Below are 57,671 nucleotides of genomic sequence, written 5' to 3'. Positions count from 1 at the left end.
CCGATTGCGGTGCTTTTTTTTGCCTTCCGCCCGCAGATACCTTTTCCCCGTCTGGAAAGCTGCCACGATGTTGATTATAGTAAACCGTCGCTGACGGTGCTACCGCCGCGATCCGGCCGGTCACCGGCAGGCTGCCGCCTCTGATGTACCGGATACCGCACTTTTTGCATAAGTTCTGTTTATCTCAGACAGCTGTTGGTTACACTGATGAAAACCTTCTCTCCCGATACATTCCGCCGCGCCTTTCCCGTGACTTCCGGCGACACTGTCTTTCTCGACAGTGCTGCCACTGCGCTTAAACCGGAGGTGATGATACAGGCGACCGCCCGCTATTATCAGAATAACAGCGGCGCGACTGTTCACCGCAGCCATCACCGGCAGGCCAGAGCAGTCACTGAACAGTTTGAGCAGGCACGTGAAGCCGTACGGCAACTGATTCAGGCGGAGGATGCCCGCAGCTGTATCTGGACAAAAGGCACGACCGAATCCCTTAACCTGGTCGCTCAGGGCTTTTTCCGCCCGCGTCTGCAACCGGGGGATGAAATCATTGTCAGTGAGATGGAACATCATTCCAACCTGATCCCGTGGATCATGCTGGCGCAGCAGACCGGGGCAAAACTGGTGAAATGGCCGCTGACGGCAGAGAAAACACTCTGCTGTGACCAGCTGGCAGCCCTGCTGTCACCGCGCACCCGGCTGGTCGCGGTCACGCAGATGTCTAATGTTACCGGATACCGGCCGGATATCGCCCGCGCGGCACAACTGGCGCATCAGCACGGCGCGCTGATTGTCGCTGACGGTGCTCAGGGCGTGGTTCATCACCCGCTGAATGTCACGCTCTGTGATGTCGATTTCTATGCATTTTCAGCCCATAAGCTCTATGGCCCGAACGGGCTGGGTGTTCTGTACGGCCGCCCGGAACTGCTCAGTGATATGCAGCCGTGGCAGGGCGGCGGCAAGATGCTGACCGACACCGATTTTTTCAGCTATACCCCTGCGCCGGTTCCCGCCCGTTTTGAAGCCGGCACACCAAACGTTGCCGGTGTCACTGCATTCGGGGAAACGCTGAACTGGCTGGATACAATCGATCTCACCGCCGCCCATGATTACACCATTGCACTGTGTGACAGTGCGGAGCAGCAGCTCGCGTCACTGCCCGGTTTCCGCAGTTACCGCAGCCCCGGCAGCCCGCTGCTGGCCTTTAATATCGATGGCATTCATCACAGTGATATCGCCACACTGCTGGCGGAGAAAAATATCGCCCTGCGCCACGGACAGCATTGTGCACAGCCCCTGTGTCAGGCACTTGAGACGGAAGGCTGCCTGCGGGCCTCCTTTATGCCGTATAATCAGCCGGATGATATCCGCCTGCTGGTTCAGGCCGTGCAATTTGCCTTTGAAATCCTGGCTGACGACTGAGAGAAAAAAATGACACACACATTTCCGGCACATCCGTTCGGCCACACTATCCGCCGTGAGCAGCTTGCGGAAACCTTTTCCGCCTGCCGCTCGTGGGAAGAAAAATACCGTCAGCTGGTGATGCTGGCACGTCAGTTACCGGCGCTGCCGCCGGAAAATAAACGCGAAGAGACTGAAATTAAAGGCTGTGAAAACCGGGTCTGGCTGGACGGCGCACTCAGCAGCAACGGCACGCTGCATTTTTGGGGTGACAGCGACGGGCGGATTGTCAAAGGTCTTCTGGCGGTATTACTGACTGAAGCAGAAGGGCTGACACCGGAGGCGCTGCTGTCCGCCGATTTATCCGCAGCGTATGAGCAGTACGGACTGAGCGCGCAGCTCAGCCAGTCCAGACAGAACGGAATTCAGGCACTGATTGATGCCGCACGTGCTGTCGCGCAGCGTTTCAGCGCCTGACCGGCTTATTCCTCTGCGGCACGCTCTGCTTTTGCCACCAGCTTTTTCAGTGCATGAGAAACCGCCACAAAACCAAAGGATGCCGTCACCACGGTAGCGGCACCAAACCCGGCGGCACAATCCATCCGCATACTGCCTTCCGCGCTGTTTTTCATCCCGCAGGCCGCGCTGCCGTCCGCCTGCGGATACCGCAGCGGCTCTGTCGAAAAGACACAATCGATCCCGAGCCGTCCTTTGCTGTTTTTACGCACACCGTAGTCTGATTTCAGACGCTCACGCAGTTTTGCCGCCAGCGGGTCCTGCAACGTTTTGGCCAGATCCGCGACCTGAATCTGTGTCGGATCAATCTGCCCGCCCGCACCGCCGGTGGTTACCAGCGGAATTTTGTTGCGGCGGCAATAGGCCAGCAGAGCCGCTTTCGGGCGGACGCTGTCGATAGCATCAATCACATAATCAAATCCGGGGCTCATCATTTCCGCGACATTCTCCGGGGTGACGAAATCATCCGTGCAATGCACCTCACACTCAGGGTTAATCGCCAGAATCCGCTCCCGCATCACCTCAATTTTCGGTTGCCCGACAGTACCCTGCATCGCATGGATCTGCCGGTTGGTATTGGTGACACACACATCATCCATATCAATCAGTGTAATAGCACCAATTCCGGTTCTCGCCAGCGCTTCCGCGGCCCACGAGCCGACACCGCCGATGCCGACAACACAAAAATGAGAGCGGGCAAATAAACGGAGTGCCTGCTGACCATAAAGACGCCCGATACCGGCAAAACGCTGCAGATAAGCATCAGATAAAAGGGTTTGCATAATACAGAAACCTGCGGTGAAAAATGACAGAAATGACGGAGAAATAATGCGGGTGCATACTTCGTCGCAAAGTATACACCCCGGGAATAAAAGACTACAGTGCCGGGTTCAGGATCGGCGGGATACCTTTTTTCAGTACCCAGACCCGGCCGTAGTGGTTGTAGAATCCGGCCATCAGCCCGGCATCGTGGCCGATACCGTGATAAATATCGAAGTGATGTCCTTTGATAGCCCCGCCGACATCCAGCGCGATCATCAGGCGCATATCATAACGGCCGGTAAAATTACCCTGATTATCCAGCACCGGGACTTCTGCCAGCAGCGTTGTGCCCGGCGGGATCAGTGTTTTATCCGACGCCACCGACGCTTTGGCAATCAGCGGTACCGCACTCGCCCCTTTCACCGGCGCGTACTGTTTCGGTGTGAAAAAGACAAAAGAGGCGTTTTGCTCCAGTAATTCCTGCACTTCCTGCGGCGAGTGATTGTCAGCCCACTGACGGATTGCCAGCATCGACATATCTTTCTTCTCTACTTCTCCGCGCTCGATCAGAACACGGCCGATACTGGTATAGCCGTGCCCGTTCTTCCCGGAATACGCAAAAAAGTTCAGCTCCGAACCATCACCAAAATCGATATAGGCGCTGCCCTGAACATCCATCAGGAAGTTATCCATCAGTGAATTGCTGTAAGCGAGAACATAGTTATCACTCAGCGCACCACGATAGATCTGAGCACGGCTCGGCAGGCGGCTGCCTTTTTTCGGCGGCATACGGTAGATGGGGTACTGAAACTCGCCCTGACGGGTATGACGGGCCTGAACAACCGGAGTGTAATAACCGGTGAACTGCACGTTTCCGTAGTTATCTTTGCCTTCCATCTGATATGTGTGCAGATTGAACTGCCGCAGCTGTGCGGTATCCGCACCGGAACGCAGCCAGTTTTCAACCGCACGGAAATTTTCGCTGTACTGATTGTACAGACGCGGTGAGGTTGTCCGGATGGCATCCACCTGCTTCAGGAAGTCCGGGCCGTTGACCGGCACGCCGGGACTGTTGACGTTCGCCACTTCCTGTAAATTCTGCGTCAGGTGCCCGTCTTTATACTGCTGACCTTTGTCCGTCGGGCGTGATTCACAGCCAACCAATAACGAAAACAATACACCGCACAACAAATACCTGCCGGTTTTGCTCATACCCATCCGCCAACCAATAATTTGAATTAATACAATATGTATGCGAACGATATCAAATCGCTTTCATTATGCAACCGGTTTCATTTTTTCCTCTGAACAATCATCCGGCTGAATGAACAAAAAAACGGCGATACGCCGGATAATTAACCAAACCAGGGGGCGGGATAGCTTTTTATCGAGAAAAAACTTGCATCAGCTCTCATCCTGAGTATAGTGGGCGCCTCACAGACGCGGGATGGAGCAGCCTGGTAGCTCGTCGGGCTCATAACCCGAAGGTCGTCGGTTCAAATCCGGCTCCCGCAACCAATCTTTTATGATGTGCGACGTTTGTGAAATATGGTGTTTGTGAAGTATCGTATTTGTGAAGTGCTCAGTTAATGATATTCGGACGCGGGATGGAGCAGTCTGGTAGCTCGTCGGGCTCATAACCCGAAGGTCGTCGGTTCAAATCCGGCTCCCGCAACCAACCTTCTTATCATTAACAAAATCGGACGCGGGGTGGAGCAGCCTGGTAGCTCGTCGGGCTCATAACCCGAAGGTCGTCGGTTCAAATCCGGCCCCCGCAACCATTCTTCTGACAGATTCTCCTGTCACTTTTCCTGAAAAAACACAAAAATTCATCCCTGAAATACGATTATTTCAGTGCATAACTATGTCTGTGCTATATCTGCGCTGTATCTGCCCGTTTCACACCACCTCCTTGTGATGTCTGTCTTTGTCATATTCTCAGTTGCGCCGTGCGACAGCACCACCGTTGGCAAAATAGGCCTTAATCCCCTGAAAAATAGAATTTGCCATTCCCTGCTGGAATTTGGCCGTTTTCAGGAGACGCTCTTCCTCAAGGTTACTGATAAAGGCAGTTTCCACCAGAATTGACGGAATATCCGGCGCTTTCAGTACCGCAAACCCGGCCTGATCAACCGTGCGTTTATGCAGTTTGTTCACATTTCCCATTCGTTTCAGCACTTCTGAACCGAATTTGAGGCTGTCTTTGATACTCGCGCTCTGCACCATATCAAACATGGTCTGGTCGAGATATTTGTCGCCGCTTTTGCTGACGCCCCCGATTTTATCCGCATCGTTCTGGGTCTGTGCCAGGAATTTTGCGGTATTACTGGTCGCGCCCCGTGTCGACAGTGCAAAAACCGACGAACCTCTGGCAGATCGGTTGGTGAACGCATCCGCATGGATCGAGACAAACAGATCCGCCCGCATTTTACGGGCTTTGGCCACACGCACCGACAGCGGGATAAACACATCCTCATTACGCGTCATATAAGCGCGCATACCCGGCTCACGATCGATCAGCGATTTCAGACGGCGGGCAATTTGCAGCACCACATCTTTTTCGCGTGTTTTGTATTTCCCGATAGCCCCCGGGTCTTCCCCGCCGTGGCCCGGGTCAATCATAATAACAACCGGCCTGTCCTGACCGGCTTTACCCGGTTTCGGCGTTTCACGCGGCAGACTCTCTTCCAGGTCACCGCGGTTGTAATCTTCCAGGAGCGCCAGCAGCGGATCATCTTCCGTTGCCGCACCATTTTTCGGATAAAAATCCAGTACCAGACGGTTTTTAAATTCGGCAACCGGCGTCAGCTCCAGTACCTGCGGGCTCATCGCCTGTTTCACTTCAAATACCAGACGGACAGTCTGCGGGTCGTTCTGACCGACACGGATCAGCTTCAGATGCGGATCGCGATCCTGCACCTGTTTATCCATTCCTTTCAGCACACTGTTGAGATGCACATTTTTCAGATCAACAACAATACGTTCCGGGTTTTGCAGTGAAAACTGCTTATATTTCAGCGGATGATCTGACTCGATAGTTACACGGGTATAACTGGATGCCGGCCAGATACGCACCGCCACAATCTGTGGCGACGCCGCAAAGCCGAACGGGCTGATACTCAGCAGACAAAACGCCGCAGCTCCTTTCAGTAACAGACGGCGTGACGCATCATGTTCAGAATGACTCATGAAAAAATATCCATAGCGTAAATCAAATCAACAATAACCGGCGCAGGTGGTGAAAACCGGAAAATTAAAGAAACAGAACAATTTATTCCGTAAATAATTTAAACGGCACTTTATCTAATCATTTGCGCCCTGTCATTATGCATTTTTGGCTTATATGGCGATAACACCACATAAAACCCGGTGAAATCCTGACCGGCGACTAAAATTTGCGCTTGCTATTCCCGCCCAAAAAGAATAAAAATACATAAATTACGAATAATAATTCACTTGCGAGGGTATTATGAAAGAGCGCAGTATCGAACTGGTGGACGGATTCCGTCAGTCAGTTCCTTATATTAATGCTCACCATGGCAAAACATTTGTGGTGATGCTGGGCGGCGAAGCTATCGAGCATGAAAATTTTCCCGGTATTGTCAATGATATTGGTTTGCTGCACAGCCTGGGTATACGTCTGATTGTCGTGTACGGCGCCCGTCCGCAAATTGAAAAAAATCTGCTGGCCCATCAGTGTGAGCCGGTTTATCACAAAAACACCCGTGTGACGGACGCCCGTACCCTTGAACTGGTCAAACAGGCAGCCGGTCAGTTACAACTGGATATCACCGCCCGTCTGTCGATGTGTCTGAGTAACACACCGTTGCAGGGCGCACATATCAATGTGGTCAGCGGAAACTTTGTGATAGCCCAGCCGCTGGGAATCGATGATGGCATTGATTACTGCCACAGCGGGCGTATCCGCCGTATCGATGAGGATGCTATCAACCGTCAGCTTAATAACGGCGGTATTGTACTGATAGGCCCGGTCGCTGTTTCAGTCACCGGGGAAAGCTTTAACCTGACGTCTGAGGAAATTGCCACACAGATTGCGATCAAACTGAAAGCGGAAAAACTGATTGGTTTCTGCTCTGCACAAGGTGTAGTGGCAGACGACGGCGGAATTATCTCCGAGATGCACCCGAATGATGCGGAACATTATGTGCACGCGATGGAAGGCAGCGGTGATTACTATTCCGGAACCGTCCGTTTCCTGCGCGGTGCCGTTAAAGCCTGCCGCCGGGGCGTAAAACGCAGCCATCTGCTCAGTTATCAGGAAGACGGGGCGCTCATCCAGGAACTCTTCTCCCGTGATGGTATCGGAACACAGATTGTGATGGAGAGTTCAGAGCAGACACGCCGCGCCAATATCAACGATATCGGCGGGATACTCGAGCTTATCCGCCCGCTGGAACAGCAGGGCATTCTGGTGCGCCGCTCCCGCGAACAGCTGGAAATGGAGATAGACAAATTCACCATTATTGAACGCGATAACACCACCATCGCCTGTGCCGCACTCTATCCTTATCCGGAAGAAAAAATCGGTGAGATGGCCTGTGTGGCAGTGCATCCCGATTACCGCAGCTCGGCACGCGGCGAGGAATTACTGCACCGGGTCACACAGCAGGCAAAACAGATCGGACTGGAAAAACTGTTTGTACTCACCACCCGCAGTATTCACTGGTTTCAGGAACGCGGCTTTGTACCGGCAGAAATTGAAAATCTGCCGGTCAAAAAACAGGCGTTGTATAACTACCAGCGGCGCTCCAAAATCCTGATCCTCGGCTTTCAGTAGTTCTTCCGGCTAACGTAAGCGCTCACTCAGCCCGCTGTACCGCTGAGTGGGGGTTTTCACGGCCCGCTTAACGCACTCTTCCCGGCTGTAAATTGTCAGAAATTTTTTCGCCCGCGTCAGTGCCGTATACAGTAACTCACGGCTGACCAGCGGCGAAGGCTGCACCGGTAATACCAGTGCGGTATGGGCAAACTCAGAACCCTGCGATTTATGCACCGTCATCACATAAGCGGTTTCATGTGCAGGAAGACGGTTCGGACGGATGCTCTTTATGGTGCCGTCCGGCAGCCGGAAAAAGACCCGCAGTTCATGGTTTTCATCCGTCAGCATAATCCCGATATCACCGTTAAACAGCCCCAGCGGGCTGTCATTGCGGCTTATCATCACCGGTTTACCGTGATACGCGCGGTGCCGGTGTATCTGCGGGCGGCGGATATGCCCCTGCTGATGCAGCAGCCGCTCAATACGCTCATTCAGCCCTTCCACACCGAACGGCCCCTCACGCAGTGCGCACAACAGCCGGAACTGGCTGAAAGCCTCAAGTACCGCAGCCGGGTCGGCATGCTGTTTTACCAGTGACAAAAACGGCTGATAGGCATTCATGGTATCCGTCAGCACCTGCGCATACCCGTCTTCATCTTCCAGCGGCACATAACGCACATCCGGCCGCTGTCCGCTGAGAACTGCCATCGTTTCCCGGACATTACCATGGTTAACGGCAGTGGCCAGCTGTCCGATACCGGAAGCCGCATCAAAGCGGAAACTTTTGCGCAGCAGACAGAGATGATCCTGCACACTGACCGGGTTTTCAGGATATTTATCCGGCAGCACGCAGCCGGTCATTGCCTCCAGCATTTCCCGCCGCTGCGGTGTATAACCGGCTTCGGCAAAGCGGCAGATATCCCCCAGCACGGCTCCCGCTTCCACTGACGCCAGCTGGTCTTTATCCCCCAGCAGGATCAGTATTGCTTTCTCCGGCAGTGCCTCAATAAGAGCCGCCATCATCGGTAAATCGACCATGGATGCTTCATCCACAATCAGCACGTCTGACATCAGCGGATTTTTCCGGTGATGACGTAACCGGCGGCTGTCAGGCTGAGCGCCCAGCAGGCGATGCAGTGTTTTGGCCTGATCCGGCATCATTGCCCGCTGAACATCTGTCAGATCGAGCTGTGCAATCGCGTCTCCCAGTGACTCTGTCAGGCGGGCTGCCGCTTTACCGGTCGGTGCCGCCAGTTCAATCAGCAGCGGCTCCGCCGCGGATTGCACCAGAGCCGCCAGAATACGGGCAACGGTTGTGGTTTTACCGGTACCCGGCCCGCCGGAAATAACGGCAGTCCGGCTGCTGACCGCCACGGCGGCGGCAATTTTCTGCCAGTCTTCCTGCTCTTCCGTACCGAACAGTGCATCCAGAACCGGGCGCAGCCTCTCCGCGTCTGCCGCAACAACCTGCGGCCGGGAGAAAAATTCTGCCACACGGCATTCATACTGCCACATCCGGTGCAGATACAAATTCGCATCTGACAGCACGACCGGTGCCGGAAGTGAGCCATCACTAACCGCATCCGACGCAGACAGTGCTGCTTTTATCTCAGGCAGTCCCGGCTCACCCAGTGACCGCCAGACTGACTGCATGATCTCAGCATGCCGTCCGCCTTGTTCCGGCTGAGGAAGAATCCGCGACAGCGGCAGACAGACATGTCCGCTGCCGCTTTGTGCACTGAGCAGAGCAAACACGAGTTGCAGAAACGGATCAGTGTCCGGTGCCAGCATCGCCGCAAACTGACAGTCCAGGGGGCGCAGGATCTGCTCTGCGCACAAGGTTTGTAAGTGAGTATTCATTAACCTTCCTCCCCGCTAAACAGGGCATTCAGCTGCTCAGTGAATGCCTGCTCCGGACGATAAAACCAGATCCCCTGACCGGGGTATTCCGGTGTCATGCCGCGCAGGAAAAGGTAATACACGCCGCCGAAGTGCGTCTGATAGTCATAATCCGGCAGCCGGTGACGCAGATAGCGGTGCAGCGCCAGCGTATACAGCTGATACTGCAAATCATAGCGGTGTTCCATCATAGCCTGAGCCAGAGCCTCCGGCTGATAATCTGCCGGACTGTCTCCCAGGTAGTTTGATTTATAGTCCGCGATGTAATATTTACCCTCGTGATAAAACACAAGGTCGATAAAGCCTTTCAGCATGCCCGTCACCGCAGCAAAATCCAGCGGCGCTGCCTGTGCTGACAACGGATCATATTGCCGCGTCAGTGCATCCAGTTTTTGCGCAGTCAGGTCGCCGTCTATCGGCAGGAAAAACTGCATTTCATCCTGTTTGTAACGTACCGGGATCGCACTGAGCACCGGCCCTTCTGCTGACAGTGGTGTATTCACCAGATCCGTAAACCAGGTTTGCAGAAACGGCGCCCACTCCGCTGAGAATCCGTATGACAACAACTGTTCAGTGAGCCACTCAAGTGAGGGCTCACTATCAAATTCAAGCTCTTCAAACAGACTGTGCAGGAATGTCCCCGCCAGTGCACCACGCGGGAAGGTATAAGCCGTCTGCTGCGTTACCGTTTCGTCCTGTACTTCTCCGAGGGTATCGGTATCCAGTGACGGGCTGAGAGAGCGGATCATCGCCATCATCTCTTCCTGCCTGTCCTGTGTATATACGCTGCCGCCGGATGATGCGCCGTAACTCAGGCCGCTGTAACTGGTTACCCGCCAGCGGCTGCTGACAGTCCGGGTAAACGGCTTCACCGCCAGGGACAGCGGCTGTGAAACGCCGGGCTGCCACAGTTGCAGCTGCGGTTCAGTTATCCGGGTAACGGCAGCCGCGCTGTCGCCCCGGCAAAAGGCATCCAGCCGCTCCGCCAGTGCGGCGCTGTCACACGCCTGTCCGTTCTGAAGCAGATACCCCAGCCCGTTAAGATGTAAATCGGTATTGCCCGTTTTTTTACGGTTCCCTTTGATAATGGGTGCAACTCCGAGACTGCAATGGTAAACCGCCCGCGTCACCGCCACATACAGCAGACGCAAATCCTCTGCCAGACGTTCTTTATCCGCCAGCGCAACCTGCGTTTCATCCGGTGACAGTGTCAGGCAGGGCTCAAAGGTGGTTTCGTCATGGTAAAGGCGCTGGCCGCCTGCCTGAAAGTTACAGATAAACGGCAGCCACACCAGCGGGTATTCCAGCCCTTTGGATTTGTGGATCGTGCAGATCTGAACCAGATGCTGATCGCTTTCCAGCCGCATCTGCTGACTTTCCGACTGCGCATCCGGCCGTAATACCTGCTGTGCAAGCCAGCGCACCAGTGCATGTTCATTTTCCAGCGTCAGGGATGTTTCCTGAAGTAACTCGCTGATATGCATAATATCGGTTAAGCGCCGTTCGCCGTCCGGCCCCGCCAGCAGGTTTTCAGCTGTTTTGCGCTGGCTGAGTACCCGGCGCAGCATCGGCAGAACGCCCTGCTGCTGCCAGATCTGCCCGTAACCGGCGAATTCATCCACCAGCCTGTCGCGGGCGGCTTCATCCTGATTGAGTGCATCAATCTCCGCCGCGTTCAGCCCGAACAGCCCGGAAGCCAGCGCGCTGCGCAGCAGCCGTTCTTTTTCCGGATTCAGCACCGCCTGGAGCAGCCACAACAGTTCACGGGCTTCCGGCGTTTCAAATACACTATCGCGGTTTGAAAGAAAAACGGACGGGATCGCCCGCTGATTGAGCGCATCTTTTATCAGTTGTGCTTCCCGGCGGCTGCGCACCAGTACGGTGATATCCGCCGCACTGACCGGACGTTGTTTCCCGGGCGGGCCAATCAGGGCAGTACCGTTTTGTCCGGCATCCAGCCAGTCGCGGATCTGTCCGGCGCACACACCGGCCATTGTCCGTTCATAATCACCGCTGCTAACGCCCTCCGCGGCCTGCCACCAGAACTGCACTGCCGGTTGTGTTTTTCCGGCAATAATAAAAGCGGCATCATCATTTGCGGGTGCGGAACTGACCGGCTGAAACGGGATCTGTTTAAAGCAGAAAGGCTCATCCGCCTGTAAAAACAGTTTATTAACGCTGTCGACCATCGTCTTTGCTGAACGGAAGTTAGTCCCGAGGGTATAATGCGCACTGACATCCCGGCGCGCTTTGATATAAGTGAAAATATCCGCCCCCCGGAAAGCATAAATCGCCTGTTTCGGGTCACCGATAAACAACAGTCCGTACGGCTCTGCCGGGGCACCGTTATCACCGGCCGTTTCCTGATAAGCCGTTTCCTGATAAATAGTGCGGAAGATCCGGTATTGCTGGGGGTCGGTATCCTGGAATTCATCAATCATCGCCACCGGAAAACGTCTGCGCAGTGTCTGTGCCAGCAGCGCCCCGTTTTCCTGACGCAGCGCATTATCCAGCCGGGTCAGCAGGTCATCAAACCCCATTTCACCCCGGATCTGTTTTTCCTCTGTGATGGTCTGACGGATCTCGTACACCGCACGGGTAAACAAGACATCTTCCAGCGTCAGTGCCTGTTCCGTCAGTGCTTCAATTGCAGAAAATACCGGATGTGACGGCGGCGTGCCGCCCTTTTTGGTTTTTTCATCCAGCACCGCCTGACTGAAACGCTCCAGATTTTTCGGCAGTGCGTAATGTGTGGTTTCCTCTTCCTCCGCCCAGTCATTAATCCCGGCAATCCATCCGGGCACCAGATTGGCGCGGTAACTGCTTTTATTCAGATCAGAGTTCTGAATAAGGCTGACAAAATCAACATCACTTTCCCGCCAGCACTGTTTAACCTCATCAATCGCGGCAATAATCTGCTCATGGCGGGACAGCAATGTTTCATCGGATTCCGGTGCATCGGTAATTCCGGGTAATTCGCCCTGTAACCAGGGGTAAATATCCCGCAGCAGTGCCTCAGGATCAGACCAGAGCTGTTTAATGGCTCTGGCCAGCTCTACGGGCAGCGGATAACAATGACGCCGCCAGAAGTCCTCACAGGCCTGTTTACGGACAGGATGCTCATCCTGAATCAGTGTCTGTTCAAAAAGCACGCCGGATTCAAAAGCGTTGTGAGTCAGCATTCGCTGACAAAAACCGTGGATGGTAAAAATGGCGGCTTCATCCATCTGCCGTTCAGCCAGCAGCAGGCGATGAGCCGCACTCTGTTTATCTTCAATCAGATCCAGAAGCGGACCAAACCCGTCATCATCCGCCGGTTCCCCGCCTTCCTCATGACGCAGGCAGGCAATCCGCAGCTTATGAATATTCTCGCGGATACGCCCGCGCAGCTCATTCGTTGCCGCTTCGGTAAAGGTTACCACCAGGATCTCTTCCGCCGATAACGGCCGGACAAAGGCTCCGTCACCGATTCCGAGCAGCAGACGCAGATAGAGCCGTGCCAGCGTATAGGTTTTTCCTGTACCGGCAGATGCCTCAATTAACCGCTGCCCCTGCAGCGGTATTGTCATCGGGTTTAAAGATTCAGCCGCCATTGCCTTACCGTATTTCTTCTTTGACAGGTAACAGCGACTGGAACGCCGTTACAGACGGATATGTGGTCCATCCGGCCGGTTTTGCGTAATCATCCGCTTTGCCGCCGGTTCCGGTCACCTGAGAGTAAAGTGCCAGACCATTTTTCGACATCACCGCGTTCTCATAGAAGGTCACCACATCCTGTTTGGTCATTTTTTTCACCGCAGCGATGGCTTGCTCACGGGTATTGAAATCAAAGTAATTATTTTTGAAATCAAATGAATAACGGGATGCTTCTTCCTCAAAGGTTTCCGGCGGCTGTGTCATTTCAGTCAGAAGCGCATTACGGTATTTATCGAATTCTGCATTATCCAGGGCTTTCAGGCGTTTCTCCGCATTAATATAAAAATCATCAAAGCGCTGTGACAGATACGCCGGGTTCTTTTCATTGCTTTGCAGCAGGAAACCGATCCCCCACTGGCGGCCGAAATTCGGGTTAAATGCAAACAGGGCATAGCCCAGCTGCTCCTGTGTCCGCAGCTGATCATAGAACCACGGATGCAGAATTTTCGACAGCACAGACGAGAATGCCGCGCCATCCGTCCGTGAATACCCGGTCGGAATAAAGATATTTGCCAGCGCGTTATCGGTACTGTTGGCTTTTTCGTCGAAGTTTGGTTTCAGGGCTTTATCAATCACATAGTAATCCCCCACCCACCATTCCGTCCCCTGAGAGCCAAGCTGCGCCTGAGCTTTCGATGCAATCTGCTCTGCCTGAGGTGCCGTCAGATTACCGAACACAAACATCTGGAGAGCTCCTTCACGGATAAGACGGTCACGGAACTGTGTGATGTCGCTTTCCGTAATAGTATCCAGTGCGGCGAGGCGCTCTTTATCCTCAAAATACGGCACCGCTTTCAGGCGGCTGAACGGACGCATTGCCATCTCATACGCTTTGCCGTTATCCGATACCGCGACCTGCTCACGATACCAGGATTTCGCCTGTGCCACCTCAGATGCGGTCGGGGTAAAGGACTGATATTCAGTCACCGCCGTGGTCAGTAATTCCGGCAGATGCTGGGAATAGCCGCTGACGCTGATATTCAGTCCGTCACCCTCACTGATGCTGATCCCCATTCCTGCCACACCGGCCTGATAGCTGAGCTGATTCAGTCTCAGCTCACTGACATAACTGAGCAGCGAACTGGTCACAAAATCTTTGGCTGTTCTGCCGGTATTCCGGTTACGCAGTTCCAGCGCAATAATGGCTTTCGGTTCGTCAGCAAAATAACGGCTCGGCATATAGAACAGACGCAGTTTTGCCGAATCGGTCAGTTGTACCGGTTTAGTCTGTTCCTGCTGCTTAATCAGATCAAAATTATCCGGAATAAACGGGTTCAGTGCCGGCAGAGAGAAACGGAAATCACCTTCAGATTTGCGCCATTTATCCAGCTGCGCGGCAGTCACCGCATCCACCTGATAAGGGGCATCAACAAAATAGGCTTTTTTGTTGCTTGGTTCCTGCGGGCTGGTATACCAGACGCGGGCTTTTTCCGGTGTTAAATCCGCAAGGCGGGCTTTGATCGCAGCCGGATCCCAGTCATCGGCAAGATAACCGGCGTTCAGGATATTTTTTACCGGATAATCCATCATGGTGTTTGCCAGTGATTCAACATAGTTCATATCACGGACAACCGAGTTGTAACGGAACGCCAGCATATTTACACGGGCAATTTCATCAAAGTAATCTTTATTAATCCCTTTTTCTTTAATCAGGTTCAGGTATGCAAAAACAGCAGCGGTAATCTCATCCCGTTTTGCCATACCCTCATCGGTCAGCGATACAGAGATAATAAACACGCCCTGGTTACGCGCCAGTGAAGAAGATGCCGATGCACTGACATTCTCCGCCAGCCCGTTTGAGATCAGCCAGTTCGCCAGAGTGCCTTCACTGCGGCTTCCCAGAAGATACGCAATGTAGGTATCTGTCTGCTTGCGGAAATCTTTGCTGTTGTTGTCGATAACAAACTCAAAATCCAGTGATTTCTGCGGTTGTGCCGGGACATAGTGAATAATTTTCTGCTGTTCGGCTGCCGTGATCAGCGGTACGGTGATCACCGGAATTGCCGCATGACGATCCGGAATCGTACCGAACGTATCATTTGCCAGCTGAGCCAGCTCTTCCGCAGACTCCGGTCCGTAGATCACCGCTTTCATCAGGTTGGATGAATAGTATGTATTGTAAAATTTCAGCAGCTCTTCATGCAGGATACTGCCGGGTTTATCCCTCAGCGTTTCCAGGTTTCCGCCGGAAAAACGGGAGATCGGATGTGCCGGGTTCCAGGTTTCTGCCCGTACCTGATACATGCGGTGCCCGTCGCGGGAACGCGCCATGGTCAGTTCAGCGTTGACCGCGTTACGTTCTTTATCGGCATTCACCGGGTCCAGCAGCGGCTCTGCCAGCGCATCCGCCAGCCGCTCTGTTGCACCTTTCAGGGCATTATTTTCAACTTCAAAATAGAAGTCGGTATAGTTGGAACCGGTGCTGGCGTTATGGCTTCCGCCGTGCTTCGCCAGATAGTCACTGAAGTTCCCGGGTTCCGGGAAGCGTTTCGAGCCCATCAGCACCATATGCTCCAGATAGTGCGCAAGGCCTGCCTGGCTCTCCGGCTCATCCATACTGCCGATAGCCAGACTGACCGCCGCCGCTGATTTACGGGCGGTTTTATCTGAAATCAGCAGAACCGTCATATTATTTTTCAGGGTGATCGCCTGATACTGACGCGGATCGTTGGCGCTTTTCTCAATCTCTCCGGGCAGAACCTGCCAGTTATTCTGAGCAAGTGCATTAGCACCGGTAAAAAAGAAAAGCAGCGTAAAAATAAACTGCACTAGTTGTTTAGGCATCAGCCTCATTCTCCCTGTTTTTCTGATGTTGAAACATCGGCAAAAAGAGTTGTTGTGAAAATTGCTTTATTGCGTCCATAAGTGTTTCATCAAAATGGCGGAATGCACGGACAACATAATCGTCCTCCGCCTCGCCGGTAAACTGGTATCCCCCCTGCAATGTCTGCAGCAGCAGTAAACCGGCTTTATGTTGGAGTCCCTCATCATCAGAGAGTTCACCGGTGTTTTCATCCGCCAGTGTGGTCAGCCATGCCCAGCCGCTTTTAACAAAGATTGGCAGCGGCTCATTCAGCCCGCGGACAAACACATCCAGCAGCGGGCGCAGATAATCCCGGGCCTGCTCCTTCGTCAGCGGTTCAAAGATCCACACCGTATCTCCCCGCCCGTACATCCGGCTGTATTGCTGCCGTCCGCTCAGGCTGTAAGTCAGGTGTTCAATCCACAAACGCAGGCCGTCCGCCGCGGTCAGTGCTGCCGGGCGCCAGCGGAGTAATCCGTTTTCCTGAACACCCGCCAGTTGCCCGCCGTAAGTATAAGGCCCGATAACATCATGAAATGACTCAGTATCAGACGCCATCCGCGCATTGCGGATTTTCTCCGCCAGAACATCCATTTCCTGTAATTGTTCTTCCCAGTAAACCTGTGCAAACGCCCCGGCCGGCAGTTCCCCCGCCGCCTTCAGCAGCCGGAAGACCTTCTCTTCCGGCTCACCGTCCACCAGCGTATCAAGCAGCCTGGTATTAAATCCGTAACGCTGTAAATTATCGACACTGAACGGCTCTTCCTCCGGCAGTGCCACATCTTCAATCTCAAAATGCACATTCAGACGCTGCTGAAAAAATGCCCTGACCGGATGCCGGTAAAAGCGCAGTAACTGATCAACCGTGATGCCGGTCACCACTTCTGACTGAACAGGGACATTAAACGCGCCCTGCGCTTCCCCCTGCCGCAATGCAGCCGGTAACCACTGTGGTGCAAAACTCTGAAACTCAGCACCTTCTCTGTAGTTGTCTGCTGCAAACGGTACACGGGTGTGCCGGACAATCAGATGATTTTCCAGTGATTTCCGGCTGGTATCCAGATCGGTAAAGCGATCTTTTTCCAGACAGAAGCTGAGCCCTGCATATTCCAGCAATTCACTGACCAGCACTGACGGGTTCCGCTCTTCGTTATCTCTGATAGATCGGCCGATATAGCTGATATATAAATATTCTTTTGCTGACCCCAGCGCTTCGAGGAAAAGATAGCGGTCATCATCGCGGCGTTTACGATCACCCCGGCGGCTTTTTTCTGCCATCAGGTCAAATCCCAGCGGCGGAATTGTTCTCGGATAGACACCGTCATTCATACCCAGCAGACAAATCACCTTAAACGGAACAGAACGCATCGGCATCAGTGTGCAGAAATTGACAGCGCCGGATAAAAAACGCTGGCTGATTTTTTCGTCATCCAGCCGCAGAGAGAGTTCATCGCGGATCAGTGAAAGCGGGACATCCCCGTCATAACAGGCTTTAACGCCTTGTTCCAGCACCTGCTGCCACTGCTGAAGTACCATACTGAGTACCGGTTCGGTATCCGGTGTCGTCATAAAAAATGCGGATAACAACTCAGAGCCGGTTTCACGCCACTGTGCCGGTGTACGCTGTTCACTCAGTTTTTTCTGCCACTGCCGTAAAGTATCAATAAATGCAGCCAGCTGCCCGACCCGGTCCGCCGACATACCGGAAACTTCATCATAAGGCAGTATCCCGCGCCAGGTACCTTGATCCTCTGCCATTGCATAGCCCAGCAGCATGCGCTCCAGTCCGAATTTCCAGGTATTCTGGCCAAAAACCGGCAGTGAGAAAGATTCGATATTTTGATCATCCAGCCCCCAGCGGACACCAGATCCGCTGACCCAGCGGCGCAGAAGCGGCAGGTCGCTCTCATCCAGCCCGAACTGCTGTGCCACTGCCGGGACTTCCAGCAAACTGAGAACATGTTCTGAAGTGAAACGGCTCTGCGGTAATTCCAGTAAAGTCAGCACCGCCTGTAATACCGGATGTGCCTGCCGGGCTTTGCGGTCTGAAATCGCAAACGGAAGATAACGGTTTTCGTTACCCTGCCCGAAAACCGCCTGAATATAGGGGGAATAACTGTCGATATCCGCCACCATGACAATAATATCGCGGGGAGTCAGTGACGGGTCGTTTTCCAGCAGATTCAGTAAATAGTCCTGCAGAATCTCCACTTCCCGCTGCGGGCTGTGGCAGGAGTGAAATGTCAGGGAACGGTCATTATCCGCAATCACCCGCCGCCCTTCGCTGGTGGCAAATTCCTCTTTGTTTTTTCCCACCACACTGCCGTCTTCCAGGTTCAGGATATCCTGCTGGACAGCGGACAGCAGTGTATCTGCCGGGCGATCGACAAAGGCTTTAATAGCATGGATTTCTTCAATATCTTCCAGAAAAAACAGGTTATCCCGCCCGGGACGTCCCCATGACGCCAGCAGCGGGTTACCGGTATTCTGCTCTCCGTCAGCCTCAAAATCGAACAGTGACGGTGCATCCTCATCCGATTTAAACCAGCTGACGGCTTTTTTATCCCAATAGCTTTGCGGCTTGCGTGCCAGCATACGCCGGAGTGCTGACGGGCTCTGTAAATCGCCCCAGTAATACTGGCAGGGATTGGTAAACATCAGATGGATATGGGTATGCTGTCCGAGCGCCCGCAACGCCTGAAGATAGACCGGCGGTAACGCAGAGATACCGCAGATAAACAGGCGTGGCGGCAGATTGGCAACCACCGCCGGGTCACCTTCATTGAGTACGTCAATAAAACGCTGATAAAGATTGGCACGATGCCATTCCGGCTGACCCAGGCTGCGGGTCAGAGTCTGGAGATCCCGCCACAGGCATTTCTGCCAGGACTGATTCTGACTCAGCCCGTCAATCAGCTCATTATTTTCCCACGCAGTCAGCCAGTCCGGCCTGTAGACAAGATACTGGTCAAATAAATCCGCAATACGACCGGACAACTGATGCAGCTTGCGTTTATCGCCGTCATCATCAAGGTAATGGCGCAGCGGGGCAAAATCCGGATCATCAAGACGCTGCGGAAGCAGTGACATCAGTTTCCAGGTCATCGCTCCTTTACTGAAAGCACTTTCTTTCGGAATACCCGGCAAGACGCGGGTAAACATATCCCAGATAAACGTTGCGGGCAGCGGAAACGTAATATTTGCGGCAATCCCCAGTTTTTCCGCCAGACTGATTTGCAGCCACTGAGACATGCCGGGGCTTTGCACCAGCACGGTTTCAGGGCAAAAAGGATCATTGATTTTATCATTATCAATAATATGGCATATCAGGTCTTTCAGCAGATCCAGATCATTGGAGTGATAAACCGTAAACATTGTCCTGTCCTTACATACATTGCCATCTTCCGGCGGTTAACCGGCGCTCTCCCGGGGAGACCAGCCCGATAGTAACGGAAATACAGCCCGGTGACACATTTTCCTGCTCACTTTCCCATTTCTGGCGGGGAGACAAGTGTGCCTGCATCATCTGCCGTAATGCCCCGGGAACGGTGGTAAAACGCATCATCTGATGCAGATGACGTACCGTACTGACATCCGTGTACTGCCTGTGTTTTCCGCTGTGCAGGAGCTGATAATAGCGTAATAATCCGGTAATCAGAATTGCAAAGATAAAGGCACAAAGCATCACTTCCGGTAACGACATTCCGCGCTCATTCATTATTTTCTCCTGTATCCCTGTGCCGGTGACAACCGGGTTTTAAATCCGGCGGGCAAAAATCACTCCAGCCCTGCGGCAGAGCCGTTAATATCATTCTGTCGCCTTCTTCCCCGGCGCTGACCAACTGATAATGCGTGATATTTTGTGCAAACCGGGAAGAAAACCGGCTGCCCTGCAATAACAGCTTATTTGCTCTCAGCCGCCGCAAACAACTTTTCAGCGCCGGGTCCGGTGCTGTCCGGCAGTAAAATGGTATTTCATTCAATGTTTTCCGCGACCAGTCCTGCGTCAGTCCCCACTCCAGAGCAGACGCCGCACCGGCATCCGCACGGTAAAATTCAGTTTCATCCTGACTGTTACGCCACTCTGTCTGATAAAAGCGATGCAGAACCGATAACATCATCAGTGAAACCCCCAGCAGCAGCATTATCATCAGCAGCAACGTATTTCCCGCTGAGCTATCCGCTTTTTCCCTGCAGGGATTACAGGTGGTAATTCGGCATAACAATCAGGCTTTCTCCGGTTCGCTGTATTAAGGGCATATCCAGTCCGGTAAGTGTCAGGGTTAAGTGCAGACCATTTTTTCCGTACAATGTCACCGGTGTGACCAAAAACCGGGAAACAGCCACATAGCGGTTATCGGTGACTTTTTCCCAGCCGGATTCCCGGCAACTGAGGGCATTACGTGTCCATTCAATTGCCTGTTTATTCAGACGGTAGCCAAAATGCTCCCCGGTTTTCCGGACATTACGTTCCCAGCGGCCATTATGATTGAGATCGTAAGCAACTATAATGCAGCTGCTCCTGGTCTCGCCCGGCTTCGCCGCAATCTGCAGCGGATTGCCCTGACAATGCCCCCGGCAGAAGGCTGTCCTCCGGAGATCTTTTTCCAGCCTCAGAAGCGTTTCACGCATAATGGTATCCAGCTTATATTGCCGGTATGTGTTCAGTACATCCTGCCCCAGAGCCGGAAAAAACCGGGCTGCCGTGACCAGGATAATCGTACTGACAGCCATCGCCGCCAGCATTTCAAATAACAGGAATCCCTGCTCCCGTATTTTATTCAGCATGACGGCACACCTGATAGCCGCCCCGGCGTACACAACCGGATACGGCCGGGAGCCGAGATAATCAGTTTTATCTGTCCCTGTGGATTTTCCAGCACAAAACCGGCGGCAGAGGCGGTATGCCGGGTTCCCCAGAACTGCACCATATCCGTGGTGCCGGAAACAATACGAACGCCCTGTGCAGGAATGAACGCTTCTGTATCACTATCGCACTGCGCTGCGGATACCTGATGACAGGCCCGGCTTTTCTCACCGAAAATAACGGCTATTTTCCGGGTTTCATTCAGATACGTTGCTTTCAGCTTATGGCTGCTGAGATACTGATGAAACAATGCTGCTGTTTCTGTCAGATAACGCCGTTCTCTGTAGCTTTCCCATGACATATGAACAAATGAAACTGGTAATGCCATAATAAATAAAACAATAATGACTTCCATCAGCGATATCCCCCGCTCTTTTCGCATGTGTTTCTGCATGTGGTTATCCGTTTCCGTTCTCTGCTGAAAAAATAACGCGTTTACCACTTCCGCAAAGGCAGAACCTGAAAATATGCGATACAACAGGAAAAAATATCTGCATGGCACTGCAAATACACATCCGTTCTTCCTGTTATGCGGAAAAAAATCATCTTCCTGAAAAAAAGTCTGGCGTGAAAAAAACGAAGACGCTAAAAAGAGCAGATATCACCGCTCTTTAACAATCCGGATATTACCCAATATAAAAACCGATCACCGGCACTGTATTTAAAACAGCTCATTCTCAGTGCCGGTGATTCGGGAATTATTATTAATTTCGAAACCATTTAATATAAATAATAAATTATTAGAAAATAAAATTAATATACATATGCCATTAATTAAATTAACAAAAAGAATAAAATCTATTTTGACAAAATCAAAGAAACATTATTTTATATGAAATGAATAAAAACAATGCTATAATATTAAGATCATATACTGCGTCAACAGGAAAACAAAAGTGGAACAATATTTAGACATTGCAAAGCGGATTCTGGAGGAAGGGAAATGGATTGAAAATAAGCGGACAGGTAAAAGATGTCTGACAATTATTAATGCCGATTTCACTTACCACGTTGACAAGAATGAGTTCCCGCTGGTAACCACCCGCAAAGCATTCTGGAAAGCCGCTATTGCGGAAATGCTGGGTTACTTACGCGGATATGACAATGCCTCACAGTTCAGAGACATCGGGTGTAATACCTGGAATGCCAACGCAAATGAAAACGCCGACTGGCTGGCAAACCCGAACCGTAAAGGTGAGGATGATATGGGCCGTGTTTATGGTGTTCAGGGACGTCAGCTGAAAATATCCCCGACAGACACACAGTATGATTTATTATTATCATTAAGTGATGCCGGAGATAAAGAAGGTGTTAATAACCTGATTAATGAACTGAGAAAAAATACCTTCGATCAACTCCGTAAAGTATATAATAATTTAAAAAAAGGAATTGATGACCGCGGTGAAATTATCTCCTTCTGGAATCCGGGTGAATTTGATCAGGGTTGTCTGAGACCATGTATGTTTATGCATCACTTCTCAGTTCTTGACGGAACATTATATTTAAACAGTTATCAGAGAAGTTGTGATTATGCACTGGGTTATGTTTTCAATGCACCGCAATGTTATTTCCTGCTTGCGATTATGGCTCAGATAACCGGACTGAAATGCGGTAAGGTTTATCACAAAGTGGTTAATCTGCATTTATATGAAGATCAATTAGAATTAATGCGTGATGTACAAATTGCACGTAAACCATTTGCATCACCGAAACTTCATATTAATCCTGAGATTAAAACACTGGATGATCTGATGACATGGGTTACCACCGATGACTTTACGGTGACAGATTACCAGCACCACGATCCGATTAAATATCCGTTCTCTGTCTGAGAAACCATTAAACAGCTGCGCATAAAAAAACTGCATCAGTTACGATGCAGTTTTTTGTTACTCACTAAATACTAAAATCGGTTCTATTCCGGTGTATTCTGTTTTCCGGTATCAGTCTGCTTCTTATGCCCCGGACATTTATATGCCCATACCATCATCAGCACCCCCACAATAATCATCGGTACAGACAGAATCTGTCCCATACTGATCCCGCTGAATAAACCAAGCTGGGCATCCGGCTGGCGGAAGAATTCCACAATAATACGGAACAGACCGTAACCGATCAGGAACAGTCCGGACACGCTGCCCATCGGCCGGGATTTACGGACAAACACATTCAGAATGATAAAGAGGACAATCCCCTCAAGCAGCATTTCATACAGTTGCGACGGGTGTCTCGGCAACACACCATACTGCTCGAGTACCGGCATCAGAGAAGGGTCAGCCGCAGCCAGTTTCACATCTTCGCTGTAAGAGGTCGGGAACAGAATGGCCCATGGCGTATCGAGTGTTACACGCCCCCACAATTCGCCGTTAATAAAGTTACCGATACGCCCCATACCAAGGCCAAACGGAATAAGTGGTGCCACAAAGTCAGCTACCTGTAAGAAATGGCGCTTCGTGCGGCGGGCAAACCACCACATTGCGATAATAACGCCCATCAGACCGCCGTGGAATGACATACCGCCGTCCCAGACTTTCAGCAGATACAGCGGGTTTTCCGCAAACAGCGGGAAGTTATAAAACAGAACATAACCGATACGGCCGCCCAGGAAAACCCCGACAAATCCGGCATATAACAGTGTTTCAACTTCACTGCGTTTCCAGCCGCTGCCCGGTTTATCTGCCCGCCGGTTGGCCAGCCACATGGCAAACACAAACCCGACAAGATACATCAGCCCGTACCAGCGTAACGCCACCGGCCCCACAGAAAAAATAACAGGATCAAAATCCGGAAATGCCAGATAAGTGTTACTCATCGTACCTCACACTGTGTGTTGTATCCGGCCGCAGGCGCTGCTCTGCCCGCCGCAGACCGGGATATATGACTGTAAGGACGAAACCGACTCATTACGCAGGATGTGCGGTTAAGCACTGCCGCGGATAAGCTGTTCCAGTCCCTTGCTCTCAATAAACAGTTCCGCTTTTTCACGGATCTCAGCCGCTGTCTGTGCATCCAGCAATGATGCCATCAGCGGCTCCAGCGCTGCGGCATCCAGATGCCGCAACAGATACTTAATACGCGGGATACTCCGCCCGTTCATACTCAGCCGGCGATATCCTAAACCAATAAGGATCATTGCACCTAACGGATTTGCTGCCATTTCCCCGCAGACAGAGACCGGAATTCCCAGCCGTGTGGTTTCTGTCCGGACAAAATGCAGCATACGCAATACCGCCGGATGGAGCGAGTCATAGAGTGGCGCAACATGCGTATTATTCCGGTCAACCGCCAGCAGATACTGCGTTAAATCATTCGTGCCGACAGAAATAAAATCAATATACTGTTTCAGTTCCGGCAGCATGAATAACAATGACGGTACTTCCAGCATCACACCCACCGGCGGACGTTTCACCGTTTCCCCGGTCAGTGCCGAGACTTCCTCACAGGCGCGGTCAAGCAGGCGGATAGCCTCTTCAACCTCAGCGAGCCCGGAAATCATCGGGAATAATATCTTCAGATTATTCAGCCCGATATTAGCCCGCAGCATAGCACGCAGCTGGATAAGAAAAATCTCCGGCTGATCCAGCATCACACGGATACCGCGCCAGCCCAGACACGGGTTTTCCTCACTGATAGGCATGTACGGCAGTTGTTTATCCGCACCGATATCCAGTGTCCGCAATACAACCGGCTTCCCGGCAAAGAGTTGCAGCATATCCTGATAACGGATTTTCTGCTCTTCTTCTGACGGAAAACCATTATGCACCAGAAACGGTATTTCCGTGCGGTACAGGCCAATACCGTCAATACTTTTGACGATTTTCTGCTCATATTTCAGACTGAGCCCGGCATTCAGCTGAACAGAGATCCGTTCACCGCTTTTCAGTGCGGCGGAACGGCTGAGTTCATCCTCAGCCAGTTGGCTGATAACCTGCTCCTGTTCAATAATCTGACGGAATTCCTGGGCTATCAGCGGCTCCGGTTCGATATACACCACGCCCCGGTAACCATCGAGGATCAACAGGCGGTTGTGCAGCAGTTCCGGCTGAATATCCGCACCCATGATAACCGGAATTCCCATTGCCCTGACCAGAATAGCGGAATGAGAATGTGTTGCCCCGTCACGCACCACCACACCGGCAAGCTGTTCCTGCGGCAGTTCCGCCAGCAGGCTGGCACTCAGTTCATCGGCCACCAGCACAAAACGTTCCGGCCACTGGTTGCTGCCGGTAAAATTATCATCCAGATGGAACAACAGCCGCTGACCGAGCGCACGCAAATCCGCGGCCCGCTCCCGCATATAGCTGTCCTGGAGCCCGGCAAACCGGGCCGCAAATTGTTCAATGACCGTTTTAACGGCCCATTCCGCCACAAAGCCCTGCTCCACCATACTGTACAACCCCTTTTTCAGTTGCAGGTCGTTCAGCAGATGGGAGTAGAGATCGAAAATAGCTGCACTCTCTTTTTGTGATGCGGCATTAAAACGCTTGCTGATACGACGGCACTCCGCCGTGGCATCCTCCAGCGCTTTATTCAGGCGGGCACGTTCCTGTACGCGATCCAGCGCCGATGCCTCCGAAACATGTTCCAGCACAGGCTGCGAGCGATCTTCCCAGCCATAGGCCATCACAATCCCGGAGGAAACCGGGATTGCCTGTATCCGTGTCTGACGGAACTGCCCGAACAGTCCTTTGGTCTGAGCCTGCGCCAGCAGCACCGCCAGCTGCATCGCCAGGGTGACAATAAAGGATTCTTCCGTTTCACTGAACAGGCGCTTTTCTCTCTGCTGAACCACCAGCACGCCCAGTAACTGACGGCGGTAAACCACCGGCACACCGAGAAACGCGCGCAGATTGTCTTCTTTTACCTGAGGGAGATATTTAAAACCGGGGTGTTCGCGGACATCCGCAATATTGATAAGCTCGGCGCGGCGGCCGACATGACCGACGACGCCTTCGCCGAAAGCAAGACTGACAGCACGGCCGCGGGGCTTTTTCAGCCCCTGCGTTGCCATCAGATAAAAACATTGATGCTGGTTATCTGCCAGGTAGATAGAACAGACATCTGTTCCCATCGCCTGACAGGTTTCTTTAACCAGAAGCTCCAGCGCTTCCGCGAGATCAGCGGCGGCAGCCACTTTTTCAATCACTTCACGTAAACGCGTCAGCATCCGTTCCCCCTAATTCTGGCGCCGGCGACGATAGGGAAACGGTGCCCGGACAGCCGTCGCTTCGCTGTTGGCAGGCATCACAACGGAAGAAAACTCTTTCATCACGCGGCGGTACACATCGCGTTTGAAAGAGACCACCTGACGAACAGGATACCAGTAGGTGACCCAGCGCCAGCCGTCAAATTCCGGCGACTTACTGCGGGTCACATTGACCTCTTTGTCCTCGCAGAGCAGCTGCAGTAAAAACCAGCGCTGCTTCTGGCCGATACAAACCGGTTTGGTATCCCAACGCACCAAACGTTTGGGTAATTTGTAGCGCAGCCAGTTGCGGGTTACCGCCAGGATACGCACATCTTTACGCGTTAAACCAACTTCCTCATACAACTCACGGTACATGGCCTGTTCCGGTGACTCGCCGGGATTAATACCTCCCTGAGGAAACTGCCACGAGTGCTGTCCGTAGCGGCGGGCCCATAAAACCTGGCCTTCCTTATTACAAATTACAATCCCGACATTCGGGCGGTAGCCATCATCATCAATCACTCGACTACCTCAGAAAAAAACTGAAAGATAGCCAATTGTTTCACACTCCCATCATGGGGTAAACCTCTGCACTCAAAATCCTTCAGCCCGCCGCATTTCCGGCTCTGACGGATGAAAAGCAACATACGGTATTAACGGTTGCGGGCGGTGGCAAATTCCCGGGAAAAACACTACACTATTCCTCTCTCAACGGGGTGCAGCAACGGCTTTCCGGCCGGTGTTGCTGAGATAACACCCGAGGAACCTGATCCGGTTAATACCGGCGTAGGGATTTGAGCCGCCACTGCTGACAGCACAGTCTGTTACCATCACGCTGCACTCAGATCCTTTGCCAATCCTTCTCTTACAGGAGCGCAAAGTGTTACATAAACTGACCAGACACATTATTGCAGGCGGTCTTGCCGCACTGTTCTCTTTCCAGGCGGCGGCAGATAACAGCAAGCCGGTTCTGACTATCTATACCTATGACTCATTTGTGGCTGAATGGGGACCGGGGCCGGAAATTAAGAAAAACTTTGAGGCACAATGCAACTGCGAACTGAAACTCGTGGGTCTGAGTGACGGCGTGACACTGCTGAACCGTCTGCGGATGGAAGGTAAAAAATCACAGGCAGATATCATCTTAGGGCTGGATAACAACCTGATGCAGGCCGCACTGGATACCGGTCTGTTTAAAGAAAGCAATGTCGATCAGTCAAAACTGGTGCTGCCGGTCAAATGGGAAAGCGAAACCTTTATTCCTTATGACTACGGCTGGTTTGCTTTTATCTACAACAAAGACACGCTGCCTAACCCGCCGAAAAGCATGAAAGAGCTGCTTAACAGCGATCAGAAGCTGACCATTATTTATCAGGACCCGCGCACCAGCACACCGGGGCTGGGATTACTGCTGTGGATGGAAAAACTCTACGGGGATGATGTGGCAGCGCAGTGGGCTAAAATGGCGAAAAAAACCCTGACCGTCACCAAAGGCTGGAGTGAATCTTACGGTCTGTTCCTGAAAGGGGAAGCGGATCTGGTGCTGAGCTACACCTCATCGCCGGGTTATCACATGCTGGCTGATAACAAAGATAACTATGCTGCCGCACTGTTTGAGGAAGGGCATTACCTTCAGGTGGAAATGGCCGGTGTACTGGCCTCCTCAAAACACCCGGCACTGGCGGAGCAGTTTATGCAGTTTATGCTGACCCCGGATTTCCAGAAAACCCTGCCGGCCACCAACTGGATGTATCCTGTGATTGATATGCCGCTGCCGCCGGTTTACGACAAAATGCCGAAACCGGCCAAAACGCTGGAATTTGACGCCAAAGAAGTGGCGAAAGAGCGCAATCAGTGGATACGGATATGGCAAAACGCAGTCAGTCGCTGATTGGCGCATATCTGATACCGGGCGCACTGGCGTCCGGTCTCCTGCTGGTTGTTGCTGTCAGTGCCTTCGGGGCGCTGTGGTTTAATACACCGGATACAGACTGGCAGCAGATTTGGGATGACAGCTATCTGTGGCATGTTGTCCGCTTTACCTTTTGGCAGGCTTTTTTATCCGCTCTGTTTTCTGTTATTCCGGCTGTTTTTCTGGCCCGGGCACTCTGGCGCCGCCGTTTTCCGGGGCGGGGCGTTTTTCTGCGGCTGTGTGCGATGACACTGGTGCTGCCCGTACTGGTGGCTGTATTCGGTATTTTATCGGTTTACGGACGTAACGGCTGGCTGGCACATATTTCCGGTTTTCTGGATCTGGATTATTCCTTCTCCCCGTACGGGTTACAAGGCATTCTGCTGGCGCATATCTTCTTTAATATGCCGCTTGCCACCCGGATGCTGTATCAGCAGCTCGATAATATAGCCACGGAGCAGAGACAGCTCGCCGCTCAGCTCAATATGAATGAATGGCAGCATTTCCGGATTGTGGAATGGCCTTATCTGCGGCGTCAGTTACTACCGACCGCCGCGCTGATTTTTATGCTCTGTTTTGCCAGTTTTGCCACGGTGCTCGCACTCGGCGGCGGTCCCGCAGCAACGACCATTGAACTGGCCATTTATCAGGCACTGAATTATGACTTTGATATCGGACGTGCTGCGCTGCTGGCACTGATCCAGCTGGTGTGCTGTATCGGGCTGGTGCTCGTCAGCCAGCGTTTGTCCGGCCATTTTTCTGTCGGCTTTACCCAATCGCTGCAATGGCGCAATCCGCAGGATACACCGCTGCGTAAATTATCTGACGGCCTGATTATCCTCTGTGCCCTGCTGTTTCTGCTGCCGCCGTTTTTTGCCATCATTGCTGATGGTCTGAATCCGGGATTATTGCCGGTATTGCAGCAACCGGCACTGTGGCGGGCATTTTTCACCTCACTCGGTATTGCGCTGGCCTCGGGATTTATCTGTGTGCTGCTCACCATGATGCTGCTGTGGAGCAGCCGTGAATTACGGCTGCGGCAGGCAGTCAGAGCCGGACAGGCTATGGAACTCTCCGGGCTGGTGATCCTCGCGATGCCGGGAATTGTGCTGGCCACCGGCTTTTTCCTGCTGCTCAACAGTACAACCGGCACCACAGATTTGGGGGCTCTCCCTTACGGGCTGGTTATTCTGACCAATGCACTGATGGCTGTTCCTTATGCACTGAAAGTACTGGATAACCCGATGCGCGACCTGGCTGAGCGCTATAATCCGCTTTGTCTCTCTCTGAATATCGCCGGATTTAACCGGCTGAAACTGATTGAACTGCGGGCGCTGCGTAACCCGCTGGCACAAGCTGTTGCCTTTGCCAGCGTGCTGTCTGTCGGGGATTTTGGTGTGATAGCCCTGTTCGGTAATGAAGATTTCCGCACACTGCCGTTCTATCTTTATCAGCAGATCGGCGCTTACCGCAATGCGGATGCCGCAGTCACCGCACTGATACTGTTTTTACTCTGTTTCGGGCTGTTTACCATTCTGGAACGTCTGCCGGGGAAACGCCCATGATTTATTTTGATCATATTCATTACCGCTATCAGCAACAGACAATGAATTTTGATTTCTCAGTTACTGCCGGAGAGAAAATTGCCATCCTAGGCCCGAGCGGGGCAGGTAAAAGTACACTGCTGTCACTGATTGCCGGCTTTCAGTTTGCCGAAAGCGGCACTATCCGGCTCAATGGCGAAGATCACACCCGGACACCGCCCGCCAGGCGTCCGGTATCTATGCTGTTTCAGGAAAATAATCTGTTTGCTCACCTGACCGCAGAGCAGAATATCGCTCTCGGTTTTCATCCCGGAATGAAACTGAATGCGGCGCAGAAAGTACAGCTGGAACACATCGCTGAACAGGTTTCACTGACACCACTGCTCCGGCGTCTGCCGTCACAGCTTTCCGGCGGCCAGCGTCAGCGGGTGGCGCTGGCACGGTGCCTGGTGCGCTCCCAACCGGTTTTACTGCTGGATGAGCCCTTTTCCGCACTGGATCCGGCTCTGCGCAATGAAATGCTGGCACTGCTGGAAACCATCTGTGAAGAACGGCAACTGACGCTGATGATGGTATCCCACAATACCGATGACGCAGCCAGAATTGCCCCCCGTGCAATGGTCGTGGATAACGGTACCATTGCGTTTGACGGCAGTACCGCCGCACTGGTCAGCGGTAACGTTCCGCAGGCACAAATCCTCGGTATCCGCCCGCAAATCGCACCTTAAATACTGTATATATCCACACCACTCTGCTATAGTTATTTTTTTCAGCGGAACGGACAACAATGATGGCAGGGCACAACAGTTTCCCCTCCCGTCAGGTGGCAGCACCGGCGGAAGCCGGTTTTATTCTGACCCGTCACTGGTCTGATACCCCGCGCGGAATTGCGGTCAGTTACTGGCTGGCGACGGATAACGGGCCGCGGCATGTCTCTGTTCCGCTGCAACAGGCTGTCGGGTTTGTCCCGCACCGGGAACTGGCGGAAAGCCGCCCGCTGATTAATAACATCCCCGGCGCCACACTGGCAGCGCGTCCGCTGCGCGATTTTCATCAGGATGATGTCAGCGCCGTTTACTGTCGTCAGTACCGCCAGTTACAACAGCTGGAAAAACAACTCGGCGAACAGCATCTCCGCCTTTATGAAGCGGATATCCGCCCCTGTGAACGCTACCTGATGGAGCGCTTTATCACCGCTGCTGTCTGGGTACAGCCGCAGGCGGATGGCCATGTTCTGATGAAGCCGCATCCGGATTACCGCCCGCCGCTGAAAATCGTGTCTCTGGATATTGAAACCACTGAATTCGGTGATCTTTACTCGATCGGGCTCTCCGGTTGCGGAGCCGACACGGTTTTTATGCTCGGCCCGGAAAACGGCACACCACTGACCAATCCGGATTTCACGCTGGAATATGTCCCGCGCCGCCCGGATCTGCTTCACCGCCTGAATCAGTGGCTGGCAGAGCATGATCCGGACATGATAATCGGCTGGAGCCTGATCCAGTTTGATCTGCGCATTTTGCAGCGCCATGCAGAGAAGTATCAGATCCCGCTGATTTTCGGCCGTAACAACGCTCCGCTCTCCTGGCGGGAGCATGGTTTCAAACCCGGACAATTTTTTGCCGGAGCGCCCGGCCGGCTGATTATTGACGGCATCGATGCGCTGAAAGCAGCCACCTGGCAGTTTCCGTCCTTCAGCCTGGAAGCGGTATCTCAGGCGCTGCTCGGTGAGGGCAAAGACAGTGATTCCCCGTATGACCGCATGGATGAGATCAACCGCCGTTTCCGCGAAGATAAACCGGCACTGGCGCGCTATAACTTACAGGACTGCCGTCTGGTCACCAGGATTTTTGAGCACACCCATCTGACAGAATTCCTGCTGGCACGGGCAGCGGTAACCGGCCTGGCACCGGATCGCATGGGAGGATCTGTCGCGGCCTTCACTCATCTTTATCTGCCGCCGATGCACCGTAAAGGCTATGTCGCACCTGATCCCGGCGAAAAACCCGGAGAACCGATTCCGGGCGGTTTTGTGATGGATTCAGCCCCGGGATTATATGACTCCGTGGTGGTACTGGATTTCAAAAGCCTGTATCCCTCCATTATCCGTACCTTTCTGATTGATCCGGTTGGTATGATCGAAGGTCTTTCCGCGCCGGAACAGGCGGTTCCGGGGTTTAAAGGCGCGTATTTTTCGCGGGAAATAAATTGTCTGCCGGATATCGTCAACCGCATCTGGCATGAGCGGGATATGGCGAAACTGGCCGGGGACAAACCGCTGTCACAGGCACTGAAAATCATTATGAATGCCTTTTGCGGTGTACTGGGGGCTGCAGGATGCCGTTTTTATGATCCGCGCCTGACGTCCTCCGTCACCATGCGCGGGCACGATATCATGCGCAAAACCCGCACCATTATTGAATCCCTGGGTTATCAGGTCATTTACGGCGATACGGATTCCACCTTTGTCTGGCTGAAAAGCGCTCACACTGAAGCGGATGCGCAACGTATCGGGCGCTGGCTGGTAGAAGAGATCAACCAATGGTGGCAGACGCATTTACAGGATGAATACGGGCTGGCCTCAGCTCTGGAAATCGAGTACGAAACCCATTACCGCCGTTTTCTGATGCCGACGATCCGCGGAACAGACCTCGGCAGCAAAAAACGGTATGCAGGGCTTTCCGGGGATAAAATAGTTTTTCGCGGGCTGGAAACGGTCCGCAGTGACTGGACACCACTGGCACAGCATTTCCAGCAAACCCTGTACCGGCTGATTTTCGATAAAATGCCGTATCAGCAATTTATCCGCGATTATGTCCGTGACACACTCGCCGGGCGTTATGACGACCGGCTGGTTTACCGCAAACGCCTGCGCCGCCCGCTGGCGGATTATCAGCGTAATGTGCCGCCTCATGTCAAAGCAGCCAGGATGGCGGACGAGTATAATGTCCGCATGAACCGTCCTCCGCAGTATCAGCGCGGGGCCGGGATAAGCTATATCATTACCCGCGCCGGACCGCAGCCGCTGGAGATTCTGACAGCACCACCGGACTATGAGCATTACATTAATAAACAGCTGATGCCGATTGCCGATGCCATTCTGCCCTTCCTGGAGGATGACTTCACCACATTGCTGACCGGGCAATTATTGATGCCGTTTTAATTTTGCCATTTTACAGGTGACGATGCGGATCTTATGGATTAACATAGCGCCCCTTTACTGCTTTTAACACCGGAGCAGGATGATGCAGCTGACGCTGCTGTTCTGGCTGGCGGTGTTTTTTTTCCGGTGAATGCAACGCCGTTTTTGTATCACCGGTAATGATATCCACAGCATTTGTCTAATTAGCCCTGAATAACAGAATCGAGCCAAAAATATGCCGTTTACTCTTGGTCAACGCTGGATAAGCGATACTGAAAGCGAGCTGGGATTAGGTACAGTTGTATCTGTCGACGCCCGGATGATCACCCTTCTTTTCCCTGCTACCGGTGAAAACCGTCTCTATGCCGCAGCCGATGCTCCTATCACCCGCGTGATGTTTAACGAAGGAGATACCGTCACCAGTCACGAAGGCTGGCAGCTCAGTGTGACCGCCGTTGAAGAGAGCGACGGATTATTAACCTATACCGGACAACGTACTGATACCGGTGAAGATAATGTCCGCCTGCGCGAAGTGTTTCTCGACAGTAAACTGACTTTCAATAAACCTCAGGATCGTCTGTTTGCCGGTCAGATTGACCGCATGGATCGTTTTGCGCTGCGCTATCGTGCCCGCAAATTTCTGAGCGAAGAATACCGCCGTGCCACCAGCGGCCTGCGCGGCATCCGCGCCAGCCTGATCCCGCATCAGCTGTTTATTGCCAATGAAGTCGGCAAACGCCACGCGCCGCGTGTTCTGCTGGCGGACGAAGTCGGTCTGGGTAAAACCATTGAAGCCGGGATGATTATCCATCAGCAGTTAATGGCCGGACGTGCCGAGCGTGTCCTGGTTGTCGTACCGGAAAGCCTCCAGTACCAGTGGCTGGTGGAAATGCTGCGCCGCTTCAATCTGCGTTTTTCGCTGTTCGATGACAGCCGTTATACCGAAGCGCAGCATGAGAGTGACAATCCGTTTGAAACCGAACAGCTGGTATTGTGCTCACTGGATTTTGTCCGCAAAAGCAAGCCGCGTTTTGAGCACCTTGCTGAAGCCGGATGGGATATGCTGGTGGTGGATGAAGCACACCATCTGGTCTGGAGTGAAGATGCACCAAGCCGCGAATATCAGGTGATTGAAACCCTGGCGGAAAGCATTCCGTCTGTACTGCTGCTGACTGCCACCCCGGAACAGCTGGGCATGGAGAGTCACTTTGCACGCCTGCGTCTGCTGGATCCGAACCGTTTCCATGACTTTGAAACCTTTGTTGACGAACAGCAGAAATATCAGCCGGTTGCCGATGCTGTCACGCTGCTGCTCGACCGCGCACCGCTGACCAAAGACCAGCAGAATGCTGTTCACGATCTGATCGCCGAACAGGATATTGAGCCGCTGCTGAAAGCAGCCAATACGGACACCGAAGACGGTGAAAATGCCCGCCGTGAGCTTATCAGCATGCTGATGGACAGGCACGGTACCAGCCGCCTGCTGTTCCGTAACACCCGTAATGGTGTGAAAGGCTTCCCGCGCCGCGAACTGAAAGCGATTAAAATGCCGCTGCCGGCACAGTATCAGACCGCAATTAAAGTGGCCGGGATCATGGGCAGCAAGAAAACCACCGAAGTCAAAGCCCGTGAGATGCTCTATCCGGAGCAGATTTATCAGGAATTTGAAGGCGAAAATGCCACCTGGTGGAACTTCGACCCGCGTGTCGAATGGCTGCTCGGCTTCCTGCTGGCAAACCGTAATGAAAAAGTACTGGTGATTTGCGCCCAGGCGGCAACCGCCCTGCAACTGGAACAGGTGTTACGTGAGCGTGAAGGTATTCATGCTGCTGTTTTCCATGAAAATATGTCTCTGCTGGAACGCGACCGGGCAGCGGCCTACTTTGCCTCCGAAGAGGAAGGCGCACAGGTACTGCTCTGCTCCGAGATCGGCTCTGAAGGCCGTAACTTCCAGTTTGCCAACCAGCTGGTGATGTTCGACCTGCCGTTTAACCCGGATCTGCTGGAGCAGCGTATCGGCCGTCTCGACCGTATCGGTCAGAAACGTGATATTCAGATCAGTATTCCGTATCTGGAAAATACCGCGCAGGCTGTGCTGCTGCGCTGGTTCCATGAAGGTCTGGAAGCCTTTGAGTATACCTGCCCGACCGGCCGCACCATCTATGACCGCTATTACGACACACTGATTAACCTGATGGCAAATCCGGCTGATCTCAGTGGTTTTGATGAGTTTATCGCCGAATGCCGTAAAACCCATGATGCCCTGAAACAGGAACTGGAACAGGGTCGTGACCGCCTGCTGGAAATGCATTCCAACGGCGGCGAAGCCGGTAATGAGCTGGCCGCTGAAATCGCGGATCAGGATGAAGATACCGAGCTGGTTACCTTTGCCCTGAATCTGTTTGATATTGTCGGTATCAATCAGGATGACCGCAGCGATAACATGATTGCCCTGACACCGTCTGATCATATGCTGGTACCGGACTTTCCGGGTCTGCCGGAAGACGGCTGCACCATCACTTTTAAACGTGAACAGGCGCTGTCCCGCGAAGACACTCAGTTTATCAGCTGGGAACACCCGATTATCCGCAACGGTCTGGATCTGATTCTGTCCGGCGATACCGGCAGTTGCGCGGTCTCCGTGCTGAAAAATAAAGCCCTGCCGGTCGGCACGCTGCTGACAGAGCTGATTTATGTGGTGGAAGCCCAGGCGCCGAAAAACCTGCAGCTGACCCGCTTCCTGCCGCCGACACCGGTGCGCCTGCTGATGGACGTAAAAGGCAATAACCTGGCATCACAGGTGGAATTTGAGAGCTTTAACCGTCAGCTGAATGCCGTAAACCGTCATACCGGCAGTAAGTTTGTCAATGCGGTGCAAAACGAGGTGCATCAGGTTCTGCGTCTGTCCGAAGATGTCGTTGCCGGTGAAGCCCGTGAGCGGATTACCGCAGCGAAAGCGATGGCAGATCAGCACCTTACTCAGGAGCACAACCGCCTGCTGGCACTGAAATCAGTTAACCCGAACATCCGTGATGATGAGCTTGATGCCATTGAAGAAGAACGTCAGCAGATCCTGTCACATCTGGATGATGCTAACTGGCGCCTTGATGCTATCCGCCTGATTGTCGTTTCGCATCAGTAACCTGTATCCCGGCAGATACTGTCTGCCGGGTCTCTGATTTGGTGATCCCCATGTTAATGGAACCCTACAACCCTCCCGCTGATCCCTGGCTGAATATCCTCTGGCAGGATGAAAGTATCATTGTGGTGAATAAACCAAGCGGGCTGCTTTCCGTTCCCGGCCGGGCACCGGAACATAAAGACAGTGTGATGACACGCATTCAGCGTGATTATCCTTCCGCCGAATCTGTTCATCGCCTTGATATGGCCACCAGCGGTATTATTGTGGTCGCACTGACCAAAGCGGCTGAGCGGGAGCTTAAACGGCAGTTCCGTGAACGGGAGCCGAAAAAAACCTATGTTGCCCGTGTATGGGGGCGGCTGGAGCCGGAAACCGGCATGGTGGATTTACCGCTGATTTGTGACTGGCCGAACCGGCCGAAACAGAAAGTGTGTTTTGAAACCGGCAAACCGGCACAGACAGGCTATGAAGTACTGGAATATGAAGAAAATGCCACGCGGGTAAGGCTGTTTCCGGTCACCGGACGCTCTCATCAGTTGCGGGTGCATATGCTGGCGCTGGAACACCCGATTCTTGGCGACCGTTTTTATGCCCATGATGAGGCAAGAGCCGCAGCGCCCCGGCTGCAGCTTCATGCAGAGGCGCTGTCTGTCACACATCCGGCAAACGGCAGGCCGATGCATTTTACTTGTAAATCAGATTTTTAGTGGATTAACACGGTCACCGAATTCATTGAGGCAAGAATCAGGCAAAGTGCTAATCCCGCTACTCCGATAAGAACACGGGTATTGGCCATGGATCATATCCTTAACATATTTAATAAAATATTTACGTAATTTTTCAACTGCATTTATATTTTATAGCAATTATATGAAAAGAATATGATCCGCTCTGCACTTTCCCGGCAACACGTTTTACACCTTAAAAACCGTTTTATACCGGATTATTTAAAGCCTTTCTCTTTTTTAATGAGATCATATGCTGCCTGAATAGACTGAGCTTTCTCTTTCGCCAGTTCCATCATTTCCGGTGGTAATCCTTTCGCCACCAGTTTATCCGGGTGATGCTCACTCATCATCTTGCGGTAGGCGCGTTTGATGACGGTACTGTCATCGCTTTCATTCACACCCAGCACCCGGTAAGCGGCGGCGAGATCGGCGGTCTGATCACGGTAATAGCCCTGCTGAGACTGCTGCTGCCAATTGCCGCTTTGTGCTCCGCCGTGCATCTGCGCCTGCATCATTGCCAGCACATTTTCAAACTGATGACGCGGAATACCCAGCTCTTCGGCTATCACCAGGAGTACCTGCCGCTCATTCGGATGCAGTTCGCCGTCACCGAATGCCGCCTGGATCTGGATTTCCAGAAACATGCGCAGCAAATCCGCCCGCCCGTAGCAGGCACGGCGTAACTGACGTAATGCATCACGCAGCGGGAAACCGGCCGCTTTACCTTCACGGAACGCATTCTGAGCCTGCGTCCGCGCACTGCCGTGCAGCTGCATGCGATCCATCAGCGCGGTAGCCAGATAGATATCAGATTCTGTCACACGACCTTTTGATTTGGTCAGATGCCCGAGGATCTGAAAAGTGGTAGTGAAAAAGAGTGCCTGTCTGGACTGATTGTTGCTAAATGAGCCACCCAATTGCTGACTGCGGACTTTATCAATCGCATGACCAATAAGAAAACCGAGAAAAATGCCCCAAAAACCGGCCCCGGATGCCATACCTAATAAAATTCCGATGATTTTTCCCAAATAGTGCATATACTCCTCAATTCAACAATGCCCCTGGCGCAATTTTGCATTATCATACTACCCATTCTGTACGATGCCTAACGCCATTTGGATACGTGAACGTGTTTCACGCACGCTCTTTTTTCGTGTAAATTAGGCTTTTGGCGTTCGGGCAATGTGCTACCGAGGACGGAATTGCAGACATACTTATGAAGAAGAGTTATCCAACCCTGCTGGCCACCATTATCTGGGCAGCGCTATACAGTCAGGCTGCACAAGCCGCCACTCTTGCCGAGCAATGTATGCTGGGCGTTCCGGTATATGATGAGCCGGTTGTTGACGGGGAAGCCGGTGATTTTCCTGTCAATATCACTGCAGAAGGTATGTCAGGCGAATATCCGCGTGCGGTAAAATATACCGGTGGTGTCGATATCCGCTCAGGTAACCAGAATCTGAAAGCGAACGAAGTGGAAGTCACTCAGAGCGGCGAAGAAACTGATCCTGTGCGCATTGCGACAGCGACCGGTGATGTCCGCTATTCTGATCCGCAAATTCGTCTGAAAGGCCCTGAAGCCCGGATGAATCTCAACAATAACGATGCTGATGTTGAGAAAGGCGATTATCAGATGGTCGGCCGCCAGGGCCGCGGTGATGCCGACAAAATGAAACTCCGCGGCGACAACCGTTATACCATCCTCGAAAACGGGGTCTTTACCTCCTGTCTGCCGGGCAATGACAGCTGGAGCGTCAAAGGTTCTGAAGTCATTATTGACCGGGAAGAGCAGGTTGCGGAAATCTGGAATGCCCGCTTCCGCGTCGCCAATATTCCGGTATTTTACAGCCCGTATCTCCAGTTACCGATCGGTGATAAACGCCGCTCCGGTTTTCTGATCCCGAACGGCAGCTATTCCAAATCATCCGGTCTGGAATTTACCCTGCCGTATTACTGGAATATGGCCCCGAATTATGATGCCACTTTCACGCCGCATTACTTCAGTAAACGTGGTCTGAAAATGGATAACGAATTCCGTTACCTCACTAAGTTCGGTGCAGGCACACTGGCATTCGATTTCCTGCTGGATGATGAGCAGTACAAGAAAGATAAAGACGCCGGCGGTAATGCAGAATGGGCGAAACGTGATTCGAATGACCGCTGGCTATTCTACTGGGGTCACAACGGATCATTCGCACAGGACTGGTGGTTCTCTTCTGACTACACCAAAGTCAGCGATTCGCGCTATTTTACTGATTTTACATCCGCTTACGGTAACTCCACTGACGGTTATGCCACACAGAAACTGGCAGTAGGTATCCGCAAGTCAAACTGGAATGCCACCGTTACGGCCAAACAGTTCCAGATCCTGACCAATAATGATAACGCGACATCCTACCGTGCTGAGCCGCAGCTGGATCTCAACTATTATAAAAACAACCTCGGTGTGTTTGATTTCCGCGCCTATGGTCAGGTCGCCCGCTTTACCAGCGTGGGTAAAAATAATCCGGATGCCACCCGTCTGCATGCGGAACCAACCCTTAATCTGCCGCTGTCTAACGGCTGGGCCAGCTTCAATACTGAAGCGAAGCTGATGGCAACTCATTATGATCAGGACATTCCTGATACACCGAATAACGCCGGGCTGGAAAAAAATGTTACCCGTGTGCTGCCGCAGTTTAAAGCTGATGCGAAGATGATCTTCGAGCGGCCTATGTTCTTTAATGAGAGCTTCACCCAGACATTAGAGCCGCGTGCGCAGTACCTGTATGTCCCGTATAAAAATCAGGATAACATCAATAACTTCGACTCCACCCTGATGCAGTCCAGCTACAGCGGCCTGTTCCGTGACCGTATGTACAGTGGGCTGGATCGTATTGCCTCTGCCAACCAGGTGACCACCGGGGTAACCAGCCGGATTTATGATGATGAATTAGTTGAACGATTTAACGTTTCTGTGGGTCAAATCTACTACTTTGAACGTCCGCGTACCGGTGATTCTCAAAAAACGGTTGTGGATGAAAAAGATGAAACCGGTTCGATGGTCTGGGCCGGAGATGCCATGTGGCGTTATAACGACAACTGGGGTCTGAAAGGCGGTATTCAGTATGACCGCCGTCTGGGCAGTGTCTCCATGTCGAATACCACGATGGAGTACCGCCAGGATGCAGAGCGTCTGATTCAGCTGAACTACCGCTATGTGGACCGGGACTATATTCAGGCAATGCGCCAGCATACTCAGTACGGCGGAGGTTATGTTACGCCCCCGAACCAGAAAGGTATCTCTCAGGTCGGTATCGTCGCCAGCTGGCCGGTTGCCGAGCAGTGGGCCTTTGTCGGTCAGTATTACTATGACACCAAAGAGAGCCAGCCGGCCAGCCAGTTAGTCGGTCTGCAATATAATACCTGCTGCTGGGCGGCAAACGTCGGTTACGAACGTAAGATTATCGACTGGAAAAATGATGCCAGTGAATACGACAATAAAATCACGTTTAATATCGAATTACGCGGTATGAGCAGCAATTACAGTCTGGGCAGTCAGAAAATGCTTGAACGTGGTATTCTGCCGTATGTCCCGGCATTTTAACCGCCTGAGCTGACACAATTTTCACATGCCGTACCGGTGGTACGGCGATACGAAACATGATGGGATACTTATGAAAAACTGGAGAACACTCATTCTCAGCCTGATGTTCACGGCAAGCACAGCATCATTTGCAGCACCGCAGCAGCTTGATAAAGTCGCGGCAGTGGTCAATAACGGTGTGGTTCTGGAGAGTGATGTCAATAATATGCTTCAGACTGTCACGATGAATGCCCGCAATGCCGGTCAGCAGATTCCGGATCAGGCAACATTACGTCAGCAGATTCTTGAACGTCTTATCATGGACAACATCGTGATGCAGATGGCCGGACAGATGCAAATCACTATCCCTGACCAGGCTGTTGATGGTGCTATCGAAGATATCGCCCGTCAGAACAATATGACGACGGCCCAGATGAAAGAGCGTCTGCAGCGCGACGGTATGAGCTACGACAAATACCGCAGCGATATCCGCAAAGAAATGATGATGGCGGAAGTCCGTAATAACGAAGTCCGCCGTCGTGTGGTGATTCTGCCTCAGGAAGTTGAGTCCCTGGCAAATCTGATCAGTACCCAGAATGCTGCGGATACTGAGCTGAACATCAGCCACATCCTGATCCCGCTGCCGGAAAATCCGACAGAAGCGCAGATGAATACCGCGAAAGAAAAAGTCACCACCATTATGAACGAACTTCAGCGTGGCGCGGACTTCGGTAAACTGGCGATTACCTATTCTGCCGATCCGCAGGCGCTGAAAGGCGGTAACATGGGCTGGAGCCGTTTACAGGAACTGCCGGGTCTGTTTGCTGAACGTCTTCAGTCTGCCAAAAGCGGTGAAATTGTCGGGCCGGTACGTTCCGGTGTCGGCTTCCATATTCTGCGCGTGAATGAAGTCCGCGGAAACAATCAGCCGATTTCTGTCACTGAAGTGAAAGCCCGCCATATTCTGATCAAACCTTCACCGATAGTGACCGATGAGCAGGCACGCGGCAAACTGCAGCAGATTGCCTCTGATGTGAAAAGCGGCAAAACCACCTTTGACGCTGCGGCAAAACAATTCTCAGAAGATCCGGGTTCTGCCCTGCGCGGCGGTGAATTAGGCTGGTCAATGCCTGATATCTACGACCCTGCTTTCCGTGATGCACTGATGAAACTGAAAAAAGGCGAACTGAGTCAGCCTGTCCGTTCATCTTTCGGCTGGCATCTGATCCAGCTTGAAGATACCCGCAACGTGGATAAGACCGAAGCGGCTCAGAAAGATCGCGCCTACCGTATGCTGTTTAACCGTAAATTCAGTGAAGAATTACAAAGCTGGATGCAGGAACAGCGCGCCGGCGCTTACGTGGAAATTTCAGATGGCAGTAACAAATAAGCTGAAACCTGTCGTTATTACCCCCGGCGAACCTGCCGGGGTTGGTCCTGACCTGACAGTCGCGCTGGCACAGCGCGACTGGCCGGTAAAACTGGTAGTTTGTGCCGACCCGCAACTGATGCAGCAACGCGCACACGCCCTGTCACTGCCGCTCACCCTTGAACCTTATTCACCGGATACCGCCTGTCAGCCGCAACGCGCCGGAACACTGACCATTCTGCCTGCTGAACTGAAAGCCCCGGCGGTTGCCGGTGAGCTGAATGTGGCAAATGCGGCTTATGTGACAGAAACTCTGGCACGCGCCTGTGACGGCTGTCTGCAGGGTGAATTTGGAGCACTGATCACCGGGCCGGTGCACAAAGGTATTATTAACGATGCCGGGATTCCGTTTATCGGTCACACTGAATTTTTCGCCGACCGCAGCCACTGCAAGCGTGTGGTGATGATGCTGGCCACGGAAGAAATGCGGGTGGCACTGGCCACCACACATCTGCCAATCCTGCAGGTTCCGGCCGCAGTTGACCGCACCTGCCTGCATGAAGTGATCACCATTCTCAATCATGACCTGCGCACCAAATTCGGTATTGCACAGCCGCATATCATCGTCTGTGGTCTGAACCCGCATGCGGGGGAAGGCGGTCATATGGGACATGAAGAGATAGACACCATTATCCCGGCACTGGATGAGCTGCGGGCACAGGGTATTTCCCTGGAAGGTCCGCTGCCGGCAGACACCCTGTTCCAGCCGAAATACCTGGAGCGTGCGGATGCCGTGCTCGCCATGTATCACGATCAGGGCCTTCCTGTGCTAAAATATCAGGGATTCGGCCGTGCCGTGAATATCACGCTGGGACTGCCGTTTATCCGGACCTCTGTCGACCACGGCACAGCCCTGGAACTGGCAGGTACCGGCAAAGCAGATGCGGGTAGTTTTATCACCGCATTAAATTTAGCGATTACAATGATTAAAAACAGTCAATGAATACACGAGTCCATCAGGGGCATTTTGCCCGTAAACGTTTCGGGCAGAACTTCTTAACCGATCAATTTATTATCGACAGCATTGTCGCGTCGATTAACCCGCAACCCGGCGAGGCGATTGTTGAAATCGGGCCGGGACTGGCTGCACTCACTGAGCCGGTCGCCGATCGCATGGACAAAATGACGGTCATTGAAATTGACCGTGATCTGGCCGCCCGTCTGGCCAGCCATCCGTTTTTACAGAGCAAACTGACCATTATTCAGCAGGATGCCATGACCGTGGATTTCACGGCGCTGGCACAGGAGCGCGGTCAGCCGCTGCGCGTGTTCGGTAACCTGCCGTACAATATTTCCACGCCGCTGATGTTTCATCTGTTCACTTTCACTAATGCAATCAGTGATATGAACTTTATGCTGCAAAAAGAAGTGGTTAACCGTCTGGTTGCCGGTCCGGGCAGCAAAACATACGGCCGTCTGAGTGTTATGGCGCAGTACTACTGCCAGGTCGTACCGGTTCTGGATGTGCCGCCGACGGCATTCCGCCCGGCACCGAAAGTGGATTCAGCCGTTGTCCGCCTGATCCCGCACCGCGAAAATCCGTATGTACTGAAAGATGTCGCACTGCTCAGCCGGGTGACCACTCAGGCCTTTAACCAGCGCCGTAAAACTATCCGCAACAGCTTAGGTGATCTGTTCAGTCCGGAAACCCTGACTGAACTGGGTATTGATCCGGCCACCCGTGCAGAGAATATCAGTGTTGCGCAATACTGTCTGATGGCCAATTACCTGGCGGAACATCCCGCCTCATAGGGGATTCATCATGAATAACGACCCGAGAATTTGTATTCAGGTTCAGAGTGTCTATATCGAAAGTCAGTCTGAACCGGATGCGGAACGCTATGTTTTCGCGTATACCGTTTCTATCCGCAACCTGGGTCGTGATCCTGTGCAGCTTATCAGCCGCTACTGGCGTATCACCAACAGTGAAGGCCGCCAGACAGAAGTTCAGGGGGAAGGTGTCATCGGTGAACAGCCGGTGATCCGGCCCGGTGAAGAGTATCGTTATACCAGCGGCACAGTCCTGGAAACACCGCTGGGCACCATGGAAGGTTACTACACTATGGTGGATCACGAGGGTGCGGATTTCATCAGTGAAGTCCCTGTTTTCCGGCTCGCAATACCAACCTTTATTCACTGATTCTCTATGGCAACCTATCTTATCGGCGATGTTCACGGCTGTTACCGTGAACTTCGCGCATTACTGGCTCAGGCTGATTTTGATCCACAGGCTGACACCCTGTGGCTGACCGGTGATCTGGTCGCCCGCGGCCCGGATTCACTGGATGTTCTCCGTTATGTCAAAAGCCTGGGAGACTGTGTCAGGCTGGTACTCGGCAATCATGATCTTCACCTGCTGGGGATCTACGCAGGGATCAGCCGCAATAAACCGCGTGATCATCTGAATAAACTGCTCAGCGCACCGGATCTGGATGAACTGATCAACTGGCTGCGCCGTCAGCCGATGTTACAGGTCGATCATGAGAAAAAACTGATCATGGCTCACGCCGGGATCACCCCGCAGTGGGATCTGGAAACCGCTGTCACCTGTGCGCGTGAAGTGGAAGCCGTTCTCAGCAGTGATACCTACCCGCTGTTTATTAACGCCATGTATGGTGATTTGCCGAATGACTGGTCACCTTCCCTGACGGGCCTGCCGCGTCTGCGTTTTTCCACCAATGCACTGACCCGGATGCGCTATTGCTTCCCCGGCGGACAGCTGGATATGGTCAGCAAGGATAAACCGGATCAGGTTTCCGCACCGCTGAAACCGTGGTTTGCCCTGCCGTCAAAACTGCCGGAAGGCTACAGTGTGGCCTTTGGTCACTGGGCGTCACTGGAAGGGAAAGGCGCGCCACGCGGCATTTATGCGCTGGATACCGGCTGTTGCTGGGGTGGACAGCTCACTATGCTGCGCTGGGAAGATCGCTGTTATTTCTGGCAGGAATCTTTTGCCGTGCGGGATGAAGATGATGACTGACCGGGTATCCGGCACAGACAAGAAAAAAGCAGAGCCGGTGGCTCTGCTTTTTTGTATTAATATTATTTATGAAATAATACGAATCAACTGATTAATCAGCTCTTGCGGCGCTCTAAGATTTCAAAGCAGAAACCGTGAGAGTTTGCTTCATCCGCATCATGATATTCCATAAACACGGAGTCCCACTCATCCGGCTCATAGTCCGGGAAATAAGTATCTCCGCTGACTTCCGCATCAACATGTGTCAGGTATAAACGGTCTGCCAGCGGCAGGAATTGTCCGTAAACTTTACCGCCACCCATCACCATGATTTCGCCGTCAGTTTCTTTCTGTGCAATCGCCAGTGCTTCTTCCACAGACTTAGCCCAGACCACGCGATCATCGTCGCCCGGCGTACGGCTGAGCACGATATTGAGGCGATCCGGCAAAGGACGGCCGATAGATTCATAAGTCACACGACCCATGATCACCGGTTTATTGACCGTATTACGTTTAAACCATGCCAGGTCTTCCGGCAGTGTCCATGGCATCGCATTTTCCATGCCAATAACCCGATCCATAGCTAAAGCAGCGATCAAGCTAATGTTCATTCATTTCACCTTAGGGCTGAGAGAAATTTTGTCGTCACTATACGTAAACTACTCAATTCCGTCGACTGAATTCAGTGTTTCATCAATACAAATAATTTATTTGTCTTCACTCTTGAATGTGGGTCATACTTTTACTCTGCTTTCGGGTCTTTTTCGGCAAGGATATAGCACATGTATGACGCCACACTGATGGTTACCACCATCGCCGCGCTCGGTATGATCTCACCGGGCCCTGACTTCTTTCTGATTGTGAAAAACGCAGCCCGCTATCAGCGCGCTGCCGCCATGATGACCGCGCTGGGTGTGCTGTCCGCGATCGCCGTTCACATGACCTATTGCGTGGCGGGACTTGCGGTAATCATTACCACAACACCGTGGCTGTTCATGATCCTCAAATATGCCGGCGCGGCTTATCTTATCTGGATAGGGATCAACAGCCTTCTGGCCCGGTCCGGACATACCCTTGATACCGGAGACGGCTCGCATCAGCACGTCTCCTTTAAGAAAGCTTTTATGCAGGGATTTCTCTGTAATTTGCTGAACCCGAAAGCGACGCTGTTTTTCCTTGCTATTTTTACTCAGGTACTGGATATCCATTCCGGATTTGGTGAAAAACTCTGGTATGCTGCTATTGTAATGGGACTGGCAGTGGTTTACTGGCCATCTCTGGTGCTGCTGATTCAGAGTGCCCCGGTACGCCGCGGATTGGCGAAGATTCAGAAATATATCGATAAAGTACTTGGCGTCGTCCTGATTGGCTTTGGCGTCCGGGTTGCAATGAGCTGATGATAATGATAATGAAAACAGACAAATACACTTTTCAGCCGGAATTTCAGGACGTCATACAGGATGCAATACACTCCCTGTGCACCGCTCTGCCGGGTGTGCTGCACAGTATCTATGTTTACGGCAGTGTGGCGGAAGGCCGCGCTGTCCCGGGCCGTTCTGATCTGGATTTGACCCTGGTTCTGCACCGGCCACTCAGTGCGGCGGAAAAAACCATTCTCCGTTGTCTTGATAAAGCGCTGACCAGCCGCCACAGCAGTGTGTCAAAAATAGGATTTGATACCGGCCTGCTGTCAGAAGCCACGTCTGCGGAAGAGCAGCCGGTCTGGTCTTACTGGCTGGCACATTTTTGTCTGCCGGTCTGGGGTGATGACCTGACCCTGAAACTGCCGGTCGTGACACTTAATCGTGAGATTATACATGGCATTAACGGGGATTTTCCGGTACTGGTCCGCACCAATCTGATGCAGTTACAGAAAAGCCCGCCGCTGGCCGAAATCCGCCGGATCAAACGCGAAACAGCTCGGCGCCTGCTGCGTGCCACGGCACTGGTGTGGAATGATTATGAAACCTGCACTTACCCGCTGCCGCTGCCGCAGATGGCCGGAAAAGCCATTGCACTGTATCCGGGAAAACGCCACGCGATCACCTTCCTGCTGGGGCAGACCGAAGAACCGGATACCGGGATTATTCAGTTTATCGCCGTTGCCGGCACCTTCTCCCGCTGGCTGCGGGATGAAGAAAAACGGCTGCTGAGCCGCTGAAAAACCAAATAAAAAAGGCTGAATAAATATTCAGCCTTTTTTATTTACCGTCATTTAATACTGGGAAGATTGCTCAATTTCCAGTTGCCCGACAACCCCTCTGTCAGCCTGTTCCAGGAACTGGCTGTAATAGAAGAACGGGAAGTGGGAATAAGACGGCTGCATCATCTGCACCAGTAATTCACTTCGCCCGTCAACCCAGACCGTGTCTTTCCAGCCGTAATCCTGCGGCTGCGGAGACTGGCCGTTATGGTTGATCACCTTAAAGCGGACCCCGCTGATATGGAACGGCTGCGGTGTATCGGTTGTGACAACCCAGCGCTCCCAGTTGCCCTGCTGCGTACGGATATCGGTGCGGCTCATATCCCACATCGCACCGTTAATGCCCGGCGGCGACAAACTGAGTGCCACATCGCGGTTACGGACACCGGTTGTGATTTGTGTCGGGTCCTGAATCAGCGTGGCCGGTAAATTATCTGTCACCAGCGAAATCAGGCCGGTGGCACGAATTGTCAGGACATTGGTATTCACCAGTGTGTCTGATGTCTCAAACAGGCTTTTAAAACGTTCTGTCAGTGTAGCGGATTCCCCGGCTGTGATTGTCAGCGTTTCTGTTTTTGACATATCGACCAGTACTTCGCGCCGTTCACCCGGCGACAGGGACAACACTTCAACCGCCACCGGTGACGGCAGCAGGCCCTGATCAGAAGCGATCATATAGAACGGACGGCCGTCACTGAGTTTCAGTTCAAAGCGGCGCGCGTTGGCAGCATTAACCATGCGCAACCTAATCCAGCCTTTTGACACTTCCAGATACGGATCTTCCGCGCCGTTGACGATCAGCCGGTCACCGGTAAACATACCGCCATCTTCTGTGCGGTACTCCGGAGAACCGAAGGAATCCAGACGCTTATCCTGAATAATCAGCGGGAAATCATTAACACCATATTCTTTTGGTAACGGCAGACTGCGGCTTTCCTCATCATCCACAATCCACATCCCGGCAAGCCCGTTATAGACATGCGGAGCCATCCGGTTCGGGGTATTCGCGTGATACCAGCAGGTTGCTGCCGGCTGGCGTACCGGGATCACCGGTGACCACTCGGTATTCGGTGAAATCAGACGTGCAGCGCCTCCGGAGACGGTTCCCGGCACCAGCAGTCCGCTGACATTGACCGATACCGGTTCAGACAGGCGGTTGCTGTATATCATTTTGATATCATCGCCATTGCGGACACGCACGGTCGGCCCGAGATAACGGCCGTTAAACCCCCAGACACTGACCTGGTTTTTACCGTTAAATGACCAGTGTGTACGCTGCATCGTCAGAAACAGCGGCTGCCCGTTGCGGCTTTCCAGCAACGGCGGAACAGGCAACGGCTGGCTGCCGCCCTCGTCTTCCGAACGGACAGACAGAGGCAGTGAACCTAAACACACAGCTAAGCCGGATGCTTGAATAAACCGGCGCCGACTCAGTGTCATAGCATCTCCGAAAAAAAACGTTTTCATGATTTTTATGATTTGTGCCGAACACCCGTATGCCGGGGAGCAGACAGAGACATCCGTGTTATCTTTAATGAAAGGCATACGCTTAACAACGGAGTGTTAAGCGTATGATATAGCGGATGAAGAGCAATTCCTAAACTTATCTATGATAAGTTGCAAAATAATAAGGCCAGTATTGTATGCATAACGTAATAATCACGGGGATTAAGCGTCTTTGCGGCCTTTTTGTTTTTCCATTTCAATCACTTCCTTATCCAGCTCTGCGATACGTTTGATCATCATCTGGCGGCAGTCCTCTGCCAGTTCACGCACCTGTTCGCGGGTGTATTTTGACGTATCGACCGGCGGCAGCATTTCCACAATCACCACGCCGTTATTCCAGCGGTTCAGCTTAATGCGCCCCTCAGTGGTGGATACACACACCGGCACTACCGGCACACCGGCTGCCATCGCCGCATGGAAAGCCCCGGTTTTGAACGGCAACATTCCGCGCCCGCGGCTGCGTGTGCCTTCCGGGAACATCCAGACAGAGATATTACGCTTTTTAATCTGATCCGCCACCTGGGTAATCGTGTTATGTGCTTTGCTGCGGTTACCCCGGTCAATCAGGATATTTCCCGAAATCCAGTACAGCTGACCAAAGAACGGTATCCAGATCAGGCTGCGCTTACCGACAGTCACCGTGCGCGGCTGTACCGCATTCGACATGGTGATCATGTCATAGTTGTTCTGGTGATTACCCACATATACACAGGAGCCGTAATGCTTCGCTTCTTCCGGAATGCGGTACACCATTTTAATACCGAAAACATGGGAAAGCTTGCCGTACATGCGGCCGAAAGTCATCACATGCTTCGGGTTACGCGGGCTGGTCAGGCAGATAAGAATGCCGGCCAGGCTGCCGAAAATACAATAAAAAATAACGATGATAATACGTAAAATGGCTAACATGCGTCCCCCGCAAAATGGCCTTTTAAGAAAAGCGGGGCAATCATTGCCCCGTGAATAGTATCGCTGTTAATGCCGGAGATTACACCTTCGGCTCCGGCTCAGAAATATCAATCCGCTCGATCTTTTTCTGCATACCGCGCGGCAGCGCCGTACCGCGGCGTCCGCGCTCAGCACGGAATTTCTGCAGATCTTCCGGACGCAGTGTCAGTTTACGCTTGCCGAAATGCAGTGTCACACTGGCATCCGGCCGGATCACAAACAGATGCGCCAGACCATCTTCACCGGCAGCGGCCGCAGCAGAGGTAATGGAGATAATCTTATTCCCCTTCCCTTTTGACAGCTGAGGCAGATCACCGACAGGGAACAGCAGCATCCGTCCTTTCTGCGATACCGCCAGCAGAAGATCGTTTTCCTCGTCATTCACCTCAATCGGTGTCATCGCTTTCGCATTATCCGGCAGCGTGATCAGCAGTTTCCCGGCTTTATTTTTCGCCACCAGGTCACTGAAGGTACAGATAAACCCGTAACCGGCATCCGAGGCCATGAGGTACTTCTGATTTTCATCATTCATCAGCACCTGTTCAAAAACAGCTCCCGGCGGCGGTGTCAGTTTACCGGTCAGCGGTTCACCCTGACCACGGGCTCCCGGCAGTTCCAGCGGATCGAGCGAGTAACTGCGCCCGGTGGAATCCAGGAACACCACCGGCTGATTACTTTTACCCCGTGCAGCACCGAGGAAGTTGTCACCCGCTTTGTAGTTCATACCGGCCGGGTCGATATCATGACCTTTGGCGCTCCGCACCCAGCCCATCTGCGACAGCACAACTGTCACCGGTTCAGACGGCAGAATGTCATGTTCGCTCATGGCTTTCGCCTCTTCACGCTCATTGAGCGGGGAGCGGCGATCATCACCGTACTGTTTCGCGTCTTCTTCGAGCTCTTTTTTCAGCAGCGTATTCATACGGCGCTCAGAGCCGAGGATTGCCTGTAATTTATCGCGTTCTTTGGCCAGTTCATCCTGCTCGCCGCGGATTTTCATCTCTTCGAGTTTGGCCAGATGACGTAATTTCAGTTCCAGGATCGCTTCCGCCTGAGTATCACTCAGCCCGAAACGGTCCATCAGCACCGGTTTCGGTTCATCTTCCGAACGGATAATCTCAATCACTTCATCAATATTGAGATACGCAAGCAGCAAACCGTCGAGAATATGCAGACGGCGCAGCACTTTTTCCAGGCGGTGGTTCAGACGGCGGCGCACCGTTTCGCGGCGGTAAACCAGCCACTCATTGAGGATCTCAATCAGCCCTTTGACCGCCGGACGTCCGTCCAGACCGATCATATTCAGGTTGATGCGATAGCTTCTCTCCAGATCTGTGGTGGCAAACAGATGTGTCATCACCTGCTCAAGATCGATCCGGTTACTGCGCGGCACAACCACCAGCCGTGTCGGATTTTCATGATCTGATTCATCACGCAGATCTTCCACCATCGGCAGTTTTTTCGCCCGCATCTGTGCGGCGATCTGCTCCAGTACTTTCGCACCGGAAACCTGATGCGGCAGTGCGGTGATCACCGCATTACCGTCTTCCGTTGTCCACACCGCGCGCATACGCACAGAGCCGCGGCCGGATTTATAAATCTTACGGATATCTTCCGGGCCGGTGATGATTTCCGCTTCTGTCGGATAATCCGGGCCCGGAATAAACGTCATCGCCTCTTCGAGAGACAGTGATGGCTTGTCGATCAGCGCCAGCAAGGCACCCGTGACCTCACGGGCGTTATGCGGCGGAATATCGGTTGCCATACCGACCGCAATCCCGGTGGTACCGTTGAGCAGGATGTTCGGCAGACGAGCCGGTAACATTTTCGGCTCCTGCATCGTACCGTCAAAGTTCGGCACCCAGTCTGCGGTGCCGTGTCCCAGTTCACTGAGCAGCACTTCCGCATATTTCGACAGGCGTGATTCGGTATAACGCATGGCCGCGAAGGATTTCGGATCATCCGGCGCCCCCCAGTTCCCCTGTCCGTCCACCAGCGGGTAACGGTAAGAGAACGGCTGCGCCATCAGTACCATCGCCTCATAACAGGCGCTGTCGCCGTGCGGATGGTATTTACCCAGCACGTCACCGACGGTACGGGCAGATTTTTTGTATTTGGCGGAGTTGCTTAACCCCAGTTCAGACATGGCATACACAATACGCCGCTGAACCGGTTTTAAACCGTCACCGATAAAAGGGAGTGCCCTGTCCATGATGACGTACATGGAATAGTTGAGGTAGGCATTCTCTGTAAAATTATGAAGCGGCTGGCGCTCCACACCGTCATGAGTAATTTCACTCATTTACTCTGTTCCTCTGACCTTTTGTGCCGTCACGGGTGACATCACACATCCAATTCCACCCGATCGCCTTTTTCCTGCAACCAGTTCCGGCGATCTTCCGCACGTTTCTTCCCGAGGAGCATATCCATCACCGACATCGTTTCCTGATAGTTTTCCTCATTGATAGTGAGCTGTACCAGACGACGGGTATTCGGATCCAGGGTTGTTTCACGCAGCTGGCCCGGGTTCATTTCCCCCAGCCCTTTAAAACGCTGCACATTCGGTTTACCGCGTTTGCGGCTTAATTTATCCAGAATCGCATTTTTTTCATTCTCATCAAGGGCATAATGCACTTCCTTGCCGAGGTCAATACGATAGAGAGGCGGCATTGCCATATAGACATGACCGGCTTTTACCAGCGCCGGGAAGTGACGCACAAACAGCGCGCACAGCAGCGTGGCGATATGCAGTCCGTCCGAGTCCGCATCCGCGAGGATACAGATTTTGCCGTAACGCAGAGTACTTAAATCATCGCTGTCCGGGTCGATACCGATAGCCACGGAAATATCATGCACTTCCTGAGAAGCCAGCACTTCATCCGACGACACTTCCCAGGTATTCAGGATTTTACCGCGCAGCGGCATAATCGCCTGGAATTCACGGTCACGCGCCTGTTTGGCTGAGCCGCCTGCCGAATCCCCTTCCACCAGAAACAGTTCGGTCTGATTCAGATCCTGGGATGAGCAGTCCGCCAGTTTCCCGGGCAATGCCGGGCCTGATGTCAGTTTTTTGCGCACCACTTTTTTCGCGGCACGCAGACGGCGCTGGGCGCTGGCAATCGCCAGTTCCGCCAGCTGTTCCGCAGCCTGCACGTTCTGATTGAGCCACAGGCTGAAAGCATCTTTCACCACACCGCTGACAAACGCCGCACACTGACGTGACGACAGACGTTCTTTAGTCTGCCCTGCGAACTGCGGGTCCTGCATTTTCACGGAAAGCACATAGGCACAGCGCTCCCAGATATCGTCAGCGGATAACTTCACGCCGCGCGGCAGGATATTGCGGAATTCGCAGAACTCGCGGATGCCGTCGAGCAGCCCCTGGCGCAGGCCATTGGCGTGGGTTCCGCCCAGCGGGGTCGGGATCAGGTTGACGTAGCTTTCGGTCAGCAGTTCACCGCCTTCCGGCAGCCACAGCAGTGCCCAGTCCACCTGCTCATTATCCCCGGCATGTTTACCGGTAAACGGTGCTTCCGGCAGGGTCACCAGACCATTGACGTTTTCCATCAGGTAATCGGTCAGACCATCCTGATAGCACCAGCGCTGTTCGGTGTCGTTCACATTATCTTTGAAAAGGATCTCAACACCCGGGCACAGCACGGCTTTGGCTTTCAGCAGGTGTGTCAGCCGGGAGACAGAGAAGCGCGGACTGTCAAAAAACTGCTCATCCGGCCAGAAATGTACACTGGTGCCGGTATTGCGTTTGCCGCACTGCCCGATGACAGCCAGTTCACTGACTTTGTCACCATTTTCAAAGGCAATCTGATAAACCTGTCCGTCACGGCGGACAGTCACTTCAGTGCGTTTTGACAACGCATTGACCACGGAAATACCTACCCCGTGAAGACCACCGGAAAACTGATAGTTTTTATTGGAGAACTTCCCCCCCGCATGCAGGCGGGTCATGATCAGTTCGACCGCAGACACTTTCTCTTCCGGGTGGATATCCACCGGCATGCCGCGCCCGTTGTCAATGACTTCAACAGACTGATCTTTATGTAAAATAACTTCGACAGATTTAGCGTGACCGGCTAAAGCCTCATCGACGCTGTTGTCGATAACTTCCTGAGCAAGGTGATTCGGGCGCGTCGTGTCCGTATACATACCCGGACGGCGGCGGACAGGCTCCAAACCACTGAGGACTTCAATATCCTCTGCGTTATATGATGATTGCGTCATGTTGGATTATCGGTTTTTCGCTAAAAAATAAACAAAATACGTGAATGATACTGGCGATAATACCAGTCCCTGATAAATTTAAATACGATTTTTCATTGGCGGGTAAGGCCGAGGAACTCAACTATCTGCGGAAAAAAACGCTGAAATCCGGTAAATGCGTGGTTTCCGCCGGATTCAATCGTCTGTTTACATGCCACCAGACGGGTGACAGCCTGACGGTAATCCAGCACTTCATCGCCGGTCTGCTGTAATAACCAGATCAAATCCGGTGATTCAACAGGATCGGCAAAAATCGCCCGCAAATCCTGCATATGATGCGGCTCGAGTGTATAACGCTCACCGGTATAAGGATTTTCATTTTCCCCGAGATAGTCCTGAAGCAAATCAAACGGATACACCGCCGGATTAACCACCACCGCGGGAACATCAAACGCCTGCGACAGCCAGATGGCAAAATACCCGCCCAGCGACGACCCGACAATACCGGTATTCTCACCGGCCAGCGAGTTCATCAGATCCTCCAGAAACAGTGCGGCTTCATCCGGATAGCAGGGAAGTTGCGGCTGTAACATCCGGATCTCCGGATAGTGTTCCGCCAGCCACGTTTTCAGCATTGTCCCTTTCTCTGACAACGGAGAACTGTTGAAGCCGTGCAGATAAAGGAGCGTCGCCATCAGTAACCGTCCGAACCCAGATCGGGGCTGAATTCGTCTGTTTCCAGCCGGAACAGCTGTGTACTCAGGGACGGATTGTCACCGGTGGTCAGTTCCAGATAACGCCAGCCCGGAGCGGCGGTGTCCAGCGTGAAATTAGTGCAGTGCGGTTTAAACTGGACACAGGTTGACGGCGTGGCCAGTATGCGGATGCCGTTCCACATGACATCCATATCCTGATGAATATGCCCGCACAGGATAGCTTCAATATTCTGATAGCGGGTCAGAACCTCTGCCAGCATATGTGAGTTGCGCAGACTGTGCTGATCGAGCCAGGTACAGCCGGAGGTCAGAGGATGGTGATGCAGCATCACAACAGTATGACGGCCGGGCTGCTGTGCCAGGCAGTTATCCAACCAGATAAGCTGGTCATCGCTCAGTTCGCCGTGCGGTACGCCCTGAACCTGACTGTCGAGCAGCAGGATCTGCCACTGTTCACCGAGCAGCACCTGTTTGGAGGAAGAGATCCCCGCGGCGGCCAGTTCCTTTGCCATGGACGGCTGATAATCGTGATTGCCCGGCAGCCAGACACACGGCGCCGGTAAACGGGCAATACCGTCCGTAAACCGCTGATAGGCCCGGGTGGTCTGATCCTGAACCAGATCACCGGTGGCTGCAATCAGGTCAGCCGGTAACTGCTGTTTTGCGATAGCATCCAGTACGGCGTGGTAACTGTTCAGGGTATTAATTCCCAGCAGCGTGTCTGTTTCGCCGGCAAAAAGATGCGTATCGGTAATCTGTAAAATTCTGACCGCAGCGCCGTCAGCTACGGGCAAGTGCAACGGGATTTCCAATCGATATCCTTGTGATTTTAACAACTAACATATAATGATAAGTGTTTCGGCGAAGAAGATCTGCAATCCCGCACACAATTCCCCGGTTGCACATAAAAAAATCCGGATTATTTGTCCCGCCACGTTGTGCGTATACGTTCATAATGCAATGTAAGCCACTGAATTGCAATGACAGTTGCTGCGTTATCGATCACACCTTCTTCAACCCACTGATACGCCTGTTCACGGCTGACCACATGAACACGGATGTCCTCGTTCTCCTGTGCCAGCCCGTGTACCCCGCCTGCTGCGGTGGTATCCGCCTCACCGATATACACATACATCCGTTCGGATGTGCCCCCCGGACTTGAAAGATAACTCAGCGCAAAAGTACAACGGCCGATTTTCAGCCCGGCCTCTTCTTCCGCCTCACGACGCACCACATCTTCGGCAGATTCCCCGCTTTTATCGATCATCCCGGCCACCGCCTCCAGCAGCCACGGCGTCTGACTGCTTTCGATCGCCGGTAAACGGATTTGTTCAATCAGCACGATTTCATCACGGATCGGGTCATACGGCAAAATCACACCGGCATTTCCCCGCTCAAACACCTCACGGCGGATTTCCGGGCTCCAGCCGCCCTCAAACAACCGGTGCCGGAAGCGATATTCATTAATTTTAAAAAATCCGGAAAACAGAGTTTTCTGACTGATTATCTCCACGTCATCACAACTGAACGTAAAAGGAAATCCGGATGTGTGTTTCATACTATTTTCTCCGCCGGTAAATCAATTCTGTATGATAAAGGCATTTTTCATCATTTGAGATAAAGAAATTTCCTGCCCGTTGAGGTAAAGTTAAGCTAATTTAACGCAGAAGGCACAAACGGCTACCTTTATTAGCGAGCGGACTCTGCTAGAATTAGAGCCATTTGGTGCTTCCCGTGAGGCAACTGACAGATTAGCGCTGTGCAAAAAGGAATACTAATGAAGAAACTGCTTTCTCTTCTCATTGCTGTGAGTGTGGCAGGTTTCAGCTCTGTCACCCAGGCTGAAGACCTCCTGCAGGTTTATCAAAAAGCGAAAGAGACCAACCCGACCCTCCGTCAGACTCAGGCGGAACGTAACCAGGCTTTTGAAAAAATTAACGAAGCCCGCAGCCCGTTACTGCCGCAGTTAGGTTTAAGCGGAGGTTATGACTACGCCAGCGGTTATCGTGACAACCGTAACCAGGACAGTAATGCGTTAAATGCACAGCTGAGACTGACCCAGACAATTTTTGACATGAGTAAATGGCGTCAGCTGAATATGCAGGAACAAACTGCCGGGATCAGCGACATCACATACCAGAGCGCCCAGCAGCAGCTGATTGTGGATACTGCCGTTGCTTATTTTAACGTTCTGCGTGCGCTGGATACCCTGTCATACGTACAGGCACAGAAAGAAGCCGTCTACCGCCAGCTGGATCAGACCACTCAGCGTTTCAACGTCGGTCTGGTAGCCATTACTGACGTGCAGAACGCCCGTGCCAACTACGACAGCGTTCTGGCGCAGGAAGTAGCCGGCCGTAACGATGTCGAAAACGCCATTGAAATGCTGCGTCAGGTGAGTGGTGTTTATTACAGCGAATTATCCTCACTGGATGTCAACCGCTTTAAAACCAATGCACCGGATGCCATCGAAGCACTGCTGAAAGAAGCGCAGGAACGTAACCTGAACCTGCTGAGTGCCACGCTGAGCCGTAATCTCGCGAAAGAGCAGATCAGTCTGTCGGAATCCGGTCACTATCCGACCGTGGGCCTGACAGCCAGTACCGGAGTCACCAATACCGACTACAGCGGCAGCGGCTATCCTGCCGGTCGTCCGGATAACAGCTACGCCGGTCAGAGCACCATTGGTGTGAACGTCAGTATCCCGCTGTACACCGGCGGCAACGTCTCATCACAGGTTGATCAGGCACAGTACGGTTACACCGCTGCGAGTGAAAAACTGGAAGCGACACTGCGCCAGGTTGTTCAGACCACCCGTTCTTCGTATAACAACATCAACGCCTCAATCAGCAGCGTGAACGCCTATAAACAGGTCGTCACCTCTGCGGAAAGCTCACTGGATGCAACCGAAGCCGGTTATCAGGTGGGTACGCGTACGATTGTGGATGTGCTGAACGCCACCACTACCCTGTATGATGCGAAGAAAAGCCTGTCTAACGCCCGTTATGACTATCTGATTAACCAGCTTTATATCGGCCAGGCACGCGGCACACTGAACGAAGACGATATCCTGCGCCTTAACCAGGTGCTGGGCAAAGCGATTTCCACATCGCCGGCGTCAGTGACAAACACTGCCCGCTGATCTTCATACGATATGACGATAAACCCGCTCCGGCGGGTTTTTTTATGCTTTTGCTGTGTATAAGGACAATATTTCTGCCGGGCAGTGAAATATCAGGTTATATAGCGTAATCCGCAATATAATTACGCCTGACAGACACATTTTGTCGGTAAAAATACCGCGATACCGGTATCTTTTTTTTCTGTTAAACCGATTTAATTCACATCAGATGCAAAAAGCAGATTATTGCTTTAATTTCACACAGTTTTCCCCTATCCTAGACAGTTATTACCTCTCCATGAAACCGTTTCCGGATATTACAACGATGACAATGAAACGCACCAAGAATATTAACCGCGACGCTTTCCGCAAAACCTGGCGTCAGTACCGCCTGGCACCTGTTGCGGCTGCTGTCGGCGCTGTTCTGATGTTAACCGCCTGCGATGAAGCCGATGAAACCGTTGCGCTCTACACCACCGCAGAGCAGTGCTCCGCCGCGAACCCGTCACAGGCCGGTGAATGCACCACTGCTTATAACAACGCGCTGGAAGAAGCGGCAAAAACTGCACCGAAATATGCCACCCGTGAAGACTGTGTGGCGGAATTCGGTGAAGCCCAGTGTACTCAGG

The 57,671-nt window shown here is 52.6% G+C and carries 43 protein-coding genes, 3 tRNA genes and 1 riboswitch (1 of these 47 cut by a window edge); of the genes, 23 read left to right on the top strand and 23 right to left on the bottom strand.

The window, feature by feature from the left end:
- Positions 1 to 207: 207 nt before the first annotated feature.
- Together csdA and csdE are read left to right on the top strand one after the other, a co-directional pair.
- Positions 208 to 1,419 (top strand): cysteine desulfurase CsdA, encoded by a 1,212-nt coding sequence (csdA, locus tag R5268_RS12590; protein WP_182106526.1) that lies wholly within the window; start codon positions 208 to 210, stop codon positions 1,417 to 1,419.
- A gap of 9 nt (positions 1,420 to 1,428) precedes the next feature.
- On the top strand, positions 1,429 to 1,875 hold the full coding sequence (gene csdE / locus R5268_RS12585) for a cysteine desulfurase sulfur acceptor subunit CsdE (RefSeq protein ID WP_182106524.1): 447 nt from the start codon (positions 1,429 to 1,431) through the stop codon (positions 1,873 to 1,875).
- Between the two features lie 5 nt (positions 1,876 to 1,880).
- Here csdE and tcdA read toward each other — a convergent pair whose 3' ends face one another.
- Both tcdA and mltA read right to left on the bottom strand, forming a co-directional pair.
- The gene (tcdA, locus tag R5268_RS12580) at positions 1,881 to 2,696 is read right to left on the bottom strand and encodes a tRNA cyclic N6-threonylcarbamoyladenosine(37) synthase TcdA (protein WP_218455021.1); all 816 of its coding nucleotides are present in this window, start codon (positions 2,694 to 2,696) and stop codon (positions 1,881 to 1,883) included.
- Between the two features lie 94 nt (positions 2,697 to 2,790).
- The gene (mltA, locus tag R5268_RS12575) at positions 2,791 to 3,888 is read right to left on the bottom strand and encodes a murein transglycosylase A (protein WP_046894169.1); all 1,098 of its coding nucleotides are present in this window, start codon (positions 3,886 to 3,888) and stop codon (positions 2,791 to 2,793) included.
- Between the two features lie 229 nt (positions 3,889 to 4,117).
- On the opposite strand from mltA, the gene R5268_RS12570 reads away from it, so the two are divergent.
- From R5268_RS12570 to R5268_RS12560, 3 genes are all read left to right on the top strand, one after another.
- Positions 4,118 to 4,194 (top strand) — tRNA-Met (locus R5268_RS12570).
- A gap of 83 nt (positions 4,195 to 4,277) precedes the next feature.
- Positions 4,278 to 4,354, top strand: a tRNA-Met gene (locus R5268_RS12565).
- 26 nt (positions 4,355 to 4,380) lie between these two features.
- Positions 4,381 to 4,457: transfer RNA gene (locus R5268_RS12560), tRNA-Met, on the top strand.
- 157 nt (positions 4,458 to 4,614) lie between these two features.
- Here the strand turns inward: R5268_RS12560 and amiC are convergent.
- The gene (gene amiC / locus R5268_RS12555; RefSeq protein WP_046894168.1) at positions 4,615 to 5,865 is read right to left on the bottom strand and encodes an N-acetylmuramoyl-L-alanine amidase AmiC; all 1,251 of its coding nucleotides are present in this window, start codon (positions 5,863 to 5,865) and stop codon (positions 4,615 to 4,617) included.
- A 280-nt stretch (positions 5,866 to 6,145) separates the two neighbouring features.
- Here amiC and argA point away from each other — a divergent pair, with 280 nt between their 5' ends.
- Complete coding sequence (argA, locus tag R5268_RS12550; protein ID WP_046894167.1) at positions 6,146 to 7,474, top strand: amino-acid N-acetyltransferase; 1,329 nt, start codon at positions 6,146 to 6,148, stop codon at positions 7,472 to 7,474.
- 9 nt (positions 7,475 to 7,483) lie between these two features.
- Here the strand turns inward: argA and recD are convergent, their stop codons facing one another.
- From recD to R5268_RS12510, 8 genes are read right to left on the bottom strand one after another with little or no spacing between them, the layout of a single operon-like run.
- The gene (gene recD, locus R5268_RS12545; RefSeq protein WP_317419413.1) at positions 7,484 to 9,316 is read right to left on the bottom strand and encodes an exodeoxyribonuclease V subunit alpha; all 1,833 of its coding nucleotides are present in this window, start codon (positions 9,314 to 9,316) and stop codon (positions 7,484 to 7,486) included.
- Positions 9,316 to 12,948, bottom strand: coding sequence for an exodeoxyribonuclease V subunit beta (recB, locus tag R5268_RS12540; RefSeq protein ID WP_317419414.1), 3,633 nt, complete (start codon positions 12,946 to 12,948; stop codon positions 9,316 to 9,318). Before recB ends, recD begins: the two co-directional genes overlap by 1 nt.
- A 4-nt stretch (positions 12,949 to 12,952) precedes the next feature.
- Complete coding sequence (ptrA, locus tag R5268_RS12535; RefSeq protein WP_410795835.1) at positions 12,953 to 15,844, bottom strand: pitrilysin; 2,892 nt, start codon at positions 15,842 to 15,844, stop codon at positions 12,953 to 12,955.
- Positions 15,828 to 19,229, bottom strand: a complete 3,402-nt coding sequence (recC, locus tag R5268_RS12530) for an exodeoxyribonuclease V subunit gamma (RefSeq protein WP_317419416.1) — start codon at positions 19,227 to 19,229, stop codon at positions 15,828 to 15,830. The genes ptrA and recC overlap by 17 nt, the downstream gene beginning before the upstream one ends.
- A 10-nt stretch (positions 19,230 to 19,239) precedes the next feature.
- Positions 19,240 to 19,572: a prepilin-type N-terminal cleavage/methylation domain-containing protein gene (locus tag R5268_RS12525; RefSeq protein ID WP_317419417.1), complete on the bottom strand. Its 333-nt coding sequence runs from the start codon at positions 19,570 to 19,572 to the stop codon at positions 19,240 to 19,242.
- Positions 19,565 to 20,005 carry a YgdB family protein gene (locus R5268_RS12520; RefSeq protein WP_317419472.1) on the bottom strand — a complete coding sequence of 147 codons (441 nt, stop codon included), beginning with the start codon at positions 20,003 to 20,005 and terminating at the stop codon, positions 19,565 to 19,567. The genes R5268_RS12525 and R5268_RS12520 overlap by 8 nt, the downstream gene beginning before the upstream one ends.
- 49 nt (positions 20,006 to 20,054) lie before the next feature.
- Entirely contained in the window at positions 20,055 to 20,642 is a 588-nt protein-coding gene (locus R5268_RS12515) for a prepilin peptidase-dependent protein (RefSeq protein ID WP_317419418.1), read from the bottom strand.
- Positions 20,636 to 21,115, bottom strand: coding sequence for a prepilin-type N-terminal cleavage/methylation domain-containing protein (locus R5268_RS12510; RefSeq protein WP_317419419.1), 480 nt, complete (start codon positions 21,113 to 21,115; stop codon positions 20,636 to 20,638). Before R5268_RS12510 ends, R5268_RS12515 begins: the two co-directional genes overlap by 7 nt.
- Positions 21,116 to 21,617: 502 nt before the next feature.
- Between R5268_RS12510 and thyA the strand changes: the two genes are divergently transcribed.
- Positions 21,618 to 22,553, top strand: a complete 936-nt coding sequence (gene thyA, locus R5268_RS12505; RefSeq protein WP_317419420.1) for a thymidylate synthase — start codon at positions 21,618 to 21,620, stop codon at positions 22,551 to 22,553.
- Between the two features lie 83 nt (positions 22,554 to 22,636).
- On the opposite strand, the gene lgt is transcribed toward thyA, so the two are convergent.
- The 3 genes from lgt to rppH all read right to left on the bottom strand — a co-directional run bounded on the left by lgt (position 22,637) and on the right by rppH (position 26,431).
- Positions 22,637 to 23,533: a prolipoprotein diacylglyceryl transferase gene (lgt, locus tag R5268_RS12500; RefSeq protein WP_052926342.1), complete on the bottom strand. Its 897-nt coding sequence runs from the start codon at positions 23,531 to 23,533 to the stop codon at positions 22,637 to 22,639.
- A 108-nt stretch (positions 23,534 to 23,641) separates the two neighbouring features.
- A complete protein-coding gene (gene ptsP / locus R5268_RS12495; protein WP_107680169.1) occupies positions 23,642 to 25,888 on the bottom strand; it encodes a phosphoenolpyruvate--protein phosphotransferase in 2,247 nt (748 codons plus the stop codon).
- 9 nt (positions 25,889 to 25,897) lie between these two features.
- On the bottom strand, positions 25,898 to 26,431 hold the full coding sequence (gene rppH, locus R5268_RS12490) for an RNA pyrophosphohydrolase (RefSeq protein WP_015422452.1): 534 nt from the start codon (positions 26,429 to 26,431) through the stop codon (positions 25,898 to 25,900).
- A gap of 180 nt (positions 26,432 to 26,611) precedes the next feature.
- A riboswitch (TPP riboswitch) is annotated at positions 26,612 to 26,720 on the top strand.
- A gap of 81 nt (positions 26,721 to 26,801) precedes the next feature.
- Between rppH and thiB the strand changes: the two genes are divergently transcribed.
- The 6 genes from thiB to rluA all read left to right on the top strand — a co-directional run bounded on the left by thiB (position 26,802) and on the right by rluA (position 36,356).
- Positions 26,802 to 27,800, top strand: coding sequence for a thiamine ABC transporter substrate binding subunit (gene thiB, locus R5268_RS12485; RefSeq protein ID WP_410795836.1), 999 nt, complete (start codon positions 26,802 to 26,804; stop codon positions 27,798 to 27,800).
- The gene (thiP, locus tag R5268_RS12480) at positions 27,776 to 29,386 is read left to right on the top strand and encodes a thiamine/thiamine pyrophosphate ABC transporter permease ThiP (RefSeq protein ID WP_218455012.1); all 1,611 of its coding nucleotides are present in this window, start codon (positions 27,776 to 27,778) and stop codon (positions 29,384 to 29,386) included. Before thiB ends, thiP begins: the two co-directional genes overlap by 25 nt.
- Positions 29,383 to 30,093, top strand: coding sequence for a thiamine ABC transporter ATP-binding protein ThiQ (thiQ, locus tag R5268_RS12475; RefSeq protein WP_107680171.1), 711 nt, complete (start codon positions 29,383 to 29,385; stop codon positions 30,091 to 30,093). Before thiP ends, thiQ begins: the two co-directional genes overlap by 4 nt.
- Positions 30,094 to 30,152: 59 nt before the next feature.
- Positions 30,153 to 32,528 carry a DNA polymerase II gene (locus R5268_RS12470; RefSeq protein WP_317419423.1) on the top strand — a complete coding sequence of 792 codons (2,376 nt, stop codon included), beginning with the start codon at positions 30,153 to 30,155 and terminating at the stop codon, positions 32,526 to 32,528.
- Between the two features lie 214 nt (positions 32,529 to 32,742).
- Positions 32,743 to 35,649 carry an RNA polymerase-associated protein RapA gene (rapA, locus tag R5268_RS12465; protein ID WP_182106498.1) on the top strand — a complete coding sequence of 969 codons (2,907 nt, stop codon included), beginning with the start codon at positions 32,743 to 32,745 and terminating at the stop codon, positions 35,647 to 35,649.
- Between the two features lie 56 nt (positions 35,650 to 35,705).
- Positions 35,706 to 36,356: a bifunctional tRNA pseudouridine(32) synthase/23S rRNA pseudouridine(746) synthase RluA gene (gene rluA, locus R5268_RS12460; RefSeq protein WP_046894153.1), complete on the top strand. Its 651-nt coding sequence runs from the start codon at positions 35,706 to 35,708 to the stop codon at positions 36,354 to 36,356.
- A 236-nt stretch (positions 36,357 to 36,592) separates the two neighbouring features.
- Here rluA and djlA read toward each other — a convergent pair whose 3' ends face one another.
- On the bottom strand, positions 36,593 to 37,414 hold the full coding sequence (djlA, locus tag R5268_RS12455; RefSeq protein ID WP_046894152.1) for a co-chaperone DjlA: 822 nt from the start codon (positions 37,412 to 37,414) through the stop codon (positions 36,593 to 36,595).
- A 179-nt stretch (positions 37,415 to 37,593) separates the two neighbouring features.
- Here djlA and lptD point away from each other — a divergent pair, with 179 nt between their 5' ends.
- The 6 genes from lptD (at position 37,594) to apaH (ending at position 44,351) form a co-directional block, all read left to right on the top strand.
- Positions 37,594 to 39,963, top strand: coding sequence for an LPS assembly protein LptD (gene lptD / locus R5268_RS12450; RefSeq protein ID WP_317419424.1), 2,370 nt, complete (start codon positions 37,594 to 37,596; stop codon positions 39,961 to 39,963).
- 70 nt (positions 39,964 to 40,033) lie between these two features.
- On the top strand, positions 40,034 to 41,332 hold the full coding sequence (gene surA, locus R5268_RS12445) for a peptidylprolyl isomerase SurA (protein ID WP_046894150.1): 1,299 nt from the start codon (positions 40,034 to 40,036) through the stop codon (positions 41,330 to 41,332).
- Complete coding sequence (gene pdxA / locus R5268_RS12440; protein WP_046894149.1) at positions 41,316 to 42,314, top strand: 4-hydroxythreonine-4-phosphate dehydrogenase PdxA; 999 nt, start codon at positions 41,316 to 41,318, stop codon at positions 42,312 to 42,314. The genes surA and pdxA overlap by 17 nt, the downstream gene beginning before the upstream one ends.
- Positions 42,311 to 43,123: a 16S rRNA (adenine(1518)-N(6)/adenine(1519)-N(6))-dimethyltransferase RsmA gene (gene rsmA / locus R5268_RS12435; protein WP_107680176.1), complete on the top strand. Its 813-nt coding sequence runs from the start codon at positions 42,311 to 42,313 to the stop codon at positions 43,121 to 43,123. The genes pdxA and rsmA overlap by 4 nt, the downstream gene beginning before the upstream one ends.
- A 10-nt stretch (positions 43,124 to 43,133) precedes the next feature.
- A complete protein-coding gene (apaG, locus tag R5268_RS12430) occupies positions 43,134 to 43,511 on the top strand; it encodes a Co2+/Mg2+ efflux protein ApaG (RefSeq protein ID WP_107680177.1) in 378 nt (125 codons plus the stop codon).
- Between the two features lie 6 nt (positions 43,512 to 43,517).
- A complete protein-coding gene (gene apaH / locus R5268_RS12425) occupies positions 43,518 to 44,351 on the top strand; it encodes a bis(5'-nucleosyl)-tetraphosphatase (symmetrical) ApaH (protein ID WP_107680178.1) in 834 nt (277 codons plus the stop codon).
- Positions 44,352 to 44,446: 95 nt separating this feature from the next.
- On the opposite strand, the gene folA is transcribed toward apaH, so the two are convergent.
- Positions 44,447 to 44,941 carry a type 3 dihydrofolate reductase gene (gene folA / locus R5268_RS12420; RefSeq protein ID WP_046894147.1) on the bottom strand — a complete coding sequence of 165 codons (495 nt, stop codon included), beginning with the start codon at positions 44,939 to 44,941 and terminating at the stop codon, positions 44,447 to 44,449.
- Between the two features lie 171 nt (positions 44,942 to 45,112).
- Here folA and R5268_RS12415 point away from each other — a divergent pair, with 171 nt between their 5' ends.
- Positions 45,113 to 45,727, top strand: a complete 615-nt coding sequence (locus tag R5268_RS12415) for a LysE family transporter (protein WP_317419425.1) — start codon at positions 45,113 to 45,115, stop codon at positions 45,725 to 45,727.
- Positions 45,728 to 45,738: 11 nt separating this feature from the next.
- Positions 45,739 to 46,491: a nucleotidyltransferase domain-containing protein gene (locus tag R5268_RS12410; protein WP_243846686.1), complete on the top strand. Its 753-nt coding sequence runs from the start codon at positions 45,739 to 45,741 to the stop codon at positions 46,489 to 46,491.
- Between the two features lie 54 nt (positions 46,492 to 46,545).
- On the opposite strand, the gene ftsP is transcribed toward R5268_RS12410, so the two are convergent.
- The 7 genes from ftsP to nudF form a co-directional block, all read right to left on the bottom strand.
- Complete coding sequence (ftsP, locus tag R5268_RS12405; protein WP_317419426.1) at positions 46,546 to 47,973, bottom strand: cell division protein FtsP; 1,428 nt, start codon at positions 47,971 to 47,973, stop codon at positions 46,546 to 46,548.
- 228 nt (positions 47,974 to 48,201) lie between these two features.
- A complete protein-coding gene (locus tag R5268_RS12400) occupies positions 48,202 to 48,948 on the bottom strand; it encodes a 1-acylglycerol-3-phosphate O-acyltransferase (protein WP_107680180.1) in 747 nt (248 codons plus the stop codon).
- Positions 48,949 to 49,027: 79 nt separating this feature from the next.
- Complete coding sequence (gene parC, locus R5268_RS12395; RefSeq protein WP_317419427.1) at positions 49,028 to 51,289, bottom strand: DNA topoisomerase IV subunit A; 2,262 nt, start codon at positions 51,287 to 51,289, stop codon at positions 49,028 to 49,030.
- 41 nt (positions 51,290 to 51,330) lie between these two features.
- Positions 51,331 to 53,226, bottom strand: a complete 1,896-nt coding sequence (parE, locus tag R5268_RS12390; RefSeq protein WP_107680182.1) for a DNA topoisomerase IV subunit B — start codon at positions 53,224 to 53,226, stop codon at positions 51,331 to 51,333.
- A gap of 92 nt (positions 53,227 to 53,318) precedes the next feature.
- The gene (gene yqiA / locus R5268_RS12385) at positions 53,319 to 53,900 is read right to left on the bottom strand and encodes an esterase YqiA (RefSeq protein ID WP_218455007.1); all 582 of its coding nucleotides are present in this window, start codon (positions 53,898 to 53,900) and stop codon (positions 53,319 to 53,321) included.
- Positions 53,900 to 54,733 carry a 3',5'-cyclic-AMP phosphodiesterase gene (cpdA, locus tag R5268_RS12380; RefSeq protein ID WP_218455006.1) on the bottom strand — a complete coding sequence of 278 codons (834 nt, stop codon included), beginning with the start codon at positions 54,731 to 54,733 and terminating at the stop codon, positions 53,900 to 53,902. The genes yqiA and cpdA overlap by 1 nt, the downstream gene beginning before the upstream one ends.
- Positions 54,734 to 54,840: 107 nt before the next feature.
- A complete protein-coding gene (nudF, locus tag R5268_RS12375) occupies positions 54,841 to 55,479 on the bottom strand; it encodes an ADP-ribose diphosphatase (protein ID WP_230059573.1) in 639 nt (212 codons plus the stop codon).
- A gap of 219 nt (positions 55,480 to 55,698) precedes the next feature.
- On the opposite strand from nudF, the gene tolC reads away from it, so the two are divergent.
- Together tolC and R5268_RS12365 are read left to right on the top strand one after the other, a co-directional pair.
- Positions 55,699 to 57,063, top strand: a complete 1,365-nt coding sequence (tolC, locus tag R5268_RS12370; protein ID WP_182106482.1) for an outer membrane channel protein TolC — start codon at positions 55,699 to 55,701, stop codon at positions 57,061 to 57,063.
- 304 nt (positions 57,064 to 57,367) lie between these two features.
- Positions 57,368 to 57,671, top strand: the start of a protein-coding gene (locus R5268_RS12365; protein WP_107680186.1) for a DUF1190 family protein. 371 nt of this gene lie beyond the right edge of the window; the window shows 304 of its 675 coding nt (coding positions 1–304); the start codon lies at positions 57,368 to 57,370; its stop codon lies off the right edge, out of view.

The organism is Morganella sp. BCCO 40_0007, from assembly GCF_032989665.1.
GTDB lineage: Bacteria > Pseudomonadota > Gammaproteobacteria > Enterobacterales > Enterobacteriaceae > Morganella > Morganella sibonii.
Note: the sequence above shows the minus strand (reverse complement) of the source record. Positions and strands in the feature narration are given on the sequence as shown.

Excerpts from the sequence above, each read along its gene's own strand:
- csdA (WP_182106526.1), top strand. The coding sequence starts at position 208 with ATGAAAACCTTCTCTCCCGATACATTCCGCCGCGCCTTTCCCGTGACT.
- csdE (WP_182106524.1), top strand. The coding sequence starts at position 1,429 with ATGACACACACATTTCCGGCACATCCGTTCGGCCACACTATCCGCCGT.
- tcdA (WP_218455021.1), bottom strand. The coding sequence starts at position 2,696 with ATGCAAACCCTTTTATCTGATGCTTATCTGCAGCGTTTTGCCGGTATC.
- mltA (WP_046894169.1), bottom strand. The coding sequence starts at position 3,888 with ATGAGCAAAACCGGCAGGTATTTGTTGTGCGGTGTATTGTTTTCGTTA.
- amiC (WP_046894168.1), bottom strand. The coding sequence starts at position 5,865 with ATGAGTCATTCTGAACATGATGCGTCACGCCGTCTGTTACTGAAAGGA.
- argA (WP_046894167.1), top strand. The coding sequence starts at position 6,146 with ATGAAAGAGCGCAGTATCGAACTGGTGGACGGATTCCGTCAGTCAGTT.
- recD (WP_317419413.1), bottom strand. The coding sequence starts at position 9,316 with ATGAATACTCACTTACAAACCTTGTGCGCAGAGCAGATCCTGCGCCCC.
- recB (WP_317419414.1), bottom strand. The coding sequence starts at position 12,948 with ATGGCGGCTGAATCTTTAAACCCGATGACAATACCGCTGCAGGGGCAG.
- ptrA (WP_410795835.1), bottom strand. The coding sequence starts at position 15,844 with ATGAGGCTGATGCCTAAACAACTAGTGCAGTTTATTTTTACGCTGCTT.
- recC (WP_317419416.1), bottom strand. The coding sequence starts at position 19,229 with ATGTTTACGGTTTATCACTCCAATGATCTGGATCTGCTGAAAGACCTG.
- R5268_RS12525 (WP_317419417.1), bottom strand. The coding sequence starts at position 19,572 with ATGAATGAGCGCGGAATGTCGTTACCGGAAGTGATGCTTTGTGCCTTT.
- R5268_RS12520 (WP_317419472.1), bottom strand. The coding sequence starts at position 20,005 with ATGATAATGCTGCTGCTGGGGGTTTCACTGATGATGTTATCGGTTCTG.
- R5268_RS12515 (WP_317419418.1), bottom strand. The coding sequence starts at position 20,642 with ATGCTGAATAAAATACGGGAGCAGGGATTCCTGTTATTTGAAATGCTG.
- R5268_RS12510 (WP_317419419.1), bottom strand. The coding sequence starts at position 21,115 with ATGCAGAAACACATGCGAAAAGAGCGGGGGATATCGCTGATGGAAGTC.
- lgt (WP_052926342.1), bottom strand. The coding sequence starts at position 23,533 with ATGAGTAACACTTATCTGGCATTTCCGGATTTTGATCCTGTTATTTTT.
- ptsP (WP_107680169.1), bottom strand. The coding sequence starts at position 25,888 with ATGCTGACGCGTTTACGTGAAGTGATTGAAAAAGTGGCTGCCGCCGCT.
- thiP (WP_218455012.1), top strand. The coding sequence starts at position 27,776 with ATGGCAAAACGCAGTCAGTCGCTGATTGGCGCATATCTGATACCGGGC.
- thiQ (WP_107680171.1), top strand. The coding sequence starts at position 29,383 with ATGATTTATTTTGATCATATTCATTACCGCTATCAGCAACAGACAATG.
- R5268_RS12470 (WP_317419423.1), top strand. The coding sequence starts at position 30,153 with ATGATGGCAGGGCACAACAGTTTCCCCTCCCGTCAGGTGGCAGCACCG.
- rapA (WP_182106498.1), top strand. The coding sequence starts at position 32,743 with ATGCCGTTTACTCTTGGTCAACGCTGGATAAGCGATACTGAAAGCGAG.
- rluA (WP_046894153.1), top strand. The coding sequence starts at position 35,706 with ATGGAACCCTACAACCCTCCCGCTGATCCCTGGCTGAATATCCTCTGG.
- djlA (WP_046894152.1), bottom strand. The coding sequence starts at position 37,414 with ATGCACTATTTGGGAAAAATCATCGGAATTTTATTAGGTATGGCATCC.
- lptD (WP_317419424.1), top strand. The coding sequence starts at position 37,594 with ATGAAGAAGAGTTATCCAACCCTGCTGGCCACCATTATCTGGGCAGCG.
- surA (WP_046894150.1), top strand. The coding sequence starts at position 40,034 with ATGAAAAACTGGAGAACACTCATTCTCAGCCTGATGTTCACGGCAAGC.
- pdxA (WP_046894149.1), top strand. The coding sequence starts at position 41,316 with ATGGCAGTAACAAATAAGCTGAAACCTGTCGTTATTACCCCCGGCGAA.
- rsmA (WP_107680176.1), top strand. The coding sequence starts at position 42,311 with ATGAATACACGAGTCCATCAGGGGCATTTTGCCCGTAAACGTTTCGGG.
- apaG (WP_107680177.1), top strand. The coding sequence starts at position 43,134 with ATGAATAACGACCCGAGAATTTGTATTCAGGTTCAGAGTGTCTATATC.
- apaH (WP_107680178.1), top strand. The coding sequence starts at position 43,518 with ATGGCAACCTATCTTATCGGCGATGTTCACGGCTGTTACCGTGAACTT.
- folA (WP_046894147.1), bottom strand. The coding sequence starts at position 44,941 with ATGAACATTAGCTTGATCGCTGCTTTAGCTATGGATCGGGTTATTGGC.
- R5268_RS12415 (WP_317419425.1), top strand. The coding sequence starts at position 45,113 with ATGTATGACGCCACACTGATGGTTACCACCATCGCCGCGCTCGGTATG.
- R5268_RS12410 (WP_243846686.1), top strand. The coding sequence starts at position 45,739 with ATGAAAACAGACAAATACACTTTTCAGCCGGAATTTCAGGACGTCATA.
- ftsP (WP_317419426.1), bottom strand. The coding sequence starts at position 47,973 with ATGACACTGAGTCGGCGCCGGTTTATTCAAGCATCCGGCTTAGCTGTG.
- R5268_RS12400 (WP_107680180.1), bottom strand. The coding sequence starts at position 48,948 with ATGTTAGCCATTTTACGTATTATCATCGTTATTTTTTATTGTATTTTC.
- parC (WP_317419427.1), bottom strand. The coding sequence starts at position 51,289 with ATGAGTGAAATTACTCATGACGGTGTGGAGCGCCAGCCGCTTCATAAT.
- parE (WP_107680182.1), bottom strand. The coding sequence starts at position 53,226 with ATGACGCAATCATCATATAACGCAGAGGATATTGAAGTCCTCAGTGGT.
- yqiA (WP_218455007.1), bottom strand. The coding sequence starts at position 53,900 with ATGGCGACGCTCCTTTATCTGCACGGCTTCAACAGTTCTCCGTTGTCA.
- nudF (WP_230059573.1), bottom strand. The coding sequence starts at position 55,479 with ATGAAACACACATCCGGATTTCCTTTTACGTTCAGTTGTGATGACGTG.
- tolC (WP_182106482.1), top strand. The coding sequence starts at position 55,699 with ATGAAGAAACTGCTTTCTCTTCTCATTGCTGTGAGTGTGGCAGGTTTC.